The following is a 55594-nucleotide window of genomic DNA, read 5'->3' on the forward strand; positions in this document are numbered from 1 at the left end:
CGCGTTGCCGTGCCGGAGCAGCCGCGACCACGGGTACACACCGAAGACGTGGAAACAATGGTTGGCCGCGGCTTCCTCGGCCAACCGCGGGGTCAGATGCGTCCAGTACCCGCCCGCGACCGGGCCGAGCAGACTCAGCAGTTCCGCGGTGAACTCACGGGGGTCCAGGCTCGCGCCGACTCCACCGCCCAGCCAATAGGATTCGACGAGCCTGCGGTCCAGCGGATCGGCGATGCCGGTCATCCGGGCCATCACCCGCAGGTAGGGCCACGCGCCGGTGAACCGGCGTGCCACCGCGCGCACCTGTTCTTCCGAGCCGTCCCGCAACGCGACCGCGTCGGGTGGCCCGCAGTAGCCGAGCCGGTTGGGCGCGTAGGCGTACCGGGCGAACATCTCCGCGCCGCCGCCCGTCATCGGCACGGCCTTCCACCGGCGCGCTCGACGGACCAGCGCTGTTCGAGCCTGCCGAATCGCCACACCGCCACCGCCACCGCCCAGGTGAGCACGAACAGTCCGGCGATCAGCAAACCCATGGCGCCGAGATCCAGCCCACCGACCCAGGCCACCGGACCGTCGGCGATGCCGAATTCGTCGGCCAGCACCGAGATCATCTCCTGCGCGCCGATCAGCAGGGCCACCACGACCGACAGCCCCGTGACGACGATGTTGTAGTAGACGCTGCGCAGCGGCCCCGCGAACGCCCACCCGTACGCGTAGTTCATGAACGCGCCGTCCAGCGCGTCGAACAGCGTCATTCCCGCCGAGAACAACACCGGCAGCACCAGGATCGCGTACCACGGCAGGGCGGTCGCCGCCGCGCCGCCCGCGATCACCAGCAGGCTCACCTCGGTGACGGTGTCGAAGCCGAGGCCGAACAGCAGTCCGACCGGGTACATCTGCCACGGCGCGCGCACCGCTCGGGTCAGCGGGCCGATCACCCGCTGCAAGGCGCCGCGGTCGTCCAGCTGCCTCCGCAACGCGGCCTCGTCGTACGTCCCGCGACGCATGCCGCGGAACACCCGCCATATCCCGATCAAGGAGACCAGGTTCAACAGCCCGATGGCGAGCAGGAAGGTTCCCGAGACGCCGGTTCCGAACACCCCGGTCCAGTGGTGCAGCCCGGACTGCTCGTCCCGCAGGTTTCCCGCCAGCGCCTTGACGCCGAACGCCAGTAGCGCGACCAGGACGAAGACGATGGTGGAGTGGCCGAGGGAGAACCAGAACCCCACCGACAGCGGCTTGCGCCCGTCGGCGACCAGCTTGCGGGTGGTGTTGTCGATGGCGGCGATGTGGTCGGCGTCGAAGGCGTGCCGCATCCCGAGCGTGTACGCGGTGACACCGAGACCGACGCCGAACACCGCACCGTCCACGACGTACCCGCCGGGGACCACGACCAGCAGCAGTGCCGCCCACCCGAGGACGTGCAGGGTGACGACGACCGCCGCCATCCCCGTGACGCCGCGCCGCTGCCGTCCGTCCAGTGGGCGGCGCGCCGCCGAGGGGCTATCGGCGATCCGAACGATGATGCACACCTCGCCTTCTGGCTCGGGACCGTTGCGTCCGCGGTCAGCAGATTCGCGGTAATTGCTCGCCCGCGGGCAGGTCCACCACCCGGGTCCCGCCGAGCGCGGTGCGGGCCACCACCATGCCGGGATGTTCGGCGACGCACCGGCCGATCGCCGCGGCCTGCGCACCCAGCGGGTGTTCCCGCATCGTCGCGAGCACCCGATCGGCGTCCTCGGGTGCGACGAACGCCAGCAGCTTGCCCTCGTTGGCCACGTACATCGGGTCCAGGCCGAGCAGCCCGCACGCGTCGCGCACGCCGTCGGGCACCGGCAGCTGCCGCTCGTCCAGGGATACGCCGACCCCCGCGGCGCGGGCGATCTCGTTGAGCGAGGCCGCGACGCCGCCGCGCGTGGGGTCGCGCAGCACGTGCACGTCGGCGCCGGTGGCCAGCATCGCCGCGACCAAGCCGTGCAGCGGCGCGGTGTCGCTGAGCACGGTGGTGCCGAATTCCAGTCCTTCGCGGCAGCTGAGCACCGCGACACCGTGCACGCCGATGTCACCGCTGACCAGCACGACGTCACCCGGCCTGGCGCGCTGCGGCCGGATGTCGACCTCGGGAGCCACCACGCCGATTCCCGCGGTGTTGATGTAGATCCCGTCTCCGTGTCCGGCGTCGACGACCTTGGTGTCGCCGGTGACCAGCTGGACTTCCGCCGCCAGCGCGGCGGTGCCGACCGCCTGCGCGATGCGCGCGATGTCGGCCAGCGCGGTGCCCTCCTCCAGGATGAACGCGGTGGACAGCACCATCGGACGCGCACCGGACATGGCCAGATCGTTCACCGTGCCGTTGACCGCGAGCTCACCGATGGTGCCGCCGGGGAACACGATCGGTTTCACCACGAACGAGTCGGTGGAGAAGGCCAGCCGCGCGCCGTCGAGCGTGACCACCGCGGAGTCGCCGAGGTCGGCGTGCGCGGCCGAGCCGAACGCGGGCAGGAACAGATGCTCGATCAGTTCGCCGGACATCGCTCCGCCGCCGCCGTGGCCCATCACGATGTTCGGCGCGTCCCGCAGCGGCATCGGGCAGACCCAGCCCTCCACGTCGATCGCCACGGGAGCGGCGCCGTCCTCACGCATGGGCCACCTCCGCGGGCAGATCGAGCCGCCGGTACAGGTAGTAGGCGGCGCACGCGCCTTCGGAGGACACCATGGTGGCGCCCAGCGGGTTACGCGGTGTGCACTGCTTGCCGAAGGCGGCGCACTCGTTGGGTTTGATCAACCCTTGCAGCACCTCACCGGAACGGCAGATGGCCGATTCGGCGGTGTGCAGGTCGCCCACGGCGAAGCGGTGTTCGGCGTCGAATTCGCGATAGCGATCCGACAGCCGCCAGCCGCTGCGCGGGATCACGCCGATGCCCCGCCAGGCTCGGTCGGTGACCTCGAAGACGTCCTGCAGCATGGCCTTCGCCGCGGGATTGCCCGCCGCGGACACCGCGCGCGGGTAGGCGTTCTCCAATTCGTGCCTGCCCGACTCCAGTTGCAGCACGGTGCGGCGGATGCCCTCCAGGATGTCCAGCGGCTCGAACCCGGTGACCACCATCGGCACCTTGTACTGCTCGGCCAGCGGCGGATACTCGTCGGTGCCCATCACGGTGCAGACGTGCCCGGCGGCGAGGAACCCCTGCACCCGGCAGGTCGGCGACTCCATGATCGCGGCGATGGCGGGCGGGACCAGCACGTGCGACACCAGCAGCGAGAAGTTCCGGATGCCCAGGCGCTTCGCCTGGTACACCGTCATCGCGTTGGCCGGAGCGGTGGTCTCGAAGCCGATGCCGAAGAACACGACTTCCCGGTCGGGATTCTCCTTGGCCAGGTTCAGCGCGTCCAGCGGCGAGTACACCACCCGGACGTCACCGCCTTCGCTCTTGACCCGGAACAGGTCCTTGGCGCTGCCGGGCACGCGCAGCATGTCGCCGAACGAGCAGAAGATCACGCCCGGCTGCGCGGCGATCTCCAGCGCCTTGTCGATCACCTCGAGCGGCGTGACACAGACCGGGCAGCCGGGGCCGTGGATCATCTCGATCTGGTCGGGCAGCAGTTGGTCGATGCCGTGGCGGATGATCGAATGGGTCTGTCCGCCACAGACTTCCATGATCGCCCAGCGGCGGCTGGTCGCGGTGCGGATCCGATCGAGCAGGCGCTGGGCCAGCTCGGGATTGCTGAATTCGTCCAGGTATTTCATGACCGGGCCTCCGGTTCCTCGCGTGATTGCTCGGCGGCTGGATTGTCCATGCCCGCCTGCTTCGCGGCGATGGCGAAACCGTCGCCGAATTCCTCGTTCAGTACGCCGAGGTGCTCGAACTCGGCCAGGGTCCGCAACGCGGACTCCTCGTCCAGCCGCTGGATCGCGAAACCGACGTGGACCACGACGTAGTCACCGACCGCCGCGTCCGGGATGTATTGCAAGCAAACATCCTTGTGCAAGCCGCCGAAGTCGACGACCGACATCAGCGTGCCGTCCCGCTCGTGCAGGCTGAGCACTTTTCCAGGTACCGCAAGACACATCGTTGCTCTCCTTCGCTCATCCCTCGCTGCACGCGAGGAGTTGCCCGAACGCGAGGCCGCCGTCGTTGGGCGGCAGTCGGTGGTGGGTGATCACGGTGAAGCCGTTGTCGCGCAGCAGCGCACACGAGCGCGCGAGCAGCAGGGCGTTCTGGAAAACGCCGCCGGACAGGGCGACGACCGTCGCCGGGGCGGCGTAGCGAGCCGCGAGCTCGAGCACCAGCCGGGCGACGGCGGCGTGGAACCGGGCGCCCACCACCTGCGCGGGTGCGCCCGCGCGCACGTCGGCGACCACATCCGCGAGCACCGGTGCGGGATCGATCAAGGCGGGATCACCGTCGACCAGTGGGAACCGGTACGCGGTGGCGCCTTCGGCGCCCGCCCGGGACAACCCTTCCAGCTCGATGGCCGCCTGCGCTTCGTAGTCGACGACGTGCCGCACGCCGCACAGCGAGGACACCGCGTCGAACAGCCGGCCCATGCTCGACGTGGGAGCGCAGCCCCAACCGGTCCGGAACTGGTGGGCCAGTACCGAACGCTCGGCGGGCGGACATGCCGCGACCGCCGGAATGTCCTCGGTCCACTCGATCCCCGCCGACCGAAGATGCGCCAGCGCCATGCGGTAAGGCCTGCGCACCGCGAGATCGCCGCCTGCCAGCGGCACGTATTTCAGATGGGCCAGGCGGCGATAGCCCTTGTAACCCGCGAGCAGCACCTCACCGCCCCACACCGCCGCGTCCGGTCCGTATCCGGTGCCGTCGAAGGCGATGCCGACCACCTGCTCGCTCGGGCCGAGTCCGTGCTCGCCCATGACGGCGGCGATGTGCGCGTGGTGGTGCTGGACGGTGTACACGGCTCGCTCACCCGCGTGCCTGCGCGCCCACGCGGTGGAGCGGTAGCCGGGATGCGCGTCGGCGACCAGTTGGGCGGGCCGCACCCCGGTGAGTTCCGCGAGGTGGCGCTGGGCCGCGTCGAAGGAGCGCAGCGTCGCCAGATCGTCCATGTCGCCGATGTGCTGGCTCAGCCAGGCGTATCGACCGTCGGCCACCGCGCAGGTGTTCTTGAGGTCGGCGCCGACGGCGAGCGTCGGCGGCAGTGGAACCGGTAGCAGCAACGGCAGCGGCGCGTACCCGCGCGAGCGCCGGACGGGCAGTTCGCGGCCGTCGAGCGAACGCACCACCGAGTCGTCACAGGGCACCAGGATGCGCCGGTTGTGCGTCAGCCAGCCGTCGGCCAGCCCGGCCAGCCGGGTGCGGGCGTCCTCGTCCTGGTAGCAGATCGGCTCGCCGCCGAGGTTGCCGGAGGTCATCACCAGCACCTGCGGGCCGGGCGGGTCGCCGGGCAGACCGAACAGCAACAGATGCAGCGGGGTGTAGGCGAGCATGACGCCCAGGTCCGGGTTGCCCGGCGCCACCGAGGGAGCCGGGATCGGGCGGTATGCCCGCGCCGCGCCCACCGACGCGATGTCTTCACCCGGCCGAGCGGTGCGGATCGAATCGGCTGCGAACAAGGAGGATTCCCCGGCCGCGGACCGGCGAGCGAGCAGCACTATCGGGCGAGCCGGACTGGTCAGCAGCGTCGCGGCGGCGTCGTCGACGGCGACGATGGCCCTTGCCGTGGCGAGATCCGGCACCATCACGGCGAACGGCTTGTCCCCGCGGCGTTTGCGCCCGCGCAGCTGTGCCACGGCCGTTTCGTCGGTGGCGTCGCAGGCCAGGTGGTATCCGCCGATCCCTTTGACCGCCAGGATGCCGCCCGCGCGCAGCAGCTGCCGCGCGGCCGTCAGCGGCGCGCCGGCTCCCGGTCCGGTGTACGCGAGCGTGGGACCGCAGTCGGGGCAGGCGATCGGCTGCGCGTGGAAGCGGCGGTCGGCGGGATCGGCGTATTCCCGCGCGCACCGGGCACACATGGCGAAGTCGGCCATCGACGTCCGCTCGCGGTCGTAGGGCAGACTCGCGATGATGGTGAAACGCGGACCGCAATTGGTGCAGTTGACGAACGGATGGCGATAGCGGCGGTCCCCGGGATCGCGCAACTCGCGTTCGCAGTCCGCGCAGATCGCGACATCGGGAGAGGCCAGCGTGCGGCCACCGCCGTCGCGGGTGGTACCCGCGATGTGGAAGCCGGTGCCGCCACGCACCGGGATGTCGGCCTGCTCGACCGCCTCGACCACCGCCAGCGGCGGCGGGCGCAGCCGCAGCCGCTCGGCGAACCGGTCCAGATCCGGCGGCGCTCCCTCGATTTCGATGACGACGCCACTGCTGTCGTTGCCGACGCTGCCGGACAGGGACAGCTCGGCGGCGGTGGTGTAGACGAACGGGCGGAACCCGACACCTTGGACCACACCGCGCACGAGCAGACGACGCCGCAGCCGCTGGGTGGTCATGGCAGGTCTCCGCGTTGCAGCAGGCGCAACCCGTCCAGCGCCGCCGTGGCCCCGGCCTCGTCGGTCTTCTCCACCGCGAAGCCCATGTGGATGATCACCCAGTCACCCGGCCGGGCCGGATCCTCGTCGAGCAGGCCGATGTTCACCTTCCGCTGCTCGCCGGACACCTCGACCAGCGCGATCTGGCCGTGGTAGCCGTCGGGGATCGCCAGCACGCGTCCCGGGATGCCCAGACACATCGTCAGTCCTCCTGTCGTGCTGTGGCCCGCCGCAGCGGCTCGGAATCATCGGGTGCGCCGGCGGACAGCAACTCGGCGAGCACGCCGCCCACGGCCGCCACGGCCTCGTCCAACGCCGCGGCGACCGGCTCGGACAGGCCGATGCCCTCCGCCACGCAGGCGACCTGGCAGCCGATCACCACGGTGGGTGGGAGCGCACCGCCCAGGGCGCGCACCCCGGCGAAGACCGCGTCCGGGCTCATCGCGTGCGCGTCGAGATGCGCGGCGCCGGTGTCCTCCGGCGCGGCGGCGAACACCTCGATCCGGCCGGGTGCGCCGCGATCGGGCAGCGCGTCGATCAGGACCAGCGCGGCCCAGGGGTCCAGCAGGTCGTAGGCGAGGTGCATGCCCCGGATGCCGTAGTCCACCGCGCGCACGCCCGGGTCGGGGTGGGGCGGCAGCCGCCGCACCACCTCGGGTCCGAATCCGTCGTCGCCGAGGAAGATGTTGCCGATCCCGGCGATCAGCACCGCGCCCGTGGATTCACCCCTCTTCCTCGGTCGGCGTTGTCGCGCCGCCCACCCGCGCGTCGTCGACCTTTCCGGTCGCCGTTTCGGAGGGGGCGTTGGCGGTCTCCTTGCGCTCGTCGTAGGGAGGCGCCGCCGATTCGGTGCCGGGCGGGGCTTGCGAGGTGAACTCGGTGCCCTTCTTGGCGTCGTCGGAGTGCGCGGAGGTCATCTCCTCGTGATCGATGTGCCCCGGCTCCCGATCCGCCGGACCTCCGGCCGCGACGTCGGCGCCGGTGTCGCGCGAACCCGGCGCGCCCCGTGCCGATTGCGGCTCTTCGCGATGCTCAGCCATGATGCTCCTTTCGGGTCGGCCGCTACATGTGCCGGATCTTGAGGTAACGCCGCAGATCCGGGATCGAGCGCAGGCCGAGATACACTCCCGCCGCCACCAGCACGGCGACGACGGTTGTCGACACCACTCCCACGGTTTCCATAGCGGACTTCCTTTCACTTCTCGGTGCCGTCGAGCGGCTCCACTTCGTCGGGGGCGAAATACAGGTAGCGGCCGTACCATTCGTGCAACTCGGCGGCCGGGTCGTCGTCCAGCACGACCCCGACGTGCGCCTGCCCGTCCACGTCCTCGTGGACCGAGACGACCCGGGCGCACCGGCCGTCGAAGAACAGATCCTGGGCGTCGGCCCGCCGCGACGGATGCAGCCGGACCCTGCTGCCCTTGCGCACGAGCACGCCCGCGACCGGCACCGCGTCGAGGTCGGGGCGTACGGCCTGGTCGGCCGACGGGTCCCACCAATCGAGGCCCTCGGGGATCTCCGGGATCAGTCCCGGACCCTCGGCGTGCGGGTCGCGCAGCACCCCGTGCAGCTGCCGCATCGCGTCGGGTGACATGGCTTCGCAGCGGTCGATGATCTCCGCCGCGCGCGGATCGGTGGCCCGCGCCAGCGCCTTCTCCGCGTCGGTCATCGTGAGGATCCGCAGGGTGAGGATCTCGTCGATCTCGGTGGAGTCGAACAGCGCGCCTTCGCTCTGCTCCGCGATCTCGGGGTGGTCGTAGAGGATGATCGGCGAGATCAGCAGCATGCTGTAGTCGCCGGGCGGCCCCGCGAGCACCGGGAAGCAGCGGTACCGATCGCAGCGGGCGGCCGCGGCCACCGCGTCCGGCGGCGGTTCCAGCAGCGAGACGAACTCGCCGCCGGTGATCTCCGCGATGACGTGCGCGCCGATCAGCGAGCGGGCGATGGCGTCGCGCTGGTCGGTCGCGGGTTCGCCCACATTGCGCAGGATGACGGTCAGCCGCGCGAAGCCGTCGTCCCGGTCGGCCGCGAGTTCCAGCTCGCCCGCCAGCGGCAGCCGGGTCCGCACGAGCGTGCCTCGCCCGGGGGCGGCGGCCGTGGCGATCTCCTCGGTCTCGCGGCCGCCGGGGATGTCCAGCGGCCGGACGAGGCGGCCCGGCGGGACCGGACCGATGACGACCTCCTGCTCGACCGCCTCGTCCCAGGACAGCCACGACCGCTCACCGTCGGACCACTCGGCGACGGACGCGCCGCCGGCGTCCATCACTTGGCGGCGCTGGAGCTGGAGGAACCGGACGGTCAGGGTGATCTCCGGATGTTCGCCGGGGGCGACCAGGCACTGCGCCGACAGCGCCTGCTCCTCACCGAGCCCCGCGGCGGCGGCTCCGCGCGGCCCCAGCACGCCGAACTGCCATCGCGACTGGTTCTTGCGCGCGTCGGCCCGGTAGGGGTAGAGCAAGTAGCCCTCGTAGAGCACCGCGTCGGCAACGGCACGAGCGCGGGCGCGGGCGTCGGCGGTCGTCACGGCGTCTCCTCGGTGCTGGTCAGCAGGCGGGTCACCGCGTCGTCGAAACCGGGCAGGCCGTGGCCGGACTTGTAGGCGGCCAGCGCGCGGAGGGTGTCGTTGTGCAGCCGCACCCACCCCGAATTCGGGAAGTACGCGGCCATCAGGTTCTGCCACACCGCCACGGGCATCTCGAACTTGTCCTCGCGGTCCCACGGGATCTGCTGGATGGCGAATCCGGTACTGCCCCGGATGAAAACGGTGCCGCTGAACAGGAAGAGCAGCGGAACCACACCGTCGCGCAACGCGTGCAGGTACTTCGACCCGGTCACCTCGAAGTCGTAGGTGCACGGCATCGGCAGATCCACTTCGGCGCCGCCGGTGAAACCCGGAATCATGGTGGCGCAGTGCATCCAGAGAAACGAACGCTGGGTCTCGTGCCACCGTTCGCGCGGACCGAACAGATCGACCAGGCCCGCGGCCTCCTCGTCGGAGTAGCCGCGGCGGAACGGCTCGATGCGCACCTGCGCGCGCAGGGCGATGGCGTGCACGGGTTCCTCCGCGAGCGCGGCGATGCCGACGCGCGCGGACAGGATCGGCGCGACGGCGTACGGCTCGGGTTTCATCTCGAGCACGGCGAACGTCGTCGAGTACACCGGGCTCATGCCGCACCCCCGGCTCTCGCGCGTGCCGACGCCTCGGCGAAGAACTGTTCCAGATACCGGTGCACGTCCTGACCGCCGTCGAAGCCGTGCCACAGCAGCCGCATCCGGCCGACGAACTCGTAGCAGGCGTCGATCGGCAGCAGCAGGCAGGCCGCCTGCTCGGCCCGGCGGTCGGGCACCCGGATGAGCAGCGCTTCCACGTCGGCAGCGAGCACATCCAGCTCGGGATGCCGGTGCAGGATCGCGTTCCATTGCTCCAGCGGCAACTCCGATTCCGTCGCGCCCGCGGGCCCGGGATAGAACGCCACCGTCCGCTCCAGCGCGGAATTGCGGAAGAAGAACGCAAGGCTCACCGGGATCTCCAGCGCATCCCATTCCGCCCGGCTGATCGTGAAATCGGGGAACGCGAGATACCGATCCGGCACCGCTCGATAGCGCAGCGCCGCGTTCTGGTCGACGAACAGCAGATAGCAGCCGCGGCACACGCACATCAGCTGTCTGCCCTCGACGTTCACGACGTGCCGGTGCTGCTCGGCGATCGGTTCCGCGCACATCTCGCACCGTTCGCCGGGCCGGGGAGCGGGCCCGCGGTCGGCGGCGATGCGCTGGAGCGCGCGAAACGGTGTGCTCACCCGTGCACCCCCACCGGCACCGCCACCGACAGTTCGCCGGATCGCACGAGCACGGGAAGCGGCTCGAGATGCCCGTCGCCGTCGACCCGGGCGCCCGCGTGCACCACGTCGTAGTGCGCCCGGCAGGTGGGGCAGCGCAGCACCGCGTCACCGGCCGGGAATCCCACGCGCCGTTCCAGCACCGCGCCCGCGAGGGAGCCGTCGCACCCGGGACAGTGGTCCCGGTAGGCGTACAGCTCCTCGCCCACCCGGCAGGCCAGCACGGTCAGCCCGGCGACGTCGAAGCCGCCCACCTCGCCCGCGCTCAACTCGGCCAGTTCGGGGACCGCGACCCAGTTGCCGGACCGTGCGCCATCCGCGCGCACGCGGGAGAACAGCGAGTCGGCGGAGATCACCCCCGCCGACTCCGTCTGCGCGGCCACCACTTCGATGGACTCGATTTCCGGCGCCGCCGCCCGCACCGCGTCCTCGACGGCCAGTTCGAGCGTCACCGACGAGGACGGACAGCTCTTGCAGCTACCCGCCAGTTCCAAGCGGACCACCCCGTCGACGATGTCGACCAGGTGGACGTCGCCGCCGTGCGAACCGAGGTAGGGGCGCACGCTGTCCAGCGCGGTGCGCACCCGGGTGGACACATCGTGCGGATGTAACCCGTGCACCAGCAGCAGGCTGGCGACCAGATCGTCGCCGGCCAACCGCTCGACCGCGTCCGCGTCGAGCAGCGCGACCGCGCGGGTCAGCCCCGCGCCGTAGAGTCCGACCAGTTCGCGCACCAGTTGCTCGGCGCGCTCGCGGGCGAGCGCACCGCCCGCCGAACTCGCCTCGAGCAAGGTCTCGATGCGATCGCCGGCTTCCCTCCACCGGGCCTCACCAAATGTCGCGTCGTCCTGGTCGTCCGGGCGATCCTCCACCGTCACCTCCGGTCGTTTCGCCCGACGCGGACTCACTCGGGGGTGAGCGTCTGCGTCGGTGAGTGCAGTTTCTCCAGCGACTTTCCGTTGCCGAGGTACATGTGCACGCCGCACGGCAGGCACGGATCGAAACTGCGCACCGTGCGCATGACGTCGATGCCCTTGAAGTGCTCGCGGTCGTTCTCCTCGAAGATCGGCTGGCCCTGCACCGCGTCCTCGTAGGGGCCGGGCGTGCCATAGCTGTCGCGCGGGCTGGCGTTCCACGGCGTCGGCGGATACGGGTGGTAGTTGGCGATCTTGCCGTCCCGGATCACCATGTGATGCGACAGCACGCCGCGCACCGCCTCGGTGAAGCCGCAGCCGATGCCTTCCTCGGGGACCTCGAACTTCTCCCAGGTCTTGGTGTGGCCTGCCCGGATCTCCGCCATCGCCTTCTCCGCGAAGTGCAGCGCGCAGGCGGCCGCGTACGCCTGGAAATAGGTGCGCGCGCGGTTGCGCTCGAGGGTGTTGCTGCCGTGCACCGGGATCTTCCACTCCAGCGTGACCGGGCCTTTGAGCGCGGTCTTGGGCAGGTTGATCTGCACGCTGTTCCCGGTCGACTTCACGTACCCGATGTCGACCAGGTTGGCCAGCGCCGTCGACCACAGCCGGGCCAGCGGGCCGCCTCCGGTGTCCAGCGAGAGGTGGTCGGTGCCGTCGAACCAGCGTGGCGACATCACCCAGCTGTATTTCTCGTCCAGGTCTCGCTTCTGCGGCCGGGGGTTGGTGTGCTGGTTCCAGGGATGGCGCCGGTCCACCGGGTTGCCCAGCGGATCGGTCTTCACGAACATCTCCTGATCGGTCCAGTCCTCGTAGTACGAACTGCCCAGCAGGATCCGCAGGCCCAAGTTGATGTCGACCAGGGAGGTGGTCAGCAGTTTGCCGTCGACCACGACGCCGGGGGTGACGAACATCTTGCGGCCCCAGTCGGCCATGTCCTTGTACTCGAAATTGCAGAACTCCGGGTCCTGGAACGAGCCCCAGCAACCAAGCAGCGTGCGCCGCAGACCGACTTTCTCGTAGCCCGGCAGCGCCTCGTAGAAGAAGTCGAACAGGTCGTCGTGCATCGGCACGACCTTCTTCATGAACTCCACATAGCGCATCAGCCGGGACAGGTAGTCGGTCATCAACTGGATCGTCGCGACCGTGCCGGGTCCACCGGGATACAGCGTGGACGGGTGGACGTGCCTGCCTTCCATCAGGCAGAACATCTCCCTGGTGATCCGGCTGACCTGTAGCGCCTCCCGGTAGAACTCGCCGGTGAACGGGTTGAGCGCCCGCATGATGTCGGCGATCGTGCGGTACCCGTGGTCGCCCGCGTGCGGCGCCTCGGTGTTCTCCGCCCTGGCCAGCACGCCCGGGTTGGTCTCGGAGACCATCTTCTCGCAGTAGTCCACGCCGACCAGGTTCTCCTGGAAGATGTTGTGGTCGAACATGTACTCGGCGGCTTCGCCCAGGTTCACGACCCACTCGCCGAGGTGCGGCGGGCGCACGCCGTAGGCCATGTTCTGGCAGTAGCACGAACAGGTGGCGTGATTGTCACCGCAGATGCCGCAGATGCGGCTGGTGATGAAGTGCGCGTCGCGCGGGTCCTTGCCCTTCATGAAGATCGAATAGCCGCGGAAGATGGACGAGGTGCTGTGGCACTCGACCACTTCCCGGTTCTCGAAGTCGATTTTGGTGTAGATGCCGAGGCTGCCGACGATGCGGGTGATCGGGTCCCACGCCATCTCGACGAGACGGTCCGGCTCGATCGTCCGGTGCGACGGCTCCGGGATGATCTGTGTCATCAGAGATCCTCCTACCAAGTGCGGGTCGCGCCGGTCTCCAGCTTCCGGCCCCGGTGCCGCCAGTGCGGCTCCTTGTCGACGGTGCGTCCGGTGATGTGACGGAGGCTGCGGATCACCGATCCGTAGAGCCCCGATGCGCTGGACGAGAGCTTCCCGCCGGGTGGTTCGTCCATGAACGGCATGAACTTGTCCGGGAAGCCCGGCATGGTGCAGCCGATGCAGATACCGCCGACGTTCGGGCAGCCACCCAAGCCGTTGATCCAGCCGCGCTTGGGGACGTTGCACTTGACCACGGGCCCCCAGCAGCCGAGCTTCACAATGCATTTCGGCGAGCCGTACTCGGTGGCGAACTCACCCTGTTCGTAGTAGCCCGCCCGGTCGCAGCCCTCGTGCACGGTCGCCCCGAACAGCCACTTGGGCCGCAACGCCTCGTCGAGCGGGATCATCGGCGCCTGTCCGGTCGCCATGTAGAGCAGATAGGTGAGCGTCTCCGACATGTTGTCCGGCTGGATCGGGCAGCCCGGCACGCACACGATCGGAATACCCGCCTTGCTCTTCCAGTCCCAGCCGAGGTAATCCGGCACGCCCATCGCGCCGGTCGGGTTGCCCGCCATCGCGTGGATGCCCCCGTAGGTCGCGCAGGTGCCCGCCGCCACGATGGCCGTGGCCTTCGGCGCGAGACGATCCAGCCATTCGCTGGTCGTCATGGGCTGTCCGGTGGCGGGATTGTTGCCGAACCCGCACCAGTAGCCCTCTTCCTTGAGTTGCTCGTTCGGGATCGAGCCCTCGACCACCAGAACGAACGGCTCGAGTTCCCCGCGGTCGGCCTTGAAGAACCACTCCAGGAAATCATCGGCGCCGCCGTTCGGGCCGCACTCGAAGTCTATGAGCGGCCAGTGCACGGCGATCTTGGGCAGACCGGGCAGGGCGCCGAGAGCGATTTCTTCGATGCTCGGCTGCGTGGCCGCCGTCAAGGCGACCGAGTCACCGTCACAACTGAGTCCGGCGTTGATCCAGAGAACGTGGATCAGCGTTTCTTCGGCTCGTACTGCTTCCTGAGTGGGCATGTCTCGCCACCTTCCGCAGCGGACCACCGGGGGCCGAATCTCGCCTTTCTCGAAGAAGGGGTCACCCGTCGATGTGATCCTGATCACTTCACCTTAAGCGCGCCCGGCGGCATCCTCAAGAGCCGCCGAACCGGCCGCGCGACGCCGCTCGGCCAGCCAGTCATACCAGGTAGACAGGCCTGCACCGCTGCTAACGGACAGCGGAAGGACCTCGACGCCGGGATGTATCGAATGGATGTACTCCCGGCATCGGTCCAGATCGAAATCGACATACGGCAGCAGATCGGTCTTGTTCACCAACACCAGTCCCGCCGCCTGGAACATGTGCGGATACTTCAGCGGTTTGTCGGTCCCCTCGGTCACCGAGATGACGACCACCTTCTCCCGCTCCCCCAGGTCGAACAGCGCCGGGCAGACGAGATTGCCGACGTTCTCGACGAACAGCAGCGTGCCCGGCGCCGGGTCGAGCTTCTCCAGCGCGCGATACATCATCTCGGCGTCCAGGTGACATCCCGCGCCGGTGTTGACCTGCACGACGCGGCACCCGGTGGCCTGGATGCGTTCGGCGTCGAGCAATGTCGCCTGGTCGCCCTCGATCACCGCGATCGGAGTCCGGCCGGACTCGCGGATGGTGCGTTCCAGCAGACTGGTCTTGCCCGCGCCCGGCGAGCTGGTCATGTTGAACGCGACGATGTCGCGCTCGGCCAGCCAGGCCCGGTTGCGCTGCGCCAGTTCGTCGTTCTTGGCCAGCACCTTCAGCTCCAGGCTGACGGTCTCGGTTGCGGGCACGTGGACGTGGTCGGCGTCCGGGCCGTGCGTGTGCTCATGGGGATGGGAGTGCTCATGGGCGTGGTCGTGTGTCTCGGAGTGCTGGTGGTCGTGCGGGACGCGAATCAGCGCGGCGGCGTCGTCGCCGCAACCGCAGGTTGCGCACATGCCTCACTCACCTCCATGGATCGGATACGCAGTTCGCGCCCGGCGCGGATCTCGACATCGGCGCTGCCGCAGGGACACAGCAGGATCGGGTCCGGCAGCCGGAACTCGGCTCCGCAGGTCCGGCACGCCCCTACCCCGGGGATCTCCACCAGGACCAGCCGCGCGCCCTCCGCTACCGTCGCCTCGGCGGCGACTTCGAAACAGAACCGCATGGCCTCGGGCACGACGGCGCACAGCGCGCCGACCTCGACGGTGACCGAGTGCACCCGCCGGCCCGCCGCGTGCTCGCAGACGGCGTCGATGACGCTCTGCGTGATGGCCATCTCGTGCATCGCGACCTCGATTCCTCGAGCGGACAACCTTGAGGCTACTCTCGGGCAAACGCGGCGCGGACCAAATCTACGATGCTCGGCGAACGCATCTCCATGGCGTTACGCACGACGCCGACCGGCGCCTGCATCGGTGAAGCCACGGCCGGGATCCCCCTCCGGATCCCCGCCGCCGGGCAGCAAACACCTCCTGCTTACCCGAGCACCGACCCGTCACACCTGCGCCGCCGCGGAAGCTCAGTCGTGGTCGACCGCGCTGTGGACCGCGCCGCTGTGCGCATCGATCGTCACGTCGTACCGCACGCCCGCTGGCGTGGTGAGCTCGACCTCCCAGACCGGGGTGCCACGATCGGAGTCGAGTTCGGTGGACCGGACCTGCCCGCCGGGCACGGCCCGCACTGCCTTGTCGATCGCCTCCTGCCTGCTGATCCCGGTGTCGGCCACCAGCGACCAGTCCCCCGCGGACGAGCGGAAGGCGACGGTGTGATCGTCCGGTCCGCCGGTGGCGACAGCGGCCAGGGCCGCGCTGAGACCGACGACGACGGCCGCGACGGCCGTGCCGACGAGGAGCCAGCGAAGACCGGCGTAGGCACGGCGGAAAACGGTTGTCATGCGAAACCTCCTGCGGGAGTGCTGATTCGAGTGCGACTACGGTGACGCACGGAACTGAAGGCGAGCTGAAGCCACCTGAAGACGGTTTCAGGATCGGTCTGCCACTCTTGGTGGATGCGTCTGCTGATCGTGGAGGACGAGAAACGTCTGGCTCTCACACTGGCAAAAGGCTTGTCGGCCGAGGGATTTGCCGTGGATGTGGTGCACGACGGCGCCGAGGGGCTGCACCTGGCGACCACCACCGACTACGACCTGATCATCCTCGACATCATGCTGCCCGGCATGAACGGTTACCGGGTCTGCGCCGCGCTGCGCGCCGGGGGCCACGAGACACCGGTGCTCATGCTGACCGCGAAAGACGGCGAATACGACGAGGCCGAGGGGCTGGACACCGGAGCCGACGACTACCTCAGCAAGCCGTTCTCCTACCTCGTGCTGCTGGCCCGCATTCGCGCCCTGTTGCGCCGCCGAACCCGCGGCGGCGCACGGGTGCTGCGCGTCGGCGACCTGATCGTGGACCCGGGCACCCGGACCTGCCGCCGCGGCTCGCAGGACGTGACGCTCACCGCCAAGGAGTTCGCCGTGCTCGAGCACCTGGCCGTCCGAGCGGGAGAGGTGGTGTCGAAAGCCGATATCCTGCACCATGTCTGGGATTTCGCCTACGACGGCGATCCGAACATCGTCGAGGTCTACATCAGCACGTTGCGCCGCAAGATCGACGCGCCGTTCGGACGCCGGACGATCACCACCGTCCGCGGCGCCGGATACCGGCTGGCAGCCGACCGTGCCTGAGCGGAGCAGGCGCGCCTGGTGGCGATCGGTCCGCACGCGCACCACGGTCGCGGCGACGGCGGTCGTCGCGATGGCGCTGACGGCCGCCGGGCTCACGGTGCTGGCGGTGCTGCGGCACAACCTGGTGCACAGCGCCGAATTGCAGGCGGAGACCACCGCGCGTGACGTGGCGACCCAGCTCGCCTCGGGCGCCGACCTCGCGCGATTGTCGCTTCCGGACGCCGAAGATCGACCGGTGCAGATCGTTTCGATCGACCGCCGAGTCCTCGCGGCCGCTGACGAACTCGCGGGGAAACCTCCGATGGCCGACTTCGGGCCCCTCGCGAAGGCCTCCGGGGACCGAGACGACGAGGACGACGAGGACGACGCAGATGACGAGGACGAGGGGGAATCGGACGACGACGAAAACCCCTCCCCGAGCGCGGACCTCACGACAGCCGACGCGGAATTCGGCGACGTACGGCTGACGGTTGATACCGAGGACGGCCCGCACCCGTTCCGGGTCGCCGCCCTCGCGGTGACCGCCCCCGGGGGGCAGCCCGCCACCGTCTACGCGGGCTCCTCGCTGGAGACCGCCGACAGCGCGGTGGCGGACGCGCGGCAAGCGATGCTGATCGGCCTGCTGCCGCTGCTCGCCTTGGTCGCCCTGGTGACCTGGCTGGTCACCAGACGCGCCCTGCGCCCGGTGGAGGCGATCCGCAGGCAGCTCGCCGAGATCATGGACGGCGATCTGTCCCGGCGCGTGCCCGAACCGGGCTCCCGCGACGAGATCGGCAGGCTGGCGACCACCACCAACGCCACGCTCGCCGCCCTGGAGGAATCCGGGGAGCGCCAGCGCCGGTTCATCGCCGACGCCGCCCACGAATTGCGCAGCCCCATCGCCAGCCTGCGCACCCAGCTCGAGGTAGCCCAGGCCCACCCCGATCTGTTGGAACTGGACGGCCTGATCGGCGACACCATCCGGCTGGAACACCTCGCGGCCGACCTGTTGCTCTTGGCCCGGCTCGACGCGGGCGAGCAACCGCGTGCGGATCGCGTGGACCTGACGGTGCTGGTTCGCGACGAATTGGAGCACCGTGCGGGCGACCGGGTGGCCGTGGAGATCGCGACACCGGAGGACGCCGTCGCGATCACCGGCAGCCGTACCCAGCTCGCGCGCGTCCTGGGCAACCTCGTCGACAACGCCCAGCGGCATGCCGCGAGCATCGTGCGGGTCGCCGTGCAGCGAATCGACGGCGGGCGGGTGACGCTGTCGGTCACCGACGACGGCCCCGGCGTGCCGCCCGCCGATCGCGACCGCATCTTCCAGCGATTCGTCCGTCTGGACGACGCCCGCAGTCGCGACGAAGGCGGTGCGGGCCTGGGCTTGGCCATCGTCCGCGACGTCGTCGAACGCCACGGGGGCACCATCCACGTCATCGACGGCACGCCTGGCGCCTGTTTCGTGGTGACGCTGCCCGCAACCGCTGGGTGAGCCGGGGCCCGGAACGGGTTTCGACGTCGTGCCACGACTCGAGACCGGCGGTGATCGAAGTCTGCGCCGGTTCGATCGAGTGCATCGCGGGCGAATTCCGTTCGTTTCCGGCAGCGGGTCCGCAGCCCGCCGAGCGTTGCGCGCCGCTACTCGGCCGCCGTGACCGCCTTCTCCGGTGCGGGCCCGTTCTTCGACGGCACCGAGCCTTCGCTCAACTGGCGAGCGCGCTACGCAGACTTTCGATGACGGCCCGACGCGCGGCACGCCCCTCCGGGGTCGGGGTCAGCGGATAGACATGTGGCAGGCCAGGGGCCTCGTGGTAGTCCACGACGACCCCGGCGCCCCGAGCCGCATCGACCAACAGGCGCGTGTCCGGGTGCAGGATGTCGTCGGTGCCGCAGAAGACCGTCAGCGGACCGAGCCCGCGCAGGTCGGCGGCGAGCGGGCTGACCCTCGGGTCGGCGATCGCGAGGTCGCCCCGCCAGTGCTCGATGAGCACCCGAGTCCCCGCGACGCCCAGCCACGGGTCGCGGGGCTGTACAACCGGAATCTCCGGATTACTCAGCGAGAGATCGAGGGCGGGTGCGATCAGCACGGTGCCCGGCAGCCGCACGCGATGCTCGTCCCGCAACACCACCGCGGCAGACAGAGCGATCTGCCCACCGGCGGAATCCCCTGCCAAACAGACGTTCTCGTAGGTTTCCCGGTTCGCGAGCACCAGGTCGACGAAGCCTTGGACGACTTGCGCGGCCGTCCCGAACGGAATCAGCGGGTAGATCGCGACAGTCACGGCCGCACCGGTTTCCGCGGCGACGGCCGCGCACAGTGCCCAATGCTGCGGTGCGATCTCGTGCACCCAGCCGCCACCGTGCGCGTACACGACATTCCCCCGGGGCCGCTGCCCGCGCGGAGTCAGCGTGTAGACCGGCCAGCCGCCGCGACGGTCCACCGTGATCGCCACATCCGCGCGCAGCCGGCGCGGCGGACCGTAGCGCCGGGGCCGCAGGCTCAGATCGCGAACGCGCTCCCGCGCCGCGCCGACGTCGACGAATACCCGATTGGCGCGCGTCGCCTTCAAATATCCGCGCACGACCTGGTTGGCCAGACTCGGCATCGCATCTCCTCCACTTCGGGTGATGGACGGACGTCGAGTCCGTCGGCACCTCGGGAGGCGATTGTGCCCCAGGCGATGCCCGGGCCGACGGCGGACGGCGGCCCGAGCGAAAAACCGCGCGCTGTCAGGAGAGTTTCAGGCTCCGCCCGATGATCTCCTTCATGATCTCGGTCGTGCCACCGTAGATGGTCTGGATGCGAGCGTCCATGTAGGCCTTCGCGATCGGGTATTCCTTCATGTAGCCGTATCCGCCGTGCAGTTGCAGGCAGCGGTTGATCAGGTCGAGTTGCTCCTCGGTGCTCCACCACTTGGCCATCGCCGCGTCCTCGGCGGTCAGCTTGTTCTCGTTGAGCAGTTCGATGAACTTGTCCACCATCAGACGAACGGCGGTGGTCTTGGTGGCCAGTTCGGCGAGGACGAAGCGAGTGTTCTGCAGCGCGCCGATCGGCTTGCCGAACGCCTTGCGGTCGCGGACGTACTGGACGGTCATGTCCAGGCAGGACTCCATGGCCGCCGCCGCCATGACGGCGATCGACAGCCGCTCCTGCGGCAGGTTCTGCATGAGGTGGATGAAGCCCATCCCCTCGGTGCCGAGCAGGTTCTTGCCGGGCACGCGCACATCGGTGAAGCTCAGCTCGGCGGTGTCCTGGGCCTTGAGGCCGAGCTTGTCCAGGTTGCGGCCGCGCTCGAAGCCGGGCATGCCGCGCTCGACCACGAACAGGCTGAAGCCCATCGCGCCCTTCTCCGGGTCGGTCTGCGCCACCACGATCACGATGTCGGAGTTGATGCCGTTGGTGATGAAGGTCTTGGCGCCGTTGAGGATCCAGTCGTCCCCGTCGCGCACCGCGCGGGTCTTGATGCCCTGCAGATCCGAACCGGTGCCCGGTTCGGTCATCGCGATCGCGGTGATGATCTCGCCCGCGCAGAAACCGGGCAACCAGCGCTGCTTCTGCTCCTCGTTGGCCAGCTCGAGCAGGTAAGGCGCGATCACATCGTTGTGCAGCGAGAAGCCGAGACCGGAGTACTGGCCGCGCACCGACTCCTCCGAGACGATGGCGTTGTAGCGGAAATCCTTCACCCCGCCGCCGCCGTACTGCTCCGGCATGGCCATGCCGAGGAAGCCCTGCTTGCCCGCCTCCAGCCAGACCTCCCGGTCGACGATGCCCTGCTCCTCCCACTTCGCGTGATTCGGCGCGACGTGCTGATCGAGAAACTTGCGGAACGACTCCCGGAACAGTTCGTGTTCGGGTTCGAACAGTGTGCGTTCCACGCCAACCTCCTAGTGACCACACCGGCCGGTCCACACCGACCAGTCGTTGCCCCATACCGTACCCGGAAGGAGAATCCCTGTTCACTTCTGGGGCCAGAACCATGGTCTCACCAGGAGCGGCGGCACGGGTCCGGATCAGCAGGCGAGATTCCCCGCAAACGATCGGAGACTCGGGGGCGGACAAGGACGACATCGCCGGGCATCGCTGGATTCCACCCCGATTCTTCGGCGAGGTCGGCCGATCACCGGTCCGGTGGCCGCTACCCGGCAGCTCGAGGCTGTCCGCTACCGGCTCTTTCCCGCTGGTAGTGCCAGAGCGCGCGTCGGTCGGCGGCGGACACTCGAGCCAGCCCACCTATGCGTGCGCGAGCGGGCGCCCTGATGCGCAACCGGTGCATCACAGCCGCCCCGCCGTCACGGACGCCTTCTGCGCCTCGGCTCCACGACGACCGGGGCTTCACGGAGGCGCGGACCAATCCCACTCAGGCGCCATCACGCGGGCGCAGTCACATCCAGCTGCGTCCGACGGGCTGACCTGCCGATCGAGCCGCCGGACACATGGCATCAGCGCCGCGAACCGGCCGTACCGACCGGACTCGGAGTGCATCCGACATCGACTTCGTCCCCGCTCGGCGGCGACTACACCGGAGCGACCCCATGCCCCCGCGCGGTAGTCACCGGATCGAGAGCCGCGATAGACCGGACAGCGAACCTCAGAGGTTCAGCCAACCCCGCACACGACCCACCAGGGTGCGGCCTTGGTCCCGCGCCCGTTCGGCGAAGAGGAAGTTCATCTCCTCCTCCAGCGCCTTGCGCACCACGTCGCGGAATTCGACCGCGGCGGCGTGCATGTCGCCCGCGTCGCGCCAGGGCGCCGGGTCGATGGGCGCGCCCGCGGAGAAATAGAAGCGCTCCGGCCGCGGGATCACGGTGGGACCTACTCCGCGGATGAGCGGCGGGGTGAGGTCGCGGCTGAGGCCGAGCGCTTCCACGGTCCAGCGCAGCGGGCGCAGGATCGGATGGTCGCCGTCCACCACGATGTCGTAGGCGTCGTCGACGCCGATCATCGCGACCGGGACGATGGGCGCGCCCGCTTCGATAGCCATGCGCGCGAAGCCGCTGCGCCCCTCCCACTTCAGCAGGTACTTCTCGTTCTTGCGGCGCACCGCCTCCCGGCCGCCGCCGGGGAACACCATCACGGCCTCGCCGCGCCGCAGCAGGGCCAGGCAGTTGGACCGAGTCCCGCGCACCGCGCCGTAGTGGTGCAGCAGGTGACGTATACCGGGCACATTGATCAGCACGTTCTCGGCGAGACCGCGGATCAGGCGGCCGCGGCGGCGCAGCACCTCGGGCAGCAGCATCGGCGCGTCGATGCCGCCCAGCAGATTGTGGTTACCGACCAGCAGCACCGGGCCGTCGGCGGGGATGTTCTCCAGGCCGTAGAAACGCGGGCTGGTCCACGCGCGCAGCGGCGCGAGCAGGGTGTCGATCACCCGCAGATCGGTGTCGGTCAGCGCGACCGACAGCGGCGCACCGTCGGTGAGCGCCGGATCGGCGCTGCTCACGGCGCCGGAGCGCCGGGTGCGGGAATCGGAGCGGGCGTCCGACATGAACCCTCCTGGTGTCGATTCGATGACGATAGCGCAACGAAATCGACTGCGTCGCACCGGATGTGCGCGTCATATCGCGACACGCCCATTTGGTCGAGCGACCAGCTCGTTCATCCGTCCCGGCAAGCCCGTCGCGAACTCGCAAGTCATCGCCCCCGCCGAGGCATCCATACCGAGGCCGTCTCCACCCCACGGAAGCCATATGGCAGCCGGGCTACGTCAGGCGGCCTACCGCGCAGCGGATTGACCCCCGCACGACTGCGGCCGGAGCGCCCCGGGCCGACTTGTGCACACATGACGAGGCACAGGCGACCACCGGCGCCCGCTGGCGCTGGACCGAGTCCCCGCACGGAGTGGCTTACTCGCCGGACTCCCCCGTGCCCGCGTGCGCGTACTCCGACAGGGCGGCCGCCAGGGCGTGCGGGACGCGCGCGTGAACGCGGGTTCCGCCCTCCTCATGCTGGGAGTCGAAGATGCGGCCGTCGGCATGGATGCGGGCGAGCAGGTCGCCGCGCGTGTACGGCAGCAGCACGCTGATCTCCACGTCCAGCCCGCCGAGCATTTCGGCGAGCCGCTCGCGCAGCGTATCGATGCCACGACCGGTGTGCGCGGACACGAACGACGCGTCCGGCAGCAGCGCGCGCAGGTTGGTGAGCTCGGTCGGCCCCATCGCGTCGGTTTTGTTCACCACCAGCAGTTCCGGCGGGGCGGGCGTGCCGGATTCCTTGATCACGTCCGTGATCACCTCGCGGACGGCCTTGATCTGCTCGGCGGGCAGGGCGTCGGAACCGTCCACCACGTGCAGCAGCAGATCGGCGCCGGTCACTTCCTCCAAGGTGGAACGGAACGCCTCGACCAGTTGCGTGGGCAGATGCCGCACGAAGCCGACGGTGTCGGTGAAGACGACCTCGCGCCCGTCGTCCAGTTCCGCCCGGCGGGTGGTCGGGTCGAGGGTGGCGAACAGCGCGTCCTGGACCAGCAGGCCCGCGCCGGTGAGCTTGTTCATCAGGCTCGACTTGCCCGCGTTGGTGTAGCCGACGATCGCGACGGACGGGATGCCGCTGGAGTTGCGGCGCGCCCGCATGGTGTCGCGCGCGGTCTTCATCTCGCGGATCTCCCGGCGCAGCTTGGCCATGCGCTCGCGGATGCGACGACGGTCGGTTTCGATCTTCGTCTCACCGGGACCACGCAGACCCACGCCGCCGTTGCTGCCCGCGCGGCCACCGGCCTGCCGGGACATCGACTCGCCCCAACCGCGCAGCCTGGGCAGCATGTACTCCATCTGGGCCAGCGAGACCTGCGCCTTGCCCTCCCGGGAGGTGGCGTGCTGGGCGAAGATGTCCAGGATCAACGCGGTCCGGTCGACCACCTTGACCTTGACCACCTTCTCCAGGGCGGTCAGCTGCGCCGGAGTGAGCTCGCCGTCGCAGATGACGGTGTCGGCGCCGGTCTCCAGTACGACCGAGCGCAACTCCTCGGCCTTGCCGGAGCCGATGTAGGTGGCCGGATCCGGCCGGTCGCGGCGCTGGATCAGCGCTTCGAGCACCTCGGAGCCCGCGGTCTCGGCGAGCGCCGCCAGCTCGGCCATGCTCGCCTCGGCCTGCGCGGCGGTACCCGCCGTCCAGACACCGACCAGCACGACGCGCTCCAGGCGCAGCTGCCGGTACTCGACCTCGGTGATGTCGGCGAGCTCGGTGGACAGGCCCGCCACACGCCGCAGCGAGCTGCGGTCCTCCAGTTGCAGCTCGCCCACGGTGGGATCGGCCGACCAGCCGGACCGGTGCATTCGCGCGGCGTGCTCGGCGACCACGTCGCCGGTCACCGCGTCGTCGCCGGTCACGGCGTCGTCGGCCGCCTCGGCAGCGCGATCGTTCGCGTCCGCCGGAGTGAATTCATACGTCTCTGATTTCCTCATACACCATCCATGCTGCCACGACATCACCGCAGCACGCACGCGGTTATCGGAGGGCGGCGCTCACAGCCCGTCCCACCACGATCCGGCGAGGCGGCCCGCGGCCACCAGAACCGACGGCCCACGCAGCCACGCCGAGCCGCGTTCCAGCCCGACGGTCAGCTCGCCGCCGGGCACCCGGACCGTCACCCGGCCGGTGTCCGCGGCGATCCGGAAGCCGTCGGCGGCCAGCGCCGCGGCGGCCGCGGCGACGGTACCCGTTCCGCAGGAACGGGTTTCGCCCACACCGCGCTCGTAGACCCGCATGTCGACCGAACCGTCGGCGTCCAGCGCGGTGACGATCTCGACGTTGACCCCGTGCGGGAAGAGGTCCGGATCGAAGCCGGGCGCCACGGTCAGGTCGAGCTTCCCGAGCGCGTCCGCGGACATCCCCGGATCGACGCAGGCCAGATGCGGATTGCCGACGTCGATGCCGATCCCGGGCAGCGCCCAGCCCGCGAGGGTCGCGGTGGACGCGCCGAGTTCGCGCACCGGCCCCATACCGACGGTGACGTCGCCGGTGACCGAGTTCCCGGCATGCACCGTCACCGGGCGCGCGCCCGCGCGGCTGCCGACGACGAAACTGTCGCGGGTCTCCAGTCCCGACACGTTCAGGTAGTGGGCGAACACGCGCACGCCGTTGCCGCACATCTCGGCGATCGAACCGTCGGCGTTGCGGTAGTCCATGAACCAGTCGTCGGCGCCGATGCCTTCCGGGATCTCCGCGAGTACCCCGGCGGCCAGCAGCGCACCGGCGCGCGCGACCCGCAGCACGCCGTCCGCGCCGAGGCCACGGCGGCGATCGCAGAGCGCGCCGACCCGCGCGGCCGTCAGCGCCAGGTCGGCCCCCTGGTCCGGCAGCACCACGAAATCGTTCTGGGTGCCGTGACCCTTGGTGAACTCGATATCCGGCACGGGCGATGTCTCCCTATCTCGTCGTCACTTGGCAAACGTCCGGCGCTGCCGGGAAATTTCGTAGAGCGCCACCGCGGCCGCCGAGGGCGCCCCCAGCGAGCTGGCCGTGCCGCCCATCGGGATGTACACCATGTCGTCGCAGGCCGATTGCCAGGCGGCGCTCATCCCGCTGGTCTCGTTGCCGACGACCAGGATGGTCGCGTCGGTGAAGTCGTAGTCGTAGGCGGCGTGCGGGGCGTGCTCGTCGGTCCCCACGATGCGGGTCGGAATGCCGCGGCGCATCTGCCGGTCGCGGAACTCCAGCACCTGCGGGGGCCCGGCGGCGCGGATCACCGGCACGGCGAACAGCGAACCGGTCGAGGCCCGTACGGCCTGCGGGTCGTACTGGTCGGCGCCGTGCCCGGTGACGATGACAACGCAGGCCCCGAACGCGTCGGCCGAGCGGATCAGGGTGCCGAGATTGCCCGGCGAGTTGGGCCGGTCGAACACCACGACCACCGGCGCGTCCTCCCCGGGCTCACCCGGCTCGAAGGTCTCCAGCTCGGGCTGCCGCGACTCCGCGACCGCCACGAGTTCCGGTATCCCTCCGGACTTCTCGCCGAGTTCGGCCATCAGCTCGGGCACCAGCCCGACCTGCGGCACGCTGCTGGTGTCCAGCACTTCGCGCGCCCAGCCCGACAGCTCCGGGCCGCCCAGGCGGTACAACAACGTCTCGAGCGGCCAGTCGTTGGCCACGGCCTGCGTGATCGGACGCACCCCCTGCACCAGGAAACGACCGTCGCGATGACGCTTGGTGCGGTTGTTGAGATATGCCTGCCACACCTGGACGGAGGCGTTGCGCGTGCTCACTCGTCGGGTCACTGCGGAGTCCGTTCTTTCTCTTCGAGCAGGGCCAGCGCCCTCGCGGCCGGTTCCGGCGCGGCGCCGTCCACCCACCGCACCCGAGGATCGCGCCGGAACCAGGAGCGTTGCCTGCGCACGTAGCGCCGGGTGCCGATCAGGGTGCGTTCCTGAGCGTGGTTCAGGTCGTATTCGTTGTCCAGATAGGCCAGGACTTGTGCGTAGCCGATGGCGCGCCGCGCCGTGACGCCCTCGCGCAGGCCGTGCTCGACGAGGCCGCGCACCTCCTCGACCAGCCCGCCCTCGAACATCGCCGCGGTGCGCCGCTCGATGCGCTCGTCCAACGCCGCGGTCTCCCGGTCCACACCGATGATGACGGTGCCCCACCGCGGCGGCCCGATGGTCGGCGCCGAGGCGGCGAACGGCCGTCCGGTGAGTTCGACGACCTCGAGCGCCCGCACCATGCGGCGGCCGTCGGTGGGCAGGATGGTGGCCGCGGCCACCGGATCGGCCTCGCGCAGCGCCGCGTGCACGGCCGCGACACCCCGCTCGGCGAGCATCGCCTCCCAGCGCGCCCGGACGGCCGGATCGGTGGCCGGGAACTCCCACTCGTCCAGCAGCGCCTGGACGTACATCATCGAACCGCCCACGATGATGGGCACCCGGCCGCGCCCCATGATCGCGACGACGTCCGCGCTTGCCGCCGCCTGATAGGCGGCCACGGACGCGGTATCCGTCACGTCGAGCACGTCGAGCTGGTGATGCGCAATGCCCCGGCGCTGCGCGAGCGGCAGCTTCGCGGTGCCGATGTCCATGCCGCGGTAGAGCTGCATGGCGTCGATGTTCACGATCTCGCCGCCGAGCCGTTCGGCCAGATCGAGGGCGAGATCGGATTTGCCGGTGGCGGTGGGACCGACGACCGCGATCGGAGTGATGCCGGAATGGGTCACGGGGCCTCGCCTTCCGCGGGCCGCCAGATGCTCACGTGGTAACCGACCCCGAACGGGGCATCGCAGTACCGCGTCTCGACCAGCGGGTCGGCCAGGAAAAGCCCGGCCAGCACCTGGTAGGCGGCGCGTCCCGAGAGGCTCAGTTCGGCGCACAGACCGGGATCGAGTGCCCGCAGCGCGGCGCGATCCCCCGTGCTCAGCGCGTGGTCCAGCCGGTCCTGCACCGGCCGGGCCCGTTCGTCGAGGTAACCGGGCGCCTTGGTGGACAGTGTCGCGGCGCCGTCCGCGACCACCAGCACACCGCGCGGCGCGGCATCGCCGTCCAGATCGGCGCGCAGCTTCGCCCCGGCCTCGCGGCAGTGCTCCGCCGTCGCGTCCGCGGGGACGATGCGAGCCTCGGCGGTTGCGCTCGGGGCGACCTGCCCGCGTAGCCATCCTCCGATCAGCACGGCCAACGGCAGGCCGGCATCGGCCCGCTGCGCCGCGGCGACCGCCGCGCCGGATAGCCCGACGCGCACGTCCGCGCCGAATCCGCGGAACGTGCCCGCGGTCTCCGGACCGAACGTGCTCTCACCTGCGCCGACGCCGAGCACCGTCCAGCGCTGCGCCACGGCGGCGAAGGCGCGTACGGCGTCGAGCACGGCGGACCGCAGCACCACGCGCGGGTCCGGATCGCCCGCTCCCATCGCGTCCGCCACGCCGCCGCACAGCTCGGGGACCAGCACGGGTGGCGACGGAACGAGAGCGGCGACGGAGAACACGTCGTAACCGTAGTCGTTGCCGGGACCACCGGTACCGCCCGGCTTCGAGTGTCTCTGCCGGAAATACCGCCGGAATTGATAGTGTTCGAGGAGCTACAACCCAGGTCATCAGGGGTTGGAAACCCCCGGGATTCCTCCTCGGGAAGGCATGGGTCGATGGTCACAAGGGCTCGGACCGGGTTGAATGGGATGAGCGAGGGCGTAACCAGGCAGCCGTGACGCGCGGCAGGGACGAGGAAACATGACCGACAGCAACGGAACCGCGAAAGCCGGCCCCGGCAAGATGCCCCGTTCTTCCGGTGCCCCGAAACCGGGCCGCTCGATTCCACCGCCCAAGCCGCACGCGGTCAAACCCGCCCCGGGCCCCGCCCAGCAGCATCCCCATCCCGTCGTGGTCCCCACCGTCTCCGATCCGAGCCTGTGGGGCCGGGTCGACGAGGACGGCACCGCCTGGGTGAAGACCCCCGAGGGCGAACGCCAGGTCGGCTCGTGGCAGGCCGGTGACGCCACGGAGGGTCTGGCCCACTTCGGCCGCCGGTTCGACGACCTGGCCACCGAGGTCGCCCTGCTGGAGGCGCGGCTGGCCGCGGGTGCGGACGCGCGCAAGACGAAGGCCGCCGCCGTGGCGCTGGCCGAGTCGCTGCCGACCGCCGCGGTGATCGGGGACATCGAGGGGCTGGGCCGGCGCTTGCAGGCCATCGCCGAGCACTCCGAAGAAGCCGCCGCGCACGCCAAGGAAGAGAAGGAGCGCGCCCGGCACGAGCACACCGAGCGCAAGGAGGCGCTGGCCGCCGAGGCGGAGAAGATCGCCGCCGAGTCCACCCAGTGGAAGGCCGCGGGCGATCGGCTGCGCGAGATCCTCGACGAGTGGAAGTCCATCCGGGGCGTGGACCGCAAGGTGGACGACGCGTTGTGGAAGCGCTACTCCAAGGCCCGTGAGGCGTTCAACCGCCGCCGCGGCGCGCACTTCGCCGAGCTGGATCGCGAACGCGCCGCCGCGAAGTCACGCAAGGAAGAACTGTGCGTGCAGGCCGAGGAATTGTCCGGCTCCACCGAATGGGTGGCCACCGCGGGCGTCTTCCGCGATCTGCTCGCCGAGTGGAAGGCCGCCGGGCGCGCGCCACGCGAGGCCGACGAGGCGCTGTGGCGGCGCTTCAAGAGCGCGCAGGATGTCTTCTTCGCCGCCCGCAACGCCGCCGTCTCCGAGCGCGACGCCGAGTTCGAACAGAACGCGACCGCCAAAGAGGAACTGCTGAGCGCCTACGCCTTCATCGATCCGTCCACCGATCTGGAAGCGGCCCGCAGCGCGCTGCGCGAACTCCAGGAGAAGTGGGACGCCATCGGCAAGGTTCCGCGCGAGCGCATGCAGGAACTGGAAGGCAAGCTGCGGGCGATCGAGAAGCGCGTGCGCGACGCCGTGGACGCGCAGTGGCGGCGCACCGACCCCGAGGCGATGGCCCGCGCCGCCCAGTTCCGCGAGCGCGTGGCGCAGTTCGAGGAGCAGGCGGCGAAAGCGCAGGCCGCGGGCAACGCGCGCGACGCGGAGAAGGCGCTGGAGCAGGCCAAGCAGTGGCGGGAATGGGCCGAGGCCGCCGAAGGCGCCGTCAGCAACCGCTGAGTTCGCTCGATCGACGATTGCGGCCCTTCCCGGTGGGAAGGGCCGCTCGTGTGCGCGATCAGGTCAGGAGTCGCCCATGAGGCGGCGCCGGTCGCGTTCCTCCGCGGCCGCGGCGGCGTTGCGGCGCTGCTCCTCGGCGGCCAGGTGCAGCGCGGTGCGGCTCCACACCACGCGGACCCAGTGGAAGGTGAGCACCACGGTCACGATCGCGCCCAGGATCAGCCCGATGCCAGGGCCCGCGCCGATGTAGTTGCCCACGCCGGGGGTCTGGCGGTGCCAGATCGAGAGCACGCCGAACACGCTTGCCACGGCGCTGCCCGCGACGGCGATCCAGGCCAGCACCCAGCGGCGGGTCATCAGCGCCAGCATCGAGAACCCGATGCCGAAGACCACGAGGAACCAGACGAAGACCCGCGAGGGAAGCCCGATGTGCTCGGCCCGCGCGACGTCGGTGTTCAACAGCACGTCGAAGCCGCGCGCGGCGCCCGCGTGCGACAGGACCAGCGAGGCCAGCAGCAGGAACACCGCACCCGCCACGACCATGGCGCGGATGCCGGGGTCGATCTCACCGGCGATCTTGCGCTCGACGGCGTCGAGATCGTCGCGGAACTGTTCGAAATCGCCGGTGCTCTCGACCGAGCTCACTGAGTCCTCGTTTCGTTCGTCTGCGTCGCGGCTGCCGGGCCGGTGCCGCGTCGCGGACGCGTCGTCACCGGACGGGGGAACCGCCCCGTCGCCATCGCGGGTGGCGTCGTCGTCCGGGCCGGTGGTCATGCGCCGCAGCCGGTCGAGCAACCCGCGGCCGCGGGTTCCGGGGTGGGCGCGCCGATGCGGGGCAGCCCGAGCCCCACACCGATCGGCGCGGTCTTCGGCGTGACACCGCGTTCGTGCGCGTCACCGGCGCGGGTGCGGCGGTGCGTCTTGATCGCGGCATCGGCGACGAGGTGGTGCGGCGCCGCGGCGGTGATGTCGACCGTGACCAGGTCGCCGGGGCGAATCGGTTCGGCGGTGCCGCCCGGCCGGAAGTGCACCAGCCTGCCGTCGCGGGCGCGGCCGCTCATGCGCGCGGTCGCGGCGTTCTTCTTGCCCGCGCCCTCGGCCACGAGCAACTCCACCTCGGTGCCGACCAGTTCCCGGTTGGCGGCCAAGGAGATCTCCTCCTGCAGCGCGATGAGGCGTTCGTAGCGCTCCTGCACGACGGCCTTGGGCAGCTGGTCGGGCATGTCCGCGGCGGGTGTACCGGGCCGCTTGGAGTACTGGAAGGTGTAGGCGCTGGTGAAACGCGCCTGCCGCACGACATCGAGGGTCTCCTGGAAATCCTCTTCGGTCTCGCCGGGGAAGCCCACGATGATGTCGGTGGTGATCGCGGCGTGCGGCATCGCGGCGCGGACCTTGTCGATGATCCCGAGGTAGCGGGCCTTGCGGTACGAGCGGCGCATCGCCTTGAGCACCCGATCCGAGCCGGACTGCAGCGGCATGTGCAGCTGCGGGCAGATGTTGGGGGTCTCGGCCATGGCCTCGATCACGTCGTCGGTGAACTCGGCCGGGTGCGGCGAGGTGAAGCGGACCCGCTCCAGGCCGTCGATGTGCCCGCACGCGCGCAGCAGCTTGGCGAACGCGCCGCGGTCGCGCGGCTCGCTCGGGTCGGCGAACGACGCGCCGTAGGAGTTCACGTTCTGGCCGAGCAGCGTCACCTCGAGCACACCTTGGTCCACCAGCGCCTGCACCTCGGCGAGCACGTCACCGGGGCGGCGGTCGACCTCCTTGCCGCGCAGGGCGGGGACGATGCAGAAGGTGCAGGTGTTGTTGCAGCCGACCGAGATGGAAACCCAGCCCGCGTAGGCGGATTCGCGCTTGGCGGGCAGCGAGGACGGGAACGCCTCCAGCGACTCCAGGATCTCCACCTGGGCTTCCCGGTTGTGCCGGGCCCGCTCCAGCAGCACCGGCAGTGAACCGATGTTGTGGGTGCCGAAGACCACGTCCACCCACGGCGCCTTGCGCACCACGACGTCGCGATCCTTCTGCGCCAGGCAGCCGCCGACGGCGATCTGCATGCCCGGACGGCTCGCCTTGGTCGGCGCCAGGTGACCGAGCGTGCCGTAGAGCTTGTTGTCGGCGTTCTCGCGCACCGCGCAGGTGTTGAAGACGACGAGGTCGGCCGTCGCGCCGGGCGCGGCCTTCACGTATCCCGCGTCCTCCAGCAAACCCGACAAGCGTTCGGAATCGTGCACGTTCATCTGGCAGCCGAAGGTGCGGACCTCGTAACTGCGTGCTGTGCCCTCGGAGGGAGCCGACAGTGCCTGTCCGATCGAATCCACCCATCCAGGGTACGGGGCGGCCTCCGGCGGTTTTCGCGCGCATCGGCGCAGGCTCCGGGCGTCTGCCGCCGACGCCGAAGGGACTGTGAGGTTACGCGCACATGTCGAATCGGCGCGGCGAGACGGTGTGTCGCGGAAAGCCGGGCAAATCCCCGATTTTTGCCTAAGGTCATGACCATGACCGACGACGCCGCCGCTCCCGGCACGACCGGGGACGCCTCTGCCGGGGACGTCAGCGCCGCCACCAGCGCGCCGCCGATGATCTTGATGCGCAATGTGGACAAGCACTTCGGCGACCTGCACGTACTCAAGGACATCACCCTCGAGGTCCCGAAAGGGCAGGTCGTCATCGTTCTGGGCCCGTCGGGCTCCGGTAAATCGACGCTGTGCCGCACCATCAACCGGCTGGAACCGATCGACTCCGGGGACATCGCCATCGATGGTGTCGCACTGCCCGCCGAGGGCCGCGCGCTGGCCGCCCTGCGAGCCGACGTAGGCATGGTCTTCCAGTCGTTCAACCTGTTCGCGCACAAGACGATCGTCGAGAACGTCATGCTCGCGCCGATCAAGGTCCGCAAGGTGAAGAAAGACGACGCCCGCGCCCGCGCGATGCAACTGCTCGACCGGGTCGGCATCGCCGATCAGGCCGACAAGTACCCCGCACAGCTGTCCGGCGGGCAGCAGCAACGCGTCGCCATCGCCCGGGCGCTGGCGATGAACCCGAAGGTGATGCTGTTCGACGAGCCGACCTCCGCGCTGGACCCGGAGATGGTCAACGAAGTGCTCGAGGTGATGGTGTCGCTGGCCAAGGAGGGGATGACGATGCTGGTCGTCACCCATGAGATGGGCTTCGCGCGCCGCGCCGGGAACCGGGTGCTCTTCATGGCCGACGGCCAGGTGGTGGAGGACGCGCCGCCGGAGGCGTTCTTCACCGCCCCGAAGTCGGAGCGGGCCAAAGACTTCCTGGGCAAGATTTTGAGCCACTGATCTGCCGGACAGCGGCCAGCACCCACGGATAGGGAGAAGGAACTCGATGAGGATCAATCGCGCTCTGCGCATCGGCGTCGGAGCGATCGCCCTGACACTCGCCGCCGCGACAGCCACCGCCTGCGGCGGCGGCGACGACAAGTCCGCCCTGGACAACGCCAAGGACGGCAAACTCACCATCGGCATCAAATTCGATCAGCCCGGTCTGGGCCTGCGGAACAAGGACGGGTCATACAGCGGCTTCGATATCGAGGTGGCGAAGTACGTCGCAGGGAAACTGGGCGTGCAACCGGACCAGATCACGTTCAAGGAGGCGCCGTCGCCGCAGCGTGAGACGCTGATCGAGAACGGGCAGGTCGACTACATCGTCGCCACCTACTCGATCAACGACAAGCGCAAGGACAAGGTCGACTTCGCCGGTCCGTACTACACCGCCGGGCAATCGCTGCTGGTGCGGGCCGACAACGCCGACATCAACGGCCCGGACAACCTCAAGGGCAAGAAGGTCTGCTCGGTGAAGGGCTCCACGCCGGCCCAGAACATCGAGAAGAACTTCCCCGACACCCAGCTGCAGACGAACGACACCTACTCGCTCTGCCTCGAGGGCCTGCGCGCCGGCTCCTGGGACGCGGTGACCACCGACGACATCATCCTGGCCGGTTACGCCGCGCAGAGCAGCGGCGCGTTCAAGGTGGTCGGCAAGCCGTTCACCACGGAGAACTACGGCATCGGGTTGAAGAAGGGCGACAAGGAACTGCGGGACAAGATCAACGACGCCATCGAGGCGATGATCGCCGACGGCTCCTGGAAGAAGGCCTTCGATTCGACCGTCGGCGCGTCCGGCTACCAGGCCCCGCAGCCGCCGACCGTGAATCGGTACTGACCTCCCCGCATACGGACGGGTGGCCCGGCCCCTGCCCGGCGCGGGCCACCCGCCGCACTTCCCTGACCATCGAAACCTGATCGGAGGGACGCGTCCGCCGTGTTCGACCTGATCTCGAGGTATGACGACCAAATCCTCGAAGCCTTCTGGGTGACAATCCAACTGACCGTGCTCTCCGCGGTCGGCGCGCTGATCCTGGGCACTGTCGTCGCGGGCTTGCGCGTGTCTCCCGTGCCCGTCGCCCGCTGGGTCGGCACGGCGTACGTCACCATCTTCCGCAACACCCCGCTCACGCTGATCATCGTGTTCATGTCGCTGGGTCTCTACACGACGATGGGCTGGCGCCTCGCAGGTGAGGGGCCGGACTCTCTGGCGCAGAACAACTTCCGCTTCGCAGTCGTCGGCTTGAGCATCTACACCGCCGCCTTCGTCTGCGAGTCGCTGCGTGCGGGCATCAACACCGTACCGATGGGCCAGTCCGAGGCGGGGCGCTCGCTCGGCCTCGGCTTCCTGCAGAACCTGCGGCTGGTCGTGCTGCCGCAGGCATTTCGTTCGGTCATCGCCCCGCTGGGCAGCGTCCTGATCGCGCTGACCAAGAACTCCACCATCGCCTCGGCCATCGGTGTCGCCGAAGCGGCGACGCTGATGGCGGAAATGACCGAGACCGAAGCCGCGGTCCTGGCGATCGGCGCGATCTTCGCGCTCGGCTTCGTGATCCTGACCCTGCCGACCGGCCTGTTCTTCGGCTGGCTGGCCAAGAAGTACGAGGTGGCTCGATGAGCGTCAGCGAGGCGCGGGTATGAGCGCGGGCCCTTCGGTCCTGTTCGACGCGCCGGGCCCGAAGGCGAGACTGCGCAACAATATCTACTCGGTGCTGGTACTGGCCGTGGTGGCCGCGGCAGGCTGGCTGCTCTACCGCGGTTTCGCCGACAAGGGGCAGTTCACCGCGGAGAAGTGGAAGCCGTTCCTGGAGGCCGAGGTCTGGTCGACCTATCTGCTGCCCGGTCTGCGCGGCACGATCGTGGCCGCGCTGCTGTCCATCGTGTTCGCGTTGATCCTGGGCATGGTCTTCGGCGTCCTGCGGCTGTCGGATCATCGCATCGTGCGCTGGGTCGCGGGGGCGATCGTCGAGGTGGCGCGGGCCATCCCGGTGCTGATTCTGATGATCTTCCTGTTCGCCGTGTACTCCGAGTACGACGTGTTCAAGTCCGATGATCTCGCGCTCGCCGCGGTGGTCACCGCCTTGACCATCTACAACGGCTCGGTCATCGCGGAGATCGTGCGAGCGGGCATCCGCTCGCTGCCGAAAGGACAAACCGAGGCGGCTGTCGCGCTCGGCATGCGCAAGAACCAGTTGATGCGATTGATCCTGCTGCCGCAGGCGGTCACGGCGATGCTGCCCGCGCTGATCTCGCAGATGGTGGTCGCGCTGAAGGACTCGGCGCTGGGCTACCAGATCACCTACGTCGAGGTGGTGCGCTCGGGCCAGCAACTCGGCGCGGCCGAACAGAACACGATTCCGGCGCTGATCATCATCGCGATCATCATGATCGCTCTCAACAGCGCGTTGACGCTCGTTGCCACGAGGCTGGAACGACGGCTGCGGGCGCGCAAACGTGGCAAGGGCGGCGGCGCCGTCGTCGCCGCGGACTCGATCATCACCGACGCGGCACCCGGCGTCGACATCGGCAAGAAGCCCTGAGCCGACCGGCGGAGTCGTTGCCGCGCAAGCGAACTGGCTACTGCGCGGCAATACCGGGCGGCACCGATGGAGGCGCCGGGGTGTTGTGCTCGAGCTGAGCGCAACACTCGTGCACTCGGCGGCGTCCCGCCAATCTCGTAGGCATACGCCGATCCCCGGTATTCGACCGGTGGGACGGTCATCAGTGCTTCGTACCTGCGGGAGTTGATGATCGATGACCAGCCGTACCTCCGACCTACTGTTCGACGAGTCGTTCTCCTTCCCTGGCGAACTGCGCCGCGCCGGCCCCGCGCGGGCCGGCGTCTTCATCCGGCACGCGGGCGGTGTGATCCTCGGCGCGGTCGAGGTGACCGGGACCGCCACATCGTCGGAGGACGAACACGCCGCCGAGGCGGGTATCGAGGCCGCCGGTCCATCAGCCGACACCGGAGCGGGGTAGACCGGCGATGCCGCAGCCGAAACCCACGCAGCGGTGCACCTCCGCGGCGGCGGTACGAAGGGTGCTGACCTCGACCGCCGCGGGCCGGGCCCCGATCGGCTGTCCCAGCAGCGACAATCAGCGAAGTGATCGAAAACGCCGCAGCCGGCCCAGATTCCGCTAGCCGCGGGCGCGGCACCGAGCCGGTAGCCGCACCTACCATCCGTATCCCGCGTATCCGACCGGCGTGGAACGCAGTTGTGAGCGGGATACGGCTTCGCGCTATGGGGCCGAGCCGCTGTCTTATCGAGCCGGTGAAGCGTGGCGCGCCATTACCGCGAGCGGCCAGGGGCCGGAAGCTCAGTCGACGGGCCCGTCGAGGTCGCCCTCGACCCCTCGATCGGCCAATTCGGCTTTGACCACCCGATAGGCCGTGGCCTGACTGTATCCGCGCCGGGCGAGCATGCCGACGAGACGACGAATCATCTTGTCCCGGTCCAGGTCTCGCGGCAAGGAGCGTAATTTGCGGCGGACCAGCTCACCGGCCCGTGTCTCCTCGTCGTCGGTGGTGATGGCGTCTAGGGCGGCGGCGGCGTCCGACTGCGCGACGCCCTTGCGCCGGAGTTCCTGAGCGAGCGCCTGCTTGCCTTTACCGGAGAAGGCGTGGCGAGAGTGCACCCATTGCTCGGCGAAAGCGGCATCATCGATGAGGCCCACTTCGGCGAGGCGATCGAGCGCCTCTTCGCTCACCTCGGGCGAATACCCCTTGGCGGCGAGACGCTGGGCCAGTTCGGCACGACTGCGGGCGCGGGCGGCGAGCAAGCGGAGACACGCCTCCTTCGCCTGCTCGACCGTCCCGCCCTCGGATCCGGCCGCCACCGTATCCGCCGATCGGCCCTCGGGCCGGTCGGAGTCGGTCGAGGACGAGCGGGCACGCCCCCGCACGCCGCGGTGACCGCGACGGGACCCAGCCGGACGCGCCCGCTGCGGATCGGACGCGTCCGGCCGAGTTCCCATGGTGTCCGGCGCAACCGAACCACCTTCGGTACTCCGGACGAGTTCGGAATCCTGTCCGCGCGGCCGGCCACCGTTCGGCGAGCCGGAGGCGGACAGGAGTTCTTCCAGCCGGCGCCGCATGTCTTGCACGACGTCGGCCCCCGGGTCGGCCGAAGACGCCCCGGGTGAGCGGCGGCGGTTCGTCGGCTCAGAAATCGGCGGGCACCTCCGCGGCCACGTCGGCCGTCACGTCGGCGCCGATGCCGAGCTTCTCCTTGATCTTCTTCTCGATCTCGTCGCGGACGTCGATGTTCTCCAGCAGGAACTTGCGGGCGTTCTCCTTGCCCTGACCGAGCTGATCGCCCTCGTAGGTGTACCAGGAGCCGGACTTACGGATGAAGCCCTGCTCGACGCCCATGTCGATGAGCGAGCCCTCCTTGGAGATGCCGTGCCCGTAGAGGATATCGAACTCGGCCTGCTTGAACGGCGGGGAGACCTTGTTCTTCACGACCTTCACGCGGGTGCGGTTGCCCACCGCGTCGCTGCCGTCCTTGAGCGTCTCGATGCGGCGCACATCCAGGCGCACCGACGCGTAGAACTTCAGCGCCTTACCGCCGGTGGTGGTCTCCGGCGAACCGAACATCACGCCGATCTTCTCGCGCAGCTGGTTGATGAAGATCGCGGTGGTACCGGAATTGTTCAGCGCGCTGGTCATCTTGCGCAGCGCCTGGCTCATCAGACGCGCCTGCAGACCGACGTGGCTGTCACCCATCTCGCCCTCGATCTCGGCGCGCGGCACCAACGCGGCCACCGAGTCGATGACGATGATGTCGATGGCGCCGGAGCGCACCAGCATGTCGGCGATCTCCAGCGCCTGCTCACCGGTGTCGGGCTGGGAGACCAGCAGCGCGTCGGTGTCGACGCCCAGCTTGCGGGCGTAGTCCGGATCGAGCGCGTGCTCGGCGTCGATGAACGCCGCCACCCCGCCCGCCGCCTGCGCGTTGGCCACCGCGTGCAACGCCACGGTGGTCTTACCCGAGGATTCCGGACCGTAGATCTCGACGACGCGGCCACGCGGCAGGCCGCCGATGCCCAGCGCCACGTCGAGCGCGATGGAGCCGGTGGGGATCACCGAGATGGGCTGGCGCGCCTCCTCGCCCAGGCGCATGACGGCGCCCTTGCCGAAGCTCTTCTCCACCTGGGCCAGCGCGAGTTCGAGCGCCTTGTCCCGGTCGTACGCCTGTGGTGCCATGTCCTGATCCCCTTTTCGACGGGTGAGTCTCGTTCTGTGGTTGGCGCCTACAGTAGAGCCCGGCACCGACAAGTTCTGGCGACCAGACTAGACGAACAGGTGTTCGAGTCAAGTGACGCGCCCGGCGCCCTCCGCACCGCCGGCGCCGTCCTCGGCAAACGCCGTGCGATCAGGGCATCAGCGCGATCCGGTCGGTGTCCAGCAGCGTCTGCGCCTGCTTGAGTACGCGCAGCGACGGCGTCACCTCGAGGCCGGTGATCCCCTCCAGCGCGCCGAGCCGCCCGGTCACGTACCGGTAGAGGTCCGCGGTGTCGCGGCAGATGATCGAGGCGAACATATTGGACGGTCCGGTGGTGGCGGCGACGAAGACGATCTCCGGATGGGTCGCCATCGCGTGCCCCACCGCGTCCAGATCGGCGGGACGCACGCGCAGCCACAGCGCGCCGCGCACCCCGTAGCCCATCCGCTCGATCGCGAAATCGACGTCGAAGTACAGCACTCCCGCCGCCGTCAGCTCGGCCATCCGCCGCGCGACCCGCGGCGCGGTCCACCCGGTTTCGGCGGCGAGTCGGGCGTACGGAGCGCGCCCGTCCCGGCCGAGCAGCGCGAGCATCGCCTCGTCGGCCGCGGACAAATCCACCGGCGTCTCCGGCCCCGCGTCCGCGGGCCGGGGCCGGGCGGCGCCGAGCTCGTCGAGCTGGGCGGCGGTCAGCAGGTGCCGATGGCGCGGCCACTCCTCGTCGAGCGGAAAACGGTGGATGACCTCGTGCGCGGTCAGTTCCAGCACTTGCGGGGCGCGCGGCAGGATGTGCAGCAGCAGGGCGTCGCGCCGCTGGATCGAACGCGGCCTGCCCACACAGGTCACCTCGGAACCGGTGGACAGCAGTGTCACCCAGCTCAGGTCCGGGAACCGCGCCAGCGCTTCGGCCAGCCGCAGCGCTTTGTCCGGCGTCGATCTCAGGCGCAGCACCCAGCGCGCGTGGCCGAGCGGCACCGCGTTCACCTGCCCGGACACGTGCAGGATGCCGCGCTGACGCAGCGCGCGGTAGCGCCGCGCCACCGTCTGCTCGGAGACCCCGAGGATGCCGCCGAGCCGGGCGAACGGGATCCGGGCATCGTGCACCAGCGCCTGCATGATCTGTTTGTCCAGGACATCCAATTCGGAGGATTCCGTCGAGGTTTCGTCGAGCACTGGAAGAATCTAACGCCCGCACGCGGCTGGCTAGGGGGATCTGTCCGGATGCCGCACGCTTGGCGTCGAAATCATTCGAATCCGCCGTGGAGGCTCCCGTGAGGAAATGGCTCCCCTTGTTCGCCGCGTGCCTCGGCACGCTGATGCTGCTGATCGACGTCACCATCGTGAACGTCGCCCTGCCCGACATCGCCGCCGATCTGGACACCGGATTGTCCGGCTTGCAGTGGGTGGTGGACGGCTATGCCTTGGCATTGGCGGCATTGCTGCTGGTGCTGGGCTCACTCGCCGACCGGGCCGGTGCGAAGCGCGCGTACCTGGCCGGACTGGTCGTCTTCGCGGTCGCGTCGCTCGGCTGCGGCGTCGCCGGATCCGCGGCGGTCCTCGTCGCGGCGCGGGCGCTGCAGGGCGTCGGCGGCGCGGCCATGTTCGCCACCACGCTGTCTTTGCTGCACGCCACCTACACCGGCCGCGACCGCGGCGTCGCCTTCGGCGTCTGGGGCGCGGTGTCCGGAGCGGCGGCGGGAATCGGCGTGGTGCTCGGCGGGGTCCTCACCGAGGCGCTGTCGTGGCGTTGGATCTTCTTCGTCAACCTGCCCATCGCCGTGCTGGCGATCGCCCTGACCGCCACGGTGTTCCCACCCTCCCCGCGGCGGATCGACCGAGTAGTGGATGTGCGGGGCATGCTGTCGTTCGCGACCGCCGCGACGGCGGTCACCTACGGCGTCATCCGCGGTGGCGAACACGGCTGGACCGACACGGCCGCGGTGATCGCGTTCGCCGGCGGCGCCGCGGCGGCGCTGGTCTTCGGTTTCGTCGAGGCGCGCGGTGCCGCGCCGATGTTCCCGCTGGCGCTGCTGCGCAACCGCGACTTCGCCGCGACCCTGTTCGGCGCGTCCGGGCAGACGTTCGCCGCGTTCGCGAGCAGTCCCCTGATCTCGCTGTGGCTGCAGCAGCAACTGCACATGTCCCCCTTGCACGCGGGCCTGGCGATGCTTCCGATGGCCGCCACCGCGTTCGTGGTGGCGGGCACGTTCGGGCGGCTGCTGCACGATGTCGCACCGAAGTGGACCATCGGAGCGGGGTTGGTGGTGGTCGGCCTGGGCGCCTGGCTGCTCATGCTCGTCGGCCCCGGGTCCTCCTGGCTCGCATTGATCCCCGGATTCGTGGTGATCGGCCTCGGGATCGGCGTCAACGCGCCCGCGCTGGTGTCGGTCGGCATGGCGGCCGTCGCCCCGGAGCAGGCCGGCACGGCCGCGGGGGCGGTGAACACCGCGCGGCAACTGGGCTTGGCCCTCGGCGTCGCGGTACTCGGCACCGTGTTCCGCGGTGTGGCGACCGCCGAGCAGCCGATGACGTTGTCGCGCTTCGTCGCCGGGCTCGACGCGGCGTTCGGCGTCGCGGCGGCGGTGGGCGTCGGATTCGGGCTGGTCGCCTTCGCCCTGTTCCACCGGCAGCGCGCGAACGCCGAGCCATCCGAAGCCCAGCGGCAGGCCGTCGCCGCCTGACCACGATCCGAGACGACGAGGCGGCGGCGCATGGGCGCCGCCGTCTCCTGTGCCCGCGTGGCGCGGAGGACTTCCTCAGCGCTGGGGCAGCACCGTCTCGTCGCCCGGATCGCGCGGCCCGAAGACGCGCCGCTCGGATTCCTCGATACGGACGTCGTTGATGCTGGCCTCCCGCCGTGACATCAGCCCGTCCGGCGCGAACTCCCACTGCTCGTTGCCGTAGCTGCGGAACCACCGGCCGGACTCGTCGTGCCATTCGTACTGGAAGCGCACCGCGATTCGGTTGCCTTCGAAGGCCCACAGATCCTTGCGCAGCGCGTAGCCGTTCTCGATGGACCACTTCCTGGTGAGGAACTCGACGATGGCGGCGCGGCCGGTGAAGAACTCCGCACGATTGCGCCACACCGAGTCCTCGGTGTAAGCGGCGGCGACTCGCTCCGGATCGCGGGTGTTCCAGGCGTTCTCGGCGGCCCGCACTTTGGCTTTCGCTGATTCCGCGTCGAACGGTGGCAGGGGAGGTCGCATGGGAGGGCTCCTTTCTCGTGAGGTTCAGGGGTTGACGGGCGACAGTTCGGCAGGCCCCCACCGCAGCGCTCCCCCGGGCCGCTCGAGTACCTCCTCGACGGTGAATTCGAGGGAGCATTGCGCGCCTGCCGCGAAAGTCTCTGGAGCCCAGATCAACTCGGCGGTGCCGGTGAGTTGCAATGTGGCGCCCGTGGACCAATCGGGGATCAGGATCCCGCACCGGGGGTTGACCTCGATGTTGCCGAGCGTCATGAACATCGAATTGCCCCGGTAATCCGGCCAGCGCAGCCGCGTCGGCGAAAGCGCCTGGAGGAAGCCCGGATTCCCGCCACGATGCGAGGCGTCGGCGTTGCCGTCGGCGTCCGCGGTCGCGACGAAGAAGGTGTCGGCCGCCGCTACCGCGGCCCGCTGGTCGGCATCGAGTTCGACACCGTGACGCATCACCGGCGCCTCGGCAGCGGGCGTATAGCTCTCGACCTCACGCCGGGCGATGTACTTGGGACAGTTCGAGTACACCTGGTCGGTGACGATGCGCAGGCCCGCGCCCTCCGGCGTCGATCTGCCGTTGACCCGCATCCGCCTGCGCCGCTGCGGTTGCAGGGCGATCATGCCGACCCCGCAGCGATGGGTCAGCGCTTCGTGCAACGGATCGGTGGCCGCGGGCCGGACGCCGACCGCTATCGTCCGGTCGTCCACCGCCCGGACGAAACCCGGCTGCCCGACCAGCTCGCTCGCCCACAGCCTGCCCGCCGTGTCGGCGGCGGCGAGCACGACCATCCGCTGTTCGGCCAGGAACCCCGCGGCGACCGCGGGGATATCGGGACGGATCATGCGGCCGACCCGTTCGGCGATGTCCGCCTGGCCCATCCGGCGCTGGACGGCGACCTCTCCGCGATGAAACGGCTCAGCCACGATGCTCCCTTCGCTACGCGGACGATCGGATCAGAAGAAGCCGCAGGTCGGGGCGGCGCCGCTGGGTGCGGGCGCGGATTCCGCGCCGCTGGGCGCGTAGACCTCCAGGCGAATGCCGTCGGGATCGGTGAAGAAGATCCCGCCCGAGGCGACGCCCTCGCCGTGCGCCACCACCCCGTCGTGCGCGAAGGCCACCGACAGCTCACGCAGCACCCGCTCCACCGCGCGCACTTGGTCGATGCTGTCGACCTGGAAGGAAAGGTGATGCAGGCCGGGCGTTTCGGTGGAGAAGGCGCCATCGCTCTGTTCCCACAGCGTGACGACCAGCTTGCCGTCCGCGCCGAGGAAGGCCCAGCGACGCTGGTCGTCGGCGCTCGCGGCGAGCTGCTCGAAGCCGAGGGCCCGGCGATAGAAGTCCACCGAACGATCCAGATCGGAGACGTTCAGGCCGATGTGCCCGGTGGCGAGCTGAGGTGCGGCGACCGCGGTCATGAGTTCCTCCTCGGAATGATTAACCGTTCAATACGGTTTTGACAGTTAGAACATACTGCCCGGCGTCACTCGCGTCAACCACTGAAAATGATTTGATCAGTTAGACAGGAGGTGGCCGCCTTGGACCGCGACGCGCACTCGATACCCTCGGGCATGCCCGATCCACGCCCCCACCTCGGTGAACCGCTGGCGCTCGATCTGCTGAACACGAGATGGATCGAGCACGGACCACAGGACCTGCTCACCGAGGTCGCCGGCCTACGCACCTGGCTGGCGACCGCAGGCCTCACCGATCGCGCGACCGCCGACGAGCCCACCTTGCACGCCGTACTGGCCGCGCGCACAGCCATCTACGACGTGGTGGTGCACGCCTCCCCAACCGGGCTCAACGACGTGCTGGCACACGGCCGCATCCGCCGCGCACTCACCGAGACCGGACCCGCCGACCTGGCGGATGTGCCGGAACAAGCCTGGCTGCCCGCCTGGCTGGCCGCCGACAACCTGCTGGAACTGCTGCGCGCCGCGCCCGATCGGATCCGTCAGTGCGCGCACCCGGAGTGCGTGCTGTTCTTCTACGACACCTCGAAGAACGGAACCCGCCGCTGGCACTCCATGGCCACCTGCGGCAACCGCACCAAAGCGGCTCGCCACTACGCGCGCAAAGAATGAAGTTCAGAACAATTCGTCGAGCAGCCGGTAGTACTCCAAGCGGCTCTCGTCCGGCGCGGTCAGCCCGTAGGCCGAGAAGAAGGCCGTCACTTCCGCATCTCCGAAGTCCGCGCGCAGATCGCGGACGGCAAGTGCCAGATCGCGGTAGCGGTCGGCCACGCCGAGTGCGCCCACGTCGAGCAGGATCTCGTTCTCCAGCACGTTCGGCGGGGTGAAATCACCGTGCGCCACCACCAGGTCCTCCCCCGTCGGCCGCTGCCGGAGCAGCCGGGTGAGCACGTCCGCCGGGGTGGTTCCGCGGTTGTCTTCGTCGAACTCCTCCGCGTCCACGAGCCCTTCGACGACGTTACGGCGCGCCTGTGCCAGAACGACGTCGAGGCGGCCGTCGAACGGGCACTCGGTCACCGGAATGCTGTGCAGCCGTCGAAGTAGCCCGCCGAGCACGGTGCCGATCGACGCCCCGTGCGCGGAGTTCGCTCGCGCCGCCAGGCTGGGCGCGCCCTCGTCCGTGAGCACCAGGACGTCGTCTTCGAACGCCGCGACCTCCGGTACGGCGATCCCGTGCTCGCGCAACCAGGTGAGCCGCTCGTACTCGGCGACCGCCTTCGGTCCGCGTTTGAGCCAGTAGGCGCCGTCGACCGACACCACCCCACCGCTGAGGCCCTCGTGTTCGTCCGACCAGCTCGATGCCTCGCCGAACAGCGCAGCGACGGTGGGCGGCAACGGGATCGGCAGCTCGCCCAGCGTGTCCAGGGCGGCGCGGGTGGCTTCGATCTCCTCGGGATCACCTTCGGCGACGCGCAGCCGCATCGCCTCGGTCAGCAGCGCGCGCGCCTCGGTCAGGTGATTGCGCTCGGCGAGCGCCTTGCCCAAGTGCTGCACGGCGAAGGAGAGCACTTCCGGAGCGGCCGCTCGCGCGTGCGCCACGGCGCGGCGATACAACGTCTCGGCGGTGCCGACGTCGCCGCGGTAGCGGTAGACGTCACCCAGGTTGATCCAGACACTGATCCTGCGCCGCTCGGTGTCCACCAGTTCCAGCGCGCGATCGAGGTGATCGAGCGCCTCGTCGTAGCGGCCGAGCAACATCAGCTCTACGCCGGTCTGCCGGTAGCCGGCGAAGTCGTCGGGGCGGGCCTGCGCCACCCGGGCGGCCAGGCGCTGCGGGTCGTGCGGGATCATCCGCTGCCGCTCGTCGAACCGGTACAGCGGCTCGTCCCGCTCCACCTGCCCCGAGGCGCTCACCAGCGCGCCCTGGGCACGTCGAATTCGGCGCACAGGGCGCGCCACACGTCTCGTGGATCGATCCCGGCCTCGATGGCGTCGGCGCCGGTGCGCCCGCCCAGCATGGGGATCACATGGTCGGCCAGCAGGGCGTCGCCCCGGGCCACACCGAACTCGGTGTGCAACAGTTCCTGGAACTCGGTCAACCGCACCGTCCCGAACTTACTCCCATTCCGCGCGTCGCCAGGTCAGTGGCACACCCGGCACCCGCGTCGATCAGTAGTGCACGGCGTAGCGGACCTGGTGGCACAGGCCTACAGGATCCGGGAACTCGGTCGTGGCCGCGGCCTCCCCGGCCGCCGCGGTGTAGCGGGGGTCGGCGAGGATTTCCTGAACCGCGGCGCAGACGGCAGCGGGCGACAGCGGCCGGACGACGATCGAACTGCCCTGCCGCGCAGCACGATTGGCCAGCTCCCACTGGTCGCCGCCGCCGGGAACGGTGACGATCGGGACGCCCGCGGACAGTGTCTTGGCGAGCAGACCGTGTCCGCCGCCGCCCACGACGACGGACGCGTGGGTCAGCAGTTCGTCTTGCCGCCCCAGCCCCGCCGTGGCCCACGGCGGCAGGTCGGCCGGCGGCGCGTCCAGCATCGAAATCGCCACGCGGACACCGGTTCCATCCAGAGCCTCGAGCACGGTCTCCGCCATGCCCGCCACGCCGGTGTGCGCGGTCGATGGGGCGACCATGACCAGCGGTCCGTCACCGGGCGGAAGGTCCAGAACCGCGTCGGTCGGCTCCCACAGCAGCGGGCCGATCACGTGGGTGGATTCCGGCCAGTCGGGACGCGGCACCTCGAGTGCGGGCAGCGTGGCGATCAGGCGAGCGGCGGGACCGGGGTCGACGGCCGGGAGACCGACGCTCTCGCGGGCCCGCTCGCGCTGGCGGCGCCCGTTGCGGAGGGCACGCGCGGTCATGCCGCGCAGTACACCGTCGCGCATCCGCCCGCGCAGACCCGCGCCGGGGGCGAGCCCGCTTCCGATGGGCGGCAAACCCTTCGACGGCAGATACAGCGGGTGCGGGGACAGTTCCACCCACGGGACGCCGAGCCGCTCCGCGGCCATCCCGCCGCCGGCGGTCAGCACGTCGGAGATCACCAGTTCGGGCAGCATGGCGCTCAGTTCGGGCAGGATCTCGGTAGAGATGTGCGCGGCCCGCTCGTGGATGCGCTGTCCCGCGTCGGCGTCGTCGTCCACCGGCCGGGGTGCCAGGCCCTTGAGTCTGCGCACGCCGATGCCCGCGGCGAGGGCCGCGTCGAACCAGCGCGGACCGGTGAACAAGACAGGCTCGTCACCTGCCGCCAAGAACCGCAGGCACAACGCGATAGCGGGGAACGCGTGACCGGGATCGGGCCCTGCGACGACGGCTACTCGCATCCGCCTAGCCTGCCACACCCGCGTGCGAGCCGATCACACCCGTGTCGCGGCGGCGCGGAGTCGAGGGCGCCGCCGCCTCTCCCGCTACAGCTTGCTCACCGTCGAGTTGTCCGAGCCCGACACCGCCTTGTACAGCAGGTACAGCCCGAACACGATGGCGCTGATCACCAAGATGGGGAACAGGCCCTTGATCAGCGCGCCGATGACCGCCAGCGCGATCCAGACGACCGCGACGATACCGATGATCTTCCACAACATTTCGATGCCTTCCGAAGTCCGTTTACGCTTCGAGCATGGCATCCGAATGAGTGCGAATCACCAGGTGAGGCGGGATATGGGGGTGGAAATCAGGGTTCCCCCCGAGGCCGCGCGCTCGCGCAAAGGCGGCGATCAGGGTTTTCTCTCGGCACCGCTGGGCCGGTGATCTCAGTTGGCTCGCCAGAACTGACCGTGCACGTCACAGCCCGGAGTCCAGGACCCGGCACATGTCGAGTCCGGCAGTGGCCGGAGCCCGATCGCGCGGGGGCGCGACCGGGCTCCGCACACCCGATCAGCCCCTTCGGCGCTCGGCGTCCGGGAGTTCCTCGGCCATGGACTCCTCACGCGGCATGCTCTCCGGTTCCCGCATGCCGAGATCGGCCGTGTCGACGGCGTAGGAGTCGATCATCGGCTCGCGTCCCACGCGTGCCCGTTCGCCCGCCGGCGGCATCCGCAGCGTCTCCTCGTCACTCCCCGGATAGGCCCGCATCCGGGCCGAGGCGGGGTCTCCGGGTTGCCCGGCGCGCTCCTCCGGCGGGCGAGTCATCTCGGGGCGGGCTCGCCGCGGCTGCGGCACCGGCTGCCTGCCGTAGACGTCCCAGGCGGCCTGCTCCGGGTCGATCTGGTAATGATCGAACAGTTCCTGCTCGGCCTGCGGGCTGATCTGCCCGTTGTGGTCGAGCTGGGGCGAGGCCTTCACCGCGTCCTTGCCGACCCGCACCTGCAACGTGGCCGACTCGGGGCGGTGCTCGGCCCCGGCCAGCGGGACCAAGGCGTCGGCGCTGAACAGGCCGGTGGACACCGCGATCCAGGTGGGTGATCCGGAATTGTTGTCGACGTAGACCCGCTTGACCTTGCCGATCTTCTCGCCTTCGAGACCGTACACCGAGCTTCCGATGAGCGTTTCCAGCATTTCAGTCATGGGTTCCTCCGCAGTTCGTCCGTGCGGCGGGCAGCCCGACAGAACGCGGCCGACCACCGCACGTGCTGGGAAAAGGGTTCAATCGCTTGTGGGTCGATCGGTGACGTCGGGGCCTACGACGCGCTGCGCTCTGCGCGACAGCCGCACCGGGTCCTCGGCGGTCTCACACGACAGATACCGGCTGACATCCAGCCGCTGCGTGTCCTGGTCGAGCAGCGATCGACGGTAGGAAACATCAAGCATGACGTGCTCCTGCCCAGTAGTGCATGTTCCCGGCCCCAGACGAAGCCGGAAGAGATCAGCTACAGGGTGGCAACTACCCCCGGGTGTCACAATCAAACAGAACCAAGCCGTAATCCACTGACTCGACGCGACCGACAAGGCGAGATAGCAATCAAATAGCTATCTAGACGATCACCGCAGCCCGTGCCGCGCGGTATCGGAAGCCCCCTTGAGCAGCATCAGCGCCGAGGGCCCGCTGGTGAACCGGAAGTCCTTGCCGCGGTGGTCCACCTCGCCGTCGGTGGCCAAGGAGACCGGCTGCTCGGCCACCCGCACGTCCACGCGGGAGACCCGGCGGTGCCGGTAGGTGGGCGAATACTCCAGCGTGCCGGTGAACGTCGCGAAGACCAGCCGCAGCCGCGAGAAGGGGACGTCGGCGCGCAGGTAGCGAACGTCGAGGGTGCCGCCGTGCAGCTCTGGGCGCGACATCGGGATCTGGTCGGCGGGGTGGTAGGTGCCGTTGCCGACGAACAGCATCCACAGCGCGGCGCGGGCGCCGTCGATGGTGACGTGCAGCGGCTGGGCCCGGAACAGCACGCGCACCATGGCCATTCCCGCGGCGGGCCATTTACCGATCCGGCGCTCCCAGCGCTCGCGGACGCGCACGAAGTCGGGATAACCGCCGAGACTGGCGGTGTTGACGAAGACGCGCCGCTCGGCGTCGTCGAAGCACACCTCGGCCACGTCGACCCGGACCGCTTCGCCCGATTCCAACCCGGCGAGGGTCACCTCGGCGTCCTCGACTCCGGCATCCCTGGCGAAGTGGTTGAGCGTGCCGCCGGCGAAGACCGCCAGCGGCATCCGGTGGCGCACCGCGTACTCCGCGACCGCCGACACCGTCCCGTCTCCGCCGACGACGCCGAGCGCGAGGATGTCGTCGCGCCGCAGCAGTTCACCGGCCCGCGCCTCGACATCCTCGTCGCCGCCGAGCTCCAGCACCTCGGCGGCGGGCAGCCGGTCACGCAGGGCGGCGAGCGCGTCGTCGCCGCCGCCCGATCCCGCGTGCGGATTGCCGATCAGCAGCAGCCCGGCGCCGCCCGGCAGCGGATCCACGTGCTCGACCGGCCCCAGGGTGGCGGGCCCGTCGTCGCGCACCGCCCACCACCGCCGGGTGACCAGGGCGACCACACCGCCGAACAGCGCGCCCGCGACCACGTCGGACGGCCAGTGCACGCCGATGTGCACACGCGAATAGCCGACCGCGGCGGCGACCGGGGCCACCGCGGCGGCCGCCACGGGAGATTCCAGCGCCAAGCCCGTCGCGAAGGCGGCCGCGGAAGCCGAATGCCCGGACGGGAACGACGACGAGACCGGCGGTGTGACCAGCCTGCGCACGAACGGGACGGACTCGTCCGGCGGACGGCGGCGCGGAAACAGCGGCTTGGCCACGCCGTTGGCCACGCCGCTGGCGATGCTCAGCGCGAGCAGCCCGCGCACCGCGCCGCGCCGGGTCGAGCGATCCCCGGCCACGAACAGGATCGCCCCGAGCGCGATCCACAAGCGATTCTTGTCAGCGGAGGTGCTCAACGCCTTCAGCACCCGGTCCGCCGGGGTCGGCCGCACGCGCGCACTGCGGCCGACCAGCCAGCGATCCAGGCTGCCCGTCAGTCCGACCACCCCACCGTCGCGCCCGCGAGTCGAGAGAAACCGCATCGCCGCAGCCTACCGACCGCGCGGGCGCCGCGTCGGGGCTACCGCTGCGCGGGAGGCCGCGCGCTCAGCTGTTCGCGGACGCTGTCGGCGCTGTCACAAACCGGCCAGTACGCCATTTCAGTGCACGGATGTACTCTGATCTCGAACGCACAGTGGCGTTGCGCGACAACAGGGAAGGGATGATCGAATGACGCAGACACCCCAATCAGCACACAGTCATGCACCGAATCTCAGGTAGCGGCCGGGACTCGATGGAAAACACGAACGAGCTGGCGCAGGAACTCGCGGCCGCGGCACGGCGGCACGGTTCGGCGATCGCGGGGATCGTCGGATCGGCCGCCCGTAAGGCGTCCTGGGAGGTGCTCGATCTCATGGCCGAGAGCCGGGAACTGATGGGCGCGGCGTTTCGCGCCCGGGCCGAGGAACTCCGCCGCCGGGACCGGCAGAACTGAAACGGGTCCGATCAGATCGGTGGCCGCGGCGACGCGGGCACCGATTTGTCGGCCACCTCGATGAGGGCCTGGGCCCATCCGTCCAGCCGGTCGGAGGCGTGGCGCAGATCCGCGACAATGGTGTCGAAGTGGTGGCGCACCACGGTGTTCTCCGGAACCGCGAGAATCCGGCCCGCCGCGGCGACGACCTGCTCGTACTCCGCGACGCCCGCGTCCAGCCTGGCCGAGGTCAGCCGCAGGTTCTCGGTGAGTGCCACCGCCGCGGGCGAATTCGCGCTTCCCATGGCGCCGAGGCCCTGTTCCATCGCCGTGATGTCGGCGGCCAGCGCGTGCAGCGCCGCCGCGCCCGAAGCGGCCGTCTCGAGCATGTCGGCCAGTTCGTCGGGGGGCAGCCGATGCGAGCGAGCGATGTGAACGCCCATCCCGTGCAAGGCCTTCTCCGCGCGCACCAGACGCGCGATCGACGGGCGCGCGATCGACCACAACGGAGGCTGCTTGCGCGGAACGAACGCCGCCTGCGGCAGCGGTGCGCCCCGCAGCCGCAGATAGCGGCGAGTGCTCAGCGCCGCACCGGTGACCAACGCGACCGCGCCGCCGCCGACCATGACCACGGCCCACACCGGCGCGGAAACGACAACGAGGCCAACAGTTCCCGCCGTGGTGAGGCCGGACACGGTGCCCAGCTGGAAACTGCGCCTGCGAGCCCTGCGGCGGCGGCGCAGCTCACGCTCCCGCGGATCGGCCCAGCGCCGCACGGCGACGAGCGCGTTCTCGCCGACTTCGCGAAGACTGTCCGGCAGGCTGCCCGGCTGTGGCGCGAGCGCGGCTTGTGCCCGGATCATCGCCGACTCGCGCAGGCGCCGCGCGTCGAGCTGCCGCTCGCGAAATACACTGCCGCTCATACCTTCTCTCCCACCGGTTGCACACATCGGACAGACCGAGACCCGACTCGGCCGACGGCCGGCCGGTCGGGTCCCCACGCCTTGTCCTCCAGTGAACCAGCCCCCACCGACACGCGTTGGCCGAACGCCCGGTCGCGGCGGTTACTGCTGCGCGGCCTGCCCCTTGTTCATCTGGGGTTGTGCCGAATTCGCCTGCGCCGGATTGATGGCGGGCTGGGCGCCACCGGCCGGCAGCTGGTCGCCGCGCATGGACGCGCGGATCTGCTCCAGCTTGCTGTGCCCGGCCATCTGGATGCTGGCCTGCTGCACCTCGAGCATCCGGCCCTGCACCGAGTTCTGCGCGAGTTCGGCGGCACCGAGCGCGTTGGCGTAGCGGCGCTCGATCTTCTCGCGGACCGCGTCCAGGCTCGGCGTGCTGCCCGGCGCCGACAGCGTCGAATCCATCTGCTGCAGCGAGGCGGAGACCTGCTCCTGCATCTTCGCCTGTTCCAGCTGGCTGAGCAGCTTGGTGCGCTCGGCGACCTTCTGCTGCAGCAGCATCGCGTTCTGCTCCACGGCCTTCTTCGCCTGGGCCGCCGCCTGCAGCGACTGGTCGTGCAGCACCTTCAGGTCCTCGACGGACTGCTCGGCGGTGACCAGCTGCGCGGCGAACGCCTCGGCGGCGTTGGTGTACTGGATCGCCTTCTCGGTATCACCCGCCGCGGTGGCCTGATCGGCCAGCAGGACGGCCTGGCGCGCGTTGGCGTTGAGCTTCTCGACTTCGTCCAGTTGCCGGTTCAGCTTCATCTCCAGCTGACGCTGGTTGCCGATGACCGACGCGGCCTGCTGGGAGAGGGCCTGGTGCTGCCGCTGGGCTTCCTCGATAGCCTGCTGAATCTGGACCTTCGGATCCGCGTGCTCCTCGATCTTCGAATCGAAGAGGGCCATCAGGTATTTCCAGGCCTTGACGAACGGACTAGCCATCGATTGATCCCGCCTCCATCTGACATGCCGCGCTCCGGCGCGACTCCAGTGCGCGACCGTCACGCACCCGATATGTGCCTATCCTCCATCATGCGGCACCCGGGCCGGGCGAACCCGGCCCGATCGACGCCTAGGGAGAATCTATCCGCTTTCCGCGGCGGCCCGCAGCGTTGCCGCCGTGGCCACGTCTCGTAGCGCGTCACACGCCCTTCACCAGGACCAGCATGTCCGATCGCGGAGCGGGGATGACGATCCGCGTGTCCTCCGCCAGCGGCAGCGGCCGCGCGGCCGCGTCGGCCGCCGACATGCTCGCCGTCGCCGGAGCGGGCGCGGATTCCTCCTGCGCCGCGGGCTCGGCCGCCGTCCGCTCCGACTCGACGGCGGCCGCGGCCGCCGCGTCGTCCGCGGGCGCACCGGCCGTCGGTCCGTCGGCCCCCGCCATGAGCGTGCTCACATCCCACAGCACCCGTGACAGCGGGACGTCCAGCGCTTCGCAGATGGCGGCCAGCAGTTCGCTGGAGGCCTCCTTGCGACCGCGCTCGACTTCGGAGAGATAGCCCAAGCTGACCCGCGCCGAGGTCGACACCTCGCGCAGGGTCCGGTTCTGGGCGAGACGCGCACGCCGCAGACTGTCCCCGATGGCCTCTCGCAGCAGCGTCATCTCGTTCTCCTTCGCTCCCGGTCGCCGGGCCGACAGATTCTCGACCCCACGCATGCCGTTCTTTCTGGCACAACGTCGGAGCCGGGGCGGTTGGTTCCCGTCCGGGACACCTCAGCCGCTCCGCCCGACGCGGTCGGCCGGGCCCGAGCCCGCCTCCCGCACACACCGCAGCAATTCCGACACCGCCGTGCGCGTCGCACCGATTCTGATCGTCCACCGGTCGCCCGGGAGTTTCAACCGCATCACTTCGGTATGCCCGGGACCGGCCAGTCCGAGGAAGACCGTGCCGACCGGATGCCCGTCCTGCGAATCGGGGCCCGCGACGCCGGTCAGGCCGACCCCCCAGTCCGCGCCGCAGCGCGTGCGGGCGCCGACGGCCAGCTGTTCGGCGGTGCTCGCCGCCACCGGTCCCTCGGTCGCGAGGACCTCCGCGTCGACACCGGCGAGGCTGTGCTTGAGGTCCGTGGCGTACACCACCAGACCGCCGCGCAGCACCGCGCTGGCGCCGGGCACCCCGGCGATGGTCGCCGCGAGCAGGCCCGCGGTCAGGGATTCGGCGGTGGCCACGGTTTGCCGCACGGTCACCAGTGCACGCACGAGATCGATGGCGGGCACGTCGGCGATCAGCGGATCGCTCATACGCCGCGCGTCCGCCCCGGGCCGCCCGCGAACCACACCCGGGCCGCCTGACCGACGTAGTCCAGTCCGGTGCCCACGGTCAGCGCGACCGCCAGGTACATCAGCGGCATGCCTATCCCGGCCGACCAGCCCGACAGCGGCAACAGCACCATGGCGATCGCCAGGGACTGGACCAGCGTCTTGAGCTTGCCGCCGCGTCCGGCCGGGATCACGCCGCGCCGCACCACGATCAAACGCAGCAGTGTGACGCCGATCTCACGCCCGCAGATCACCAGGGTGATCCACCAGGCCAGATCACCGAGCAGGGACAGCCCGATCACCGCGGACCCGATCAGCGCCTTGTCCGCGATGGGATCGGCCAGTTTGCCGAAATCGGTCACCAGGCCGTATTTGCGGGCCAATTGCCCGTCGAACCGGTCGGTGATCGCGGCGAGGCCGAACAGCGCCGCGGCGGCGATTCGCCAGCCGGTCTCGTGGCCATCCCCGACGAACAGCGCCGCGACGAACAGCGGCACGATCGCGATGCGCAGCATGGTGAGCACGTTCGCGATGTTCAGCAGCGGCGGCCCGGTCTCGGCCTGCGCGGGTGCGAAGCCGGGACGGAGCGGGGCGGGCGCGCTCCAGGGGCGGTCCGTCTCGTCGGGTTGTACGCTCATGCCTTCGCCTCACCGGCGACAGGCTCGGTCACGGCCGCCTCGTCATCGCGGCGCGCCACCCGGCGCGACGCGATGAGCTGAACGAGTTGATCCGCGGCACACGTTCAGAGTATCGGTAGCCGGGCCGACTACTGTGCACCCCATGACCTCTCGGGGACCATTAGGTGGTTCGACCAGCGACGCGTATCCGGGCGCGGCTTCTGCCGCGCAGAGTTCCCTCCCGGTCGTCCGACGCGCGCGAACCTCCGATGTGCCCGAGATCAAGCGCCTCATCGACGTCTACGCGGGCCGGATCCTGCTGGAGAAGAACCTGGTCACCCTCTACGAGGCGGTGCAGGAGTTCTGGGTCGCCGAATTGGACGGCCGCGTCGTCGGCTGCGGCGCGCTGCACGTGCTGTGGGCCGACCTCGGGGAGGTGCGCACGGTCGCGGTGCACCCCGACGTCAAGGGCTCCGGTGTGGGCAAGCTCATCGTGCAGCGACTGGTCGCGGTGGCCCGCGAACTCGAGTTGCAGCGACTGTTCGTGCTGACCTTCGAGGTGGAGTTCTTCGGCAGGCACGGCTTCGTCGAGATCGACGGCACCCCGGTCACCGCCGAGGTGTACGCCGAGATGTGCCGCTCCTACGACACCGGCGTGGCCGAGTTCCTCGATCTGAGCTATGTGAAGCCGAACACTCTCGGCAATACTCGGATGCTGCTGACGCTCTGAGTCCGTCCCCACAGGAAAGCGATACCCGTGCCGATCTTCGCCGTCCACTACGTCTACTCCGAGTCCACCATCGCAGGCCGGGACGCGCACCGTCCCGAGCACCGGGCCTGGCTGGCCGGCCTGCTCGAGTCGGGCGCCCTGCTCAGCAGCGGTCCGTACCCGGACGGGTCCGGAGCGCTGCTGATCTTCCGCTCGGAGGACGCGGGGCAGTTGAAGGACCTGCTCGCCCGGGATCCGTTCGCCAGGGAGAACCTGATCGACGACGTCCGCGCCGTGGAGTGGGCCCCGGTCTTCGGCGCCTTCGCGTCCTGACCGGTTAACGGTCGGCGCGCACGCGCGTCCGAAGCAGGCTGGCGACCGTCGCGACCACCAGGATGCCCAGGATGACGCCCAGCGAGACGGGCGTGGAGATCTCCGGGACCGCGACGTGCTCGCCGCCGTTGACGAACGGCAGCGTGTTCTCGTGCAGGGCGTGCAGCACCAGCTTCACGCCGATGAACGCGAGGATCGCGGCCAGTCCGTAGGACAGGTAGACCAGCCGGTCGAGCAGCCCGCCGATCAGGAAGTACAGCTGTCGCAAGCCCATGAGCGCGAACGCGTTCGCGGTGAAGACGAGGTAGGGCTGCTCGGTCAGGCCGTAGATGGCCGGGATCGAGTCCAGCGCGAAGAGCAGATCGGTGAACCCGATCGCCAGCAACGTCAGCAACAGCGGCGTGACCGCCCGGCGTCCGTCGATCCTGGTCACCAGCTTGTCGCCGTCGTATTCGTCGGTGGTCGGCAGCACGCGCTTGGCCAGCGCGACGATCCGGCTGTCGCGTTTCTCCTCGACTTCGACCTCGTGGCCGCTTTCGCGCAGCAGCTTGACCGCTGTGTAGACGAGGAAGATCCCGAACAGGTAGAAGACCCAGCTGAACGCGCTGATCGCGGCCGCGCCGACGGCGATGAACGCACCGCGCATGGCCAGGGCGACCACGATGCCGATCAGCAGAACCTTCTGCTGGTAGATCCGCGGCACGGCGAAGGTGGACATGATGATCAGGAACACGAACAGGTTGTCCACCGAGAGCGCCTTCTCGGTGACGAAGCCCGCGTAGTACTCCCCCGCGTAGGTGGAGCCCCACTGCCAGGCGACCACGCCGCCGAACAGCAGCGCCAGCCCGATGTAGACCGCGGACCAGAATCCGGATTCGCGGAAGGACGGCTCGTGCGGGGTACGGACGTGGGCGAAGAAGTCGAAGACGAACAATCCGAGGATCACCACGACGGTGATGGCCCATTCGAGTGCGGTTACGTGCATGCGGCATGCCGATCGGTAGCGAAGATCATGATGTCCATAATGCCCGCTTTGTCCGGTAAGGCTCGGTAGCGGGGTGATTGCCGCCCATAATTCCACATGCGTTCAGCCGACGTTTCGTGCCGCAGTCCTCCAGCGTGACCGACGAACCGCACCCTGAACCGCGAGGACCGGGACGAACGCGCCCGCACACGCAGGATTTGCCGATCAGGCGATGCATCGCGTCACAACGGGACCCGCCCGTCTTCGGTGCCGTGGCGCACTTCGATCTACGCCCTGCGTCGGCGACGTCGCGGGGCTGCCCGGTGGACACCCGCGATGCCACATGGGCAGCGACACGCTCTCGCTTGCGCGGGTTCCTCGCCCGGACGACCGGTGTTGCCCGCCCTGATTCCAGCGGGCCCGGACGGCGAAGGGCGGCC

The 55594-nt window shown here is 69.7% G+C and carries 61 protein-coding genes (1 of these 61 cut by a window edge); 13 read left to right on the forward strand and 48 right to left on the reverse strand.

Annotated features, from left to right (window positions below; translation table 11 throughout):
• The 19 genes from NG1_RS23010 to NG1_RS23095 form a co-directional block, all read right to left on the reverse strand.
• Positions 1-414: the 5' portion of a DUF6390 family protein gene (locus tag NG1_RS23010; RefSeq protein WP_062973992.1), read on the reverse strand. The gene continues 330 nt to the left of window position 1, outside the view; only the first 414 of its 744 coding nucleotides appear in the window; it begins with the start codon at positions 412-414; the stop codon falls past the left edge of the window.
• Positions 411-1481 (reverse strand): Nickel transporter NicT, encoded by a 1071-nt coding sequence (nicT, locus tag NG1_RS23015; protein WP_210750219.1) that lies wholly within the window; start codon positions 1479-1481, stop codon positions 411-413. The genes NG1_RS23010 and nicT overlap by 4 nt, the downstream gene beginning before the upstream one ends.
• 85 nt (positions 1482-1566) lie before the next feature.
• Complete coding sequence (hypE, locus tag NG1_RS23020) at positions 1567-2643, reverse strand: hydrogenase expression/formation protein HypE (protein WP_062973994.1); 1077 nt, start codon at positions 2641-2643, stop codon at positions 1567-1569.
• Positions 2636-3748, reverse strand: coding sequence for a hydrogenase formation protein HypD (gene hypD, locus NG1_RS23025; protein WP_062973996.1), 1113 nt, complete (start codon positions 3746-3748; stop codon positions 2636-2638). The genes hypE and hypD overlap by 8 nt, the downstream gene beginning before the upstream one ends.
• On the reverse strand, positions 3745-4071 hold the full coding sequence (locus tag NG1_RS23030) for a HypC/HybG/HupF family hydrogenase formation chaperone (protein ID WP_062973998.1): 327 nt from the start codon (positions 4069-4071) through the stop codon (positions 3745-3747). The genes hypD and NG1_RS23030 overlap by 4 nt, the downstream gene beginning before the upstream one ends.
• A gap of 16 nt (positions 4072-4087) precedes the next feature.
• Positions 4088-6454 carry a carbamoyltransferase HypF gene (locus tag NG1_RS23035; RefSeq protein ID WP_062974000.1) on the reverse strand — a complete coding sequence of 789 codons (2367 nt, stop codon included), beginning with the start codon at positions 6452-6454 and terminating at the stop codon, positions 4088-4090.
• Positions 6451-6693 carry a HypC/HybG/HupF family hydrogenase formation chaperone gene (locus NG1_RS23040; protein WP_040867901.1) on the reverse strand — a complete coding sequence of 81 codons (243 nt, stop codon included), beginning with the start codon at positions 6691-6693 and terminating at the stop codon, positions 6451-6453. The genes NG1_RS23035 and NG1_RS23040 overlap by 4 nt, the downstream gene beginning before the upstream one ends.
• A 2-nt stretch (positions 6694-6695) precedes the next feature.
• Positions 6696-7202, reverse strand: a complete 507-nt coding sequence (locus NG1_RS23045; protein ID WP_062974002.1) for a hydrogenase maturation protease — start codon at positions 7200-7202, stop codon at positions 6696-6698.
• Between the two features lie 13 nt (positions 7203-7215).
• Positions 7216-7533, reverse strand: a complete 318-nt coding sequence (locus NG1_RS35000; protein WP_063910407.1) for a hypothetical protein — start codon at positions 7531-7533, stop codon at positions 7216-7218.
• A gap of 22 nt (positions 7534-7555) precedes the next feature.
• Positions 7556-7675, reverse strand: coding sequence for a DUF6893 family small protein (locus NG1_RS39250; protein WP_373686191.1), 120 nt, complete (start codon positions 7673-7675; stop codon positions 7556-7558).
• A 13-nt stretch (positions 7676-7688) separates the two neighbouring features.
• Entirely contained in the window at positions 7689-9017 is a 1329-nt protein-coding gene (locus NG1_RS23055) for a hypothetical protein (RefSeq protein WP_062974004.1), read from the reverse strand.
• Positions 9014-9661 (reverse strand): DUF6084 family protein, encoded by a 648-nt coding sequence (locus NG1_RS23060; protein ID WP_062974006.1) that lies wholly within the window; start codon positions 9659-9661, stop codon positions 9014-9016. Before NG1_RS23060 ends, NG1_RS23055 begins: the two co-directional genes overlap by 4 nt.
• Positions 9658-10293 (reverse strand): DUF5947 family protein, encoded by a 636-nt coding sequence (locus NG1_RS23065; RefSeq protein ID WP_062974008.1) that lies wholly within the window; start codon positions 10291-10293, stop codon positions 9658-9660. The genes NG1_RS23060 and NG1_RS23065 overlap by 4 nt, the downstream gene beginning before the upstream one ends.
• Positions 10290-11204 (reverse strand): NifU family protein, encoded by a 915-nt coding sequence (locus NG1_RS23070; RefSeq protein ID WP_062974085.1) that lies wholly within the window; start codon positions 11202-11204, stop codon positions 10290-10292. The genes NG1_RS23065 and NG1_RS23070 overlap by 4 nt, the downstream gene beginning before the upstream one ends.
• 32 nt (positions 11205-11236) lie before the next feature.
• Positions 11237-13033, reverse strand: coding sequence for a nickel-dependent hydrogenase large subunit (locus NG1_RS23075; protein WP_062974010.1), 1797 nt, complete (start codon positions 13031-13033; stop codon positions 11237-11239).
• Positions 13034-13044: 11 nt separating this feature from the next.
• Positions 13045-14100 carry an NADH-quinone oxidoreductase subunit B family protein gene (locus NG1_RS23080; RefSeq protein WP_062974012.1) on the reverse strand — a complete coding sequence of 352 codons (1056 nt, stop codon included), beginning with the start codon at positions 14098-14100 and terminating at the stop codon, positions 13045-13047.
• A 93-nt stretch (positions 14101-14193) separates the two neighbouring features.
• Positions 14194-15036, reverse strand: coding sequence for a hydrogenase nickel incorporation protein HypB (gene hypB, locus NG1_RS23085; RefSeq protein WP_062974014.1), 843 nt, complete (start codon positions 15034-15036; stop codon positions 14194-14196).
• Positions 14994-15368, reverse strand: coding sequence for a hydrogenase maturation nickel metallochaperone HypA (hypA, locus tag NG1_RS23090; RefSeq protein WP_062974016.1), 375 nt, complete (start codon positions 15366-15368; stop codon positions 14994-14996). The genes hypB and hypA overlap by 43 nt, the downstream gene beginning before the upstream one ends.
• A gap of 234 nt (positions 15369-15602) precedes the next feature.
• The gene (locus NG1_RS23095; protein ID WP_062974018.1) at positions 15603-15977 is read right to left on the reverse strand and encodes a PepSY domain-containing protein; all 375 of its coding nucleotides are present in this window, start codon (positions 15975-15977) and stop codon (positions 15603-15605) included.
• Positions 15978-16091: 114 nt separating this feature from the next.
• Between NG1_RS23095 and NG1_RS23100 the strand changes: the two genes are divergently transcribed.
• Both NG1_RS23100 and NG1_RS23105 read left to right on the forward strand, forming a co-directional pair.
• On the forward strand, positions 16092-16769 hold the full coding sequence (locus NG1_RS23100) for a response regulator (RefSeq protein ID WP_040867915.1): 678 nt from the start codon (positions 16092-16094) through the stop codon (positions 16767-16769).
• A complete protein-coding gene (locus NG1_RS23105; protein ID WP_245660007.1) occupies positions 16762-18243 on the forward strand; it encodes a sensor histidine kinase in 1482 nt (493 codons plus the stop codon). The genes NG1_RS23100 and NG1_RS23105 overlap by 8 nt, the downstream gene beginning before the upstream one ends.
• 211 nt (positions 18244-18454) lie before the next feature.
• Here the strand turns inward: NG1_RS23105 and NG1_RS23110 are convergent, their stop codons facing one another.
• The 8 genes from NG1_RS23110 to NG1_RS23145 form a co-directional block, all read right to left on the reverse strand.
• A complete protein-coding gene (locus tag NG1_RS23110; RefSeq protein WP_062974020.1) occupies positions 18455-19357 on the reverse strand; it encodes an alpha/beta hydrolase fold domain-containing protein in 903 nt (300 codons plus the stop codon).
• 124 nt (positions 19358-19481) lie between these two features.
• Positions 19482-20627, reverse strand: coding sequence for an acyl-CoA dehydrogenase family protein (locus tag NG1_RS23115; protein WP_040867921.1), 1146 nt, complete (start codon positions 20625-20627; stop codon positions 19482-19484).
• 713 nt (positions 20628-21340) lie between these two features.
• A complete protein-coding gene (locus tag NG1_RS23120; RefSeq protein ID WP_062974022.1) occupies positions 21341-22237 on the reverse strand; it encodes a lysophospholipid acyltransferase family protein in 897 nt (298 codons plus the stop codon).
• 358 nt (positions 22238-22595) lie between these two features.
• Positions 22596-24023 carry a GTPase HflX gene (hflX, locus tag NG1_RS23125; RefSeq protein ID WP_062974089.1) on the reverse strand — a complete coding sequence of 476 codons (1428 nt, stop codon included), beginning with the start codon at positions 24021-24023 and terminating at the stop codon, positions 22596-22598.
• 189 nt (positions 24024-24212) lie between these two features.
• The gene (gene dapF / locus NG1_RS23130; protein ID WP_062974092.1) at positions 24213-25094 is read right to left on the reverse strand and encodes a diaminopimelate epimerase; all 882 of its coding nucleotides are present in this window, start codon (positions 25092-25094) and stop codon (positions 24213-24215) included.
• Positions 25095-25127: 33 nt separating this feature from the next.
• Positions 25128-25964, reverse strand: a complete 837-nt coding sequence (locus NG1_RS23135) for a TrmH family RNA methyltransferase (RefSeq protein ID WP_062974024.1) — start codon at positions 25962-25964, stop codon at positions 25128-25130.
• Positions 25961-26893: a tRNA (adenosine(37)-N6)-dimethylallyltransferase MiaA gene (gene miaA, locus NG1_RS23140; protein WP_062974027.1), complete on the reverse strand. Its 933-nt coding sequence runs from the start codon at positions 26891-26893 to the stop codon at positions 25961-25963. The genes NG1_RS23135 and miaA overlap by 4 nt, the downstream gene beginning before the upstream one ends.
• The gene (locus NG1_RS23145; RefSeq protein WP_062974029.1) at positions 26890-27654 is read right to left on the reverse strand and encodes a class III extradiol ring-cleavage dioxygenase family protein; all 765 of its coding nucleotides are present in this window, start codon (positions 27652-27654) and stop codon (positions 26890-26892) included. The genes miaA and NG1_RS23145 overlap by 4 nt, the downstream gene beginning before the upstream one ends.
• Positions 27655-27895: 241 nt before the next feature.
• Between NG1_RS23145 and NG1_RS23150 the strand changes: the two genes are divergently transcribed.
• Positions 27896-29272, forward strand: a complete 1377-nt coding sequence (locus NG1_RS23150; RefSeq protein WP_062974031.1) for a DUF349 domain-containing protein — start codon at positions 27896-27898, stop codon at positions 29270-29272.
• Positions 29273-29335: 63 nt separating this feature from the next.
• Here the strand turns inward: NG1_RS23150 and NG1_RS23155 are convergent, their stop codons facing one another.
• Both NG1_RS23155 and miaB read right to left on the reverse strand, forming a co-directional pair.
• Positions 29336-30046, reverse strand: coding sequence for an Rv2732c family membrane protein (locus tag NG1_RS23155; protein WP_062974096.1), 711 nt, complete (start codon positions 30044-30046; stop codon positions 29336-29338).
• The gene (gene miaB, locus NG1_RS23160) at positions 30043-31590 is read right to left on the reverse strand and encodes a tRNA (N6-isopentenyl adenosine(37)-C2)-methylthiotransferase MiaB (protein ID WP_218018990.1); all 1548 of its coding nucleotides are present in this window, start codon (positions 31588-31590) and stop codon (positions 30043-30045) included. The genes NG1_RS23155 and miaB overlap by 4 nt, the downstream gene beginning before the upstream one ends.
• A gap of 258 nt (positions 31591-31848) precedes the next feature.
• On the opposite strand from miaB, the gene NG1_RS23165 reads away from it, so the two are divergent.
• The 5 genes from NG1_RS23165 to NG1_RS23185 all read left to right on the forward strand — a co-directional run bounded on the left by NG1_RS23165 (position 31849) and on the right by NG1_RS23185 (position 35601).
• Positions 31849-32577, forward strand: a complete 729-nt coding sequence (locus tag NG1_RS23165; protein ID WP_062974098.1) for an amino acid ABC transporter ATP-binding protein — start codon at positions 31849-31851, stop codon at positions 32575-32577.
• 46 nt (positions 32578-32623) lie between these two features.
• Positions 32624-33460 carry a glutamate ABC transporter substrate-binding protein gene (locus NG1_RS23170; protein WP_062974033.1) on the forward strand — a complete coding sequence of 279 codons (837 nt, stop codon included), beginning with the start codon at positions 32624-32626 and terminating at the stop codon, positions 33458-33460.
• Between the two features lie 99 nt (positions 33461-33559).
• Complete coding sequence (locus NG1_RS23175; protein WP_062974035.1) at positions 33560-34240, forward strand: amino acid ABC transporter permease; 681 nt, start codon at positions 33560-33562, stop codon at positions 34238-34240.
• A 19-nt stretch (positions 34241-34259) separates the two neighbouring features.
• Positions 34260-35162, forward strand: a complete 903-nt coding sequence (locus NG1_RS23180; protein ID WP_062974037.1) for an amino acid ABC transporter permease — start codon at positions 34260-34262, stop codon at positions 35160-35162.
• A gap of 214 nt (positions 35163-35376) precedes the next feature.
• Positions 35377-35601, forward strand: a complete 225-nt coding sequence (locus NG1_RS23185; RefSeq protein ID WP_062974039.1) for a hypothetical protein — start codon at positions 35377-35379, stop codon at positions 35599-35601.
• A 339-nt stretch (positions 35602-35940) separates the two neighbouring features.
• Here NG1_RS23185 and recX read toward each other — a convergent pair whose 3' ends face one another.
• From recX to NG1_RS23200, 3 genes are all read right to left on the reverse strand, one after another.
• Positions 35941-36597, reverse strand: coding sequence for a recombination regulator RecX (gene recX, locus NG1_RS23190; RefSeq protein ID WP_084499125.1), 657 nt, complete (start codon positions 36595-36597; stop codon positions 35941-35943).
• Positions 36598-36784: 187 nt separating this feature from the next.
• Positions 36785-37828, reverse strand: coding sequence for a recombinase RecA (recA, locus tag NG1_RS23195; protein ID WP_062974041.1), 1044 nt, complete (start codon positions 37826-37828; stop codon positions 36785-36787).
• Positions 37829-37997: 169 nt separating this feature from the next.
• Positions 37998-39020, reverse strand: coding sequence for an Lrp/AsnC family transcriptional regulator (locus tag NG1_RS23200; RefSeq protein WP_245660008.1), 1023 nt, complete (start codon positions 39018-39020; stop codon positions 37998-38000).
• 98 nt (positions 39021-39118) lie between these two features.
• Between NG1_RS23200 and NG1_RS23205 the strand changes: the two genes are divergently transcribed.
• A complete protein-coding gene (locus NG1_RS23205; protein ID WP_245660009.1) occupies positions 39119-40528 on the forward strand; it encodes an MFS transporter in 1410 nt (469 codons plus the stop codon).
• 75 nt (positions 40529-40603) lie between these two features.
• Here the strand turns inward: NG1_RS23205 and NG1_RS23210 are convergent, their stop codons facing one another.
• From NG1_RS23210 to NG1_RS23220, 3 genes are all read right to left on the reverse strand, one after another.
• Entirely contained in the window at positions 40604-41053 is a 450-nt protein-coding gene (locus tag NG1_RS23210; protein WP_062974047.1) for a nuclear transport factor 2 family protein, read from the reverse strand.
• Between the two features lie 24 nt (positions 41054-41077).
• Positions 41078-41920, reverse strand: coding sequence for a pyridoxamine 5'-phosphate oxidase family protein (locus NG1_RS23215; protein WP_062974102.1), 843 nt, complete (start codon positions 41918-41920; stop codon positions 41078-41080).
• A gap of 75 nt (positions 41921-41995) precedes the next feature.
• The gene (locus NG1_RS23220) at positions 41996-42457 is read right to left on the reverse strand and encodes a VOC family protein (RefSeq protein ID WP_062974049.1); all 462 of its coding nucleotides are present in this window, start codon (positions 42455-42457) and stop codon (positions 41996-41998) included.
• Between the two features lie 153 nt (positions 42458-42610).
• Here NG1_RS23220 and NG1_RS23225 point away from each other — a divergent pair, with 153 nt between their 5' ends.
• Entirely contained in the window at positions 42611-43126 is a 516-nt protein-coding gene (locus NG1_RS23225; protein ID WP_062974104.1) for a CGNR zinc finger domain-containing protein, read from the forward strand.
• Positions 43127-43129: 3 nt separating this feature from the next.
• Here the strand turns inward: NG1_RS23225 and NG1_RS23230 are convergent, their stop codons facing one another.
• From NG1_RS23230 to NG1_RS23250, 7 genes are all read right to left on the reverse strand, one after another.
• The gene (locus tag NG1_RS23230; RefSeq protein ID WP_245660010.1) at positions 43130-44368 is read right to left on the reverse strand and encodes an aminoglycoside 3'-phosphotransferase; all 1239 of its coding nucleotides are present in this window, start codon (positions 44366-44368) and stop codon (positions 43130-43132) included.
• Positions 44365-44559 carry a DUF3046 domain-containing protein gene (locus NG1_RS23235; protein ID WP_062974051.1) on the reverse strand — a complete coding sequence of 65 codons (195 nt, stop codon included), beginning with the start codon at positions 44557-44559 and terminating at the stop codon, positions 44365-44367. The genes NG1_RS23230 and NG1_RS23235 overlap by 4 nt, the downstream gene beginning before the upstream one ends.
• A gap of 64 nt (positions 44560-44623) precedes the next feature.
• Complete coding sequence (locus NG1_RS23240) at positions 44624-45781, reverse strand: glycosyltransferase (RefSeq protein WP_062974053.1); 1158 nt, start codon at positions 45779-45781, stop codon at positions 44624-44626.
• Between the two features lie 84 nt (positions 45782-45865).
• Positions 45866-46039, reverse strand: coding sequence for a hypothetical protein (locus tag NG1_RS37525; protein ID WP_039799283.1), 174 nt, complete (start codon positions 46037-46039; stop codon positions 45866-45868).
• A 292-nt stretch (positions 46040-46331) separates the two neighbouring features.
• Entirely contained in the window at positions 46332-46961 is a 630-nt protein-coding gene (locus tag NG1_RS23245; protein ID WP_084499121.1) for a PRC-barrel domain-containing protein, read from the reverse strand.
• A gap of 78 nt (positions 46962-47039) precedes the next feature.
• Complete coding sequence (locus tag NG1_RS36885) at positions 47040-47204, reverse strand: hypothetical protein (protein ID WP_157114182.1); 165 nt, start codon at positions 47202-47204, stop codon at positions 47040-47042.
• Between the two features lie 171 nt (positions 47205-47375).
• Positions 47376-48896, reverse strand: coding sequence for a bifunctional phosphatase PAP2/diacylglycerol kinase family protein (locus tag NG1_RS23250; RefSeq protein ID WP_062974057.1), 1521 nt, complete (start codon positions 48894-48896; stop codon positions 47376-47378).
• Positions 48897-49147: 251 nt separating this feature from the next.
• Here NG1_RS23250 and NG1_RS23255 point away from each other — a divergent pair, with 251 nt between their 5' ends.
• Positions 49148-49348, forward strand: a complete 201-nt coding sequence (locus NG1_RS23255; RefSeq protein WP_062974059.1) for a hypothetical protein — start codon at positions 49148-49150, stop codon at positions 49346-49348.
• A gap of 11 nt (positions 49349-49359) precedes the next feature.
• Here NG1_RS23255 and pspM read toward each other — a convergent pair whose 3' ends face one another.
• The 5 genes from pspM to pgsA form a co-directional block, all read right to left on the reverse strand.
• A complete protein-coding gene (gene pspM / locus NG1_RS23260) occupies positions 49360-50250 on the reverse strand; it encodes a phage shock envelope stress response protein PspM (protein ID WP_245660011.1) in 891 nt (296 codons plus the stop codon).
• Between the two features lie 141 nt (positions 50251-50391).
• A complete protein-coding gene (gene pspA, locus NG1_RS23265; RefSeq protein ID WP_062974061.1) occupies positions 50392-51213 on the reverse strand; it encodes a phage shock protein PspA in 822 nt (273 codons plus the stop codon).
• 199 nt (positions 51214-51412) lie between these two features.
• Positions 51413-51874: a helix-turn-helix domain-containing protein gene (locus NG1_RS23270; protein WP_040867954.1), complete on the reverse strand. Its 462-nt coding sequence runs from the start codon at positions 51872-51874 to the stop codon at positions 51413-51415.
• Positions 51875-51985: 111 nt separating this feature from the next.
• Complete coding sequence (locus tag NG1_RS23275) at positions 51986-52513, reverse strand: CinA family protein (protein WP_062974110.1); 528 nt, start codon at positions 52511-52513, stop codon at positions 51986-51988.
• Complete coding sequence (gene pgsA, locus NG1_RS23280) at positions 52510-53169, reverse strand: CDP-diacylglycerol--glycerol-3-phosphate 3-phosphatidyltransferase (protein ID WP_040867956.1); 660 nt, start codon at positions 53167-53169, stop codon at positions 52510-52512. Before pgsA ends, NG1_RS23275 begins: the two co-directional genes overlap by 4 nt.
• Positions 53170-53311: 142 nt before the next feature.
• On the opposite strand from pgsA, the gene NG1_RS23285 reads away from it, so the two are divergent.
• Positions 53312-53878: an amino-acid N-acetyltransferase gene (locus NG1_RS23285; RefSeq protein WP_040867957.1), complete on the forward strand. Its 567-nt coding sequence runs from the start codon at positions 53312-53314 to the stop codon at positions 53876-53878.
• A gap of 27 nt (positions 53879-53905) precedes the next feature.
• Positions 53906-54190, forward strand: coding sequence for a YciI family protein (locus tag NG1_RS23290; protein ID WP_062974065.1), 285 nt, complete (start codon positions 53906-53908; stop codon positions 54188-54190).
• Between the two features lie 4 nt (positions 54191-54194).
• On the opposite strand, the gene NG1_RS23295 is transcribed toward NG1_RS23290, so the two are convergent.
• The gene (locus tag NG1_RS23295; RefSeq protein WP_062974067.1) at positions 54195-55175 is read right to left on the reverse strand and encodes a TerC family protein; all 981 of its coding nucleotides are present in this window, start codon (positions 55173-55175) and stop codon (positions 54195-54197) included.
• Positions 55176-55594: the final 419 nt, after the last annotated feature.

The sequence above is a fragment of the Nocardia gamkensis NBRC 108242 genome, assembly GCF_001612985.1.
Classification (GTDB): Bacteria; Actinomycetota; Actinomycetes; order Mycobacteriales; family Mycobacteriaceae; genus Nocardia; species Nocardia gamkensis.

Bases quoted from the DNA above. Each gene is read 5' to 3' on its own strand.
- recA (WP_062974041.1), bottom strand. From the start codon at position 37,828: ATGGCACCACAGGCGTACGACCGGGACAAGGCGCTCGAACTCGCGCTG.
- hypE (WP_062973994.1), bottom strand. From the start codon at position 2,643: ATGCGTGAGGACGGCGCCGCTCCCGTGGCGATCGACGTGGAGGGCTGG.
- NG1_RS23250 (WP_062974057.1), bottom strand. From the start codon at position 48,896: ATGCGGTTTCTCTCGACTCGCGGGCGCGACGGTGGGGTGGTCGGACTG.
- NG1_RS23080 (WP_062974012.1), bottom strand. From the start codon at position 14,100: ATGCCCACTCAGGAAGCAGTACGAGCCGAAGAAACGCTGATCCACGTT.
- NG1_RS23110 (WP_062974020.1), bottom strand. From the start codon at position 19,357: ATGCCGAGTCTGGCCAACCAGGTCGTGCGCGGATATTTGAAGGCGACG.
- NG1_RS23165 (WP_062974098.1), top strand. From the start codon at position 31,849: ATGATCTTGATGCGCAATGTGGACAAGCACTTCGGCGACCTGCACGTA.
- NG1_RS23075 (WP_062974010.1), bottom strand. From the start codon at position 13,033: ATGACACAGATCATCCCGGAGCCGTCGCACCGGACGATCGAGCCGGAC.
- hflX (WP_062974089.1), bottom strand. From the start codon at position 24,023: ATGCACCGGTCCGGCTGGTCGGCCGATCCCACCGTGGGCGAGCTGCAA.
- NG1_RS23240 (WP_062974053.1), bottom strand. From the start codon at position 45,781: ATGCGAGTAGCCGTCGTCGCAGGGCCCGATCCCGGTCACGCGTTCCCC.
- hypB (WP_062974014.1), bottom strand. From the start codon at position 15,036: ATGTGCGCAACCTGCGGTTGCGGCGACGACGCCGCCGCGCTGATTCGC.
- NG1_RS39250 (WP_373686191.1), bottom strand. From the start codon at position 7,675: ATGGAAACCGTGGGAGTGGTGTCGACAACCGTCGTCGCCGTGCTGGTG.
- NG1_RS23225 (WP_062974104.1), top strand. From the start codon at position 42,611: ATGCCCGATCCACGCCCCCACCTCGGTGAACCGCTGGCGCTCGATCTG.
- pspM (WP_245660011.1), bottom strand. From the start codon at position 50,250: ATGAGCGGCAGTGTATTTCGCGAGCGGCAGCTCGACGCGCGGCGCCTG.
- NG1_RS23270 (WP_040867954.1), bottom strand. From the start codon at position 51,874: ATGACGCTGCTGCGAGAGGCCATCGGGGACAGTCTGCGGCGTGCGCGT.
- NG1_RS23040 (WP_040867901.1), bottom strand. From the start codon at position 6,693: ATGTGTCTGGGCATCCCGGGACGCGTGCTGGCGATCCCCGACGGCTAC.
- NG1_RS23030 (WP_062973998.1), bottom strand. From the start codon at position 4,071: ATGTGTCTTGCGGTACCTGGAAAAGTGCTCAGCCTGCACGAGCGGGAC.
- hypD (WP_062973996.1), bottom strand. From the start codon at position 3,748: ATGAAATACCTGGACGAATTCAGCAATCCCGAGCTGGCCCAGCGCCTG.
- NG1_RS23150 (WP_062974031.1), top strand. From the start codon at position 27,896: ATGACCGACAGCAACGGAACCGCGAAAGCCGGCCCCGGCAAGATGCCC.
- NG1_RS23185 (WP_062974039.1), top strand. From the start codon at position 35,377: ATGACCAGCCGTACCTCCGACCTACTGTTCGACGAGTCGTTCTCCTTC.
- NG1_RS23155 (WP_062974096.1), bottom strand. From the start codon at position 30,046: ATGACCACCGGCCCGGACGACGACGCCACCCGCGATGGCGACGGGGCG.
- NG1_RS23215 (WP_062974102.1), bottom strand. From the start codon at position 41,920: ATGGGCCAGGCGGACATCGCCGAACGGGTCGGCCGCATGATCCGTCCC.
- NG1_RS23120 (WP_062974022.1), bottom strand. From the start codon at position 22,237: ATGTCGGACGCCCGCTCCGATTCCCGCACCCGGCGCTCCGGCGCCGTG.
- NG1_RS23255 (WP_062974059.1), top strand. From the start codon at position 49,148: ATGGAAAACACGAACGAGCTGGCGCAGGAACTCGCGGCCGCGGCACGG.
- NG1_RS23295 (WP_062974067.1), bottom strand. From the start codon at position 55,175: ATGCACGTAACCGCACTCGAATGGGCCATCACCGTCGTGGTGATCCTC.
- NG1_RS23035 (WP_062974000.1), bottom strand. From the start codon at position 6,454: ATGACCACCCAGCGGCTGCGGCGTCGTCTGCTCGTGCGCGGTGTGGTC.
- NG1_RS23245 (WP_084499121.1), bottom strand. From the start codon at position 46,961: ATGACTGAAATGCTGGAAACGCTCATCGGAAGCTCGGTGTACGGTCTC.
- NG1_RS37525 (WP_039799283.1), bottom strand. From the start codon at position 46,039: ATGTTGTGGAAGATCATCGGTATCGTCGCGGTCGTCTGGATCGCGCTG.
- pspA (WP_062974061.1), bottom strand. From the start codon at position 51,213: ATGGCTAGTCCGTTCGTCAAGGCCTGGAAATACCTGATGGCCCTCTTC.
- NG1_RS23210 (WP_062974047.1), bottom strand. From the start codon at position 41,053: ATGCGACCTCCCCTGCCACCGTTCGACGCGGAATCAGCGAAAGCCAAA.
- NG1_RS23100 (WP_040867915.1), top strand. From the start codon at position 16,092: ATGCGTCTGCTGATCGTGGAGGACGAGAAACGTCTGGCTCTCACACTG.
- NG1_RS23060 (WP_062974006.1), bottom strand. From the start codon at position 9,661: ATGAGCCCGGTGTACTCGACGACGTTCGCCGTGCTCGAGATGAAACCC.
- NG1_RS23275 (WP_062974110.1), bottom strand. From the start codon at position 52,513: ATGAGCGATCCGCTGATCGCCGACGTGCCCGCCATCGATCTCGTGCGT.
- NG1_RS36885 (WP_157114182.1), bottom strand. From the start codon at position 47,204: ATGCTTGATGTTTCCTACCGTCGATCGCTGCTCGACCAGGACACGCAG.
- pgsA (WP_040867956.1), bottom strand. From the start codon at position 53,169: ATGAGCGTACAACCCGACGAGACGGACCGCCCCTGGAGCGCGCCCGCC.
- NG1_RS23220 (WP_062974049.1), bottom strand. From the start codon at position 42,457: ATGACCGCGGTCGCCGCACCTCAGCTCGCCACCGGGCACATCGGCCTG.
- recX (WP_084499125.1), bottom strand. From the start codon at position 36,597: ATGGGAACTCGGCCGGACGCGTCCGATCCGCAGCGGGCGCGTCCGGCT.
- NG1_RS23285 (WP_040867957.1), top strand. From the start codon at position 53,312: ATGACCTCTCGGGGACCATTAGGTGGTTCGACCAGCGACGCGTATCCG.
- NG1_RS23095 (WP_062974018.1), bottom strand. From the start codon at position 15,977: ATGACAACCGTTTTCCGCCGTGCCTACGCCGGTCTTCGCTGGCTCCTC.
- hypA (WP_062974016.1), bottom strand. From the start codon at position 15,368: ATGCACGAGATGGCCATCACGCAGAGCGTCATCGACGCCGTCTGCGAG.
- NG1_RS23170 (WP_062974033.1), top strand. From the start codon at position 32,624: ATGAGGATCAATCGCGCTCTGCGCATCGGCGTCGGAGCGATCGCCCTG.
- NG1_RS23180 (WP_062974037.1), top strand. From the start codon at position 34,260: ATGAGCGCGGGCCCTTCGGTCCTGTTCGACGCGCCGGGCCCGAAGGCG.
- NG1_RS35000 (WP_063910407.1), bottom strand. From the start codon at position 7,533: ATGGCTGAGCATCGCGAAGAGCCGCAATCGGCACGGGGCGCGCCGGGT.